44 protein-coding genes (2 of these 44 running past the window's edge) are annotated in these 57,671 nt (G+C 60.8%); 11 read left to right on the forward strand and 33 right to left on the reverse strand.

Translation table 11 applies throughout. From position 1 onward, the window contains the following. Positions 1 to 104 carry the start of a winged helix-turn-helix transcriptional regulator gene (locus BM235_RS02575; RefSeq protein WP_090108960.1) on the reverse strand. Its footprint begins 271 nt before the window's first position, so the window shows 104 of its 375 coding nt (coding positions 1-104); its start codon is at positions 102 to 104; the stop codon falls past the left edge of the window. A 139-nt stretch (positions 105 to 243) separates the two neighbouring features. On the opposite strand from BM235_RS02575, the gene BM235_RS02580 reads away from it, so the two are divergent. After that, positions 244 to 1,140 carry an alpha/beta fold hydrolase gene (locus tag BM235_RS02580; RefSeq protein WP_090108961.1) on the forward strand — a complete coding sequence of 299 codons (897 nt, stop codon included), beginning with the start codon at positions 244 to 246 and terminating at the stop codon, positions 1,138 to 1,140. Continuing rightward, complete coding sequence (locus tag BM235_RS02585; protein ID WP_090108962.1) at positions 1,137 to 1,649, forward strand: dihydrofolate reductase family protein; 513 nt, start codon at positions 1,137 to 1,139, stop codon at positions 1,647 to 1,649. Before BM235_RS02580 ends, BM235_RS02585 begins: the two co-directional genes overlap by 4 nt. Positions 1,650 to 1,739: 90 nt before the next feature. On the opposite strand, the gene BM235_RS02590 is transcribed toward BM235_RS02585, so the two are convergent. The 6 genes from BM235_RS02590 to BM235_RS02615 all read right to left on the reverse strand — a co-directional run bounded on the left by BM235_RS02590 (position 1,740) and on the right by BM235_RS02615 (position 7,840). Further along, the gene (locus tag BM235_RS02590) at positions 1,740 to 2,066 is read right to left on the reverse strand and encodes a hypothetical protein (RefSeq protein WP_369803453.1); all 327 of its coding nucleotides are present in this window, start codon (positions 2,064 to 2,066) and stop codon (positions 1,740 to 1,742) included. A 108-nt stretch (positions 2,067 to 2,174) separates the two neighbouring features. After that, positions 2,175 to 3,011, reverse strand: a complete 837-nt coding sequence (locus tag BM235_RS02595) for an inositol monophosphatase family protein (RefSeq protein WP_090108963.1) — start codon at positions 3,009 to 3,011, stop codon at positions 2,175 to 2,177. A gap of 136 nt (positions 3,012 to 3,147) precedes the next feature. After that, positions 3,148 to 3,966: a sulfite exporter TauE/SafE family protein gene (locus BM235_RS02600; RefSeq protein WP_369803454.1), complete on the reverse strand. Its 819-nt coding sequence runs from the start codon at positions 3,964 to 3,966 to the stop codon at positions 3,148 to 3,150. Positions 3,967 to 4,424: 458 nt separating this feature from the next. Beyond that, entirely contained in the window at positions 4,425 to 5,468 is a 1,044-nt protein-coding gene (gene uvsE / locus BM235_RS02605) for a UV DNA damage repair endonuclease UvsE (RefSeq protein WP_090108965.1), read from the reverse strand. Between the two features lie 187 nt (positions 5,469 to 5,655). Continuing rightward, a complete protein-coding gene (nagA, locus tag BM235_RS02610) occupies positions 5,656 to 6,846 on the reverse strand; it encodes an N-acetylglucosamine-6-phosphate deacetylase (protein ID WP_090108966.1) in 1,191 nt (396 codons plus the stop codon). Then, entirely contained in the window at positions 6,836 to 7,840 is a 1,005-nt protein-coding gene (locus tag BM235_RS02615; RefSeq protein ID WP_090108967.1) for an ROK family protein, read from the reverse strand. The genes nagA and BM235_RS02615 overlap by 11 nt, the downstream gene beginning before the upstream one ends. 267 nt (positions 7,841 to 8,107) lie before the next feature. On the opposite strand from BM235_RS02615, the gene BM235_RS02620 reads away from it, so the two are divergent. Continuing rightward, positions 8,108 to 9,316 carry a right-handed parallel beta-helix repeat-containing protein gene (locus tag BM235_RS02620; protein WP_090108968.1) on the forward strand — a complete coding sequence of 403 codons (1,209 nt, stop codon included), beginning with the start codon at positions 8,108 to 8,110 and terminating at the stop codon, positions 9,314 to 9,316. 57 nt (positions 9,317 to 9,373) lie between these two features. Here BM235_RS02620 and BM235_RS02625 read toward each other — a convergent pair whose 3' ends face one another. The 10 genes from BM235_RS02625 to BM235_RS02670 all read right to left on the reverse strand — a co-directional run bounded on the left by BM235_RS02625 (position 9,374) and on the right by BM235_RS02670 (position 25,055). Beyond that, positions 9,374 to 11,179 (reverse strand): sensor histidine kinase, encoded by a 1,806-nt coding sequence (locus tag BM235_RS02625; protein WP_090108969.1) that lies wholly within the window; start codon positions 11,177 to 11,179, stop codon positions 9,374 to 9,376. Continuing rightward, entirely contained in the window at positions 11,172 to 12,800 is a 1,629-nt protein-coding gene (locus BM235_RS02630) for a response regulator (protein ID WP_158543666.1), read from the reverse strand. The genes BM235_RS02625 and BM235_RS02630 overlap by 8 nt, the downstream gene beginning before the upstream one ends. A gap of 307 nt (positions 12,801 to 13,107) precedes the next feature. Continuing rightward, entirely contained in the window at positions 13,108 to 13,590 is a 483-nt protein-coding gene (locus tag BM235_RS02635) for a hypothetical protein (RefSeq protein ID WP_090108971.1), read from the reverse strand. 16 nt (positions 13,591 to 13,606) lie between these two features. Then, complete coding sequence (locus tag BM235_RS02640) at positions 13,607 to 15,394, reverse strand: glycoside hydrolase domain-containing protein (protein WP_090108972.1); 1,788 nt, start codon at positions 15,392 to 15,394, stop codon at positions 13,607 to 13,609. Beyond that, entirely contained in the window at positions 15,391 to 17,952 is a 2,562-nt protein-coding gene (locus BM235_RS02645) for a beta-mannosidase (RefSeq protein ID WP_090108973.1), read from the reverse strand. Before BM235_RS02645 ends, BM235_RS02640 begins: the two co-directional genes overlap by 4 nt. Before the next feature lie 103 nt (positions 17,953 to 18,055). Then, positions 18,056 to 19,129, reverse strand: coding sequence for a glycoside hydrolase family 88/105 protein (locus BM235_RS02650; RefSeq protein ID WP_158543667.1), 1,074 nt, complete (start codon positions 19,127 to 19,129; stop codon positions 18,056 to 18,058). Between the two features lie 34 nt (positions 19,130 to 19,163). Beyond that, complete coding sequence (locus BM235_RS02655; RefSeq protein ID WP_255374024.1) at positions 19,164 to 21,383, reverse strand: family 78 glycoside hydrolase catalytic domain; 2,220 nt, start codon at positions 21,381 to 21,383, stop codon at positions 19,164 to 19,166. An 84-nt stretch (positions 21,384 to 21,467) separates the two neighbouring features. Next, positions 21,468 to 23,192 (reverse strand): type 2 periplasmic-binding domain-containing protein, encoded by a 1,725-nt coding sequence (locus BM235_RS02660; protein ID WP_090108976.1) that lies wholly within the window; start codon positions 23,190 to 23,192, stop codon positions 21,468 to 21,470. A 79-nt stretch (positions 23,193 to 23,271) separates the two neighbouring features. After that, complete coding sequence (locus BM235_RS02665) at positions 23,272 to 24,153, reverse strand: carbohydrate ABC transporter permease (RefSeq protein WP_090108977.1); 882 nt, start codon at positions 24,151 to 24,153, stop codon at positions 23,272 to 23,274. Positions 24,154 to 24,194: 41 nt separating this feature from the next. After that, a complete protein-coding gene (locus BM235_RS02670; RefSeq protein WP_158543668.1) occupies positions 24,195 to 25,055 on the reverse strand; it encodes an ABC transporter permease in 861 nt (286 codons plus the stop codon). 345 nt (positions 25,056 to 25,400) lie between these two features. On the opposite strand from BM235_RS02670, the gene BM235_RS02675 reads away from it, so the two are divergent. Next, on the forward strand, positions 25,401 to 26,822 hold the full coding sequence (locus tag BM235_RS02675; RefSeq protein WP_090108979.1) for an MFS transporter: 1,422 nt from the start codon (positions 25,401 to 25,403) through the stop codon (positions 26,820 to 26,822). A 102-nt stretch (positions 26,823 to 26,924) separates the two neighbouring features. Here the strand turns inward: BM235_RS02675 and BM235_RS02680 are convergent, their stop codons facing one another. The 7 genes from BM235_RS02680 to BM235_RS02710 form a co-directional block, all read right to left on the reverse strand. Continuing rightward, positions 26,925 to 34,595 carry a fibronectin type III domain-containing protein gene (locus BM235_RS02680; RefSeq protein WP_090108980.1) on the reverse strand — a complete coding sequence of 2,557 codons (7,671 nt, stop codon included), beginning with the start codon at positions 34,593 to 34,595 and terminating at the stop codon, positions 26,925 to 26,927. A gap of 369 nt (positions 34,596 to 34,964) precedes the next feature. After that, entirely contained in the window at positions 34,965 to 35,762 is a 798-nt protein-coding gene (locus BM235_RS02685) for a M55 family metallopeptidase (protein WP_090108981.1), read from the reverse strand. A gap of 30 nt (positions 35,763 to 35,792) precedes the next feature. Next, entirely contained in the window at positions 35,793 to 37,019 is a 1,227-nt protein-coding gene (locus BM235_RS02690; protein WP_090108982.1) for a Gfo/Idh/MocA family protein, read from the reverse strand. A 110-nt stretch (positions 37,020 to 37,129) separates the two neighbouring features. Further along, the gene (locus BM235_RS02695; RefSeq protein ID WP_090108983.1) at positions 37,130 to 38,140 is read right to left on the reverse strand and encodes a Gfo/Idh/MocA family protein; all 1,011 of its coding nucleotides are present in this window, start codon (positions 38,138 to 38,140) and stop codon (positions 37,130 to 37,132) included. A gap of 24 nt (positions 38,141 to 38,164) precedes the next feature. Next, positions 38,165 to 38,959: a DeoR/GlpR family DNA-binding transcription regulator gene (locus tag BM235_RS02700; RefSeq protein WP_090108984.1), complete on the reverse strand. Its 795-nt coding sequence runs from the start codon at positions 38,957 to 38,959 to the stop codon at positions 38,165 to 38,167. A 113-nt stretch (positions 38,960 to 39,072) separates the two neighbouring features. Further along, entirely contained in the window at positions 39,073 to 40,002 is a 930-nt protein-coding gene (locus tag BM235_RS02705) for a 1-phosphofructokinase family hexose kinase (protein ID WP_090108985.1), read from the reverse strand. Continuing rightward, the gene (locus tag BM235_RS02710) at positions 39,999 to 40,865 is read right to left on the reverse strand and encodes a class II fructose-bisphosphate aldolase (protein ID WP_177244174.1); all 867 of its coding nucleotides are present in this window, start codon (positions 40,863 to 40,865) and stop codon (positions 39,999 to 40,001) included. Before BM235_RS02710 ends, BM235_RS02705 begins: the two co-directional genes overlap by 4 nt. A gap of 170 nt (positions 40,866 to 41,035) precedes the next feature. Here BM235_RS02710 and BM235_RS02715 point away from each other — a divergent pair, with 170 nt between their 5' ends. From BM235_RS02715 to BM235_RS02740, 6 genes are all read left to right on the forward strand, one after another. Continuing rightward, on the forward strand, positions 41,036 to 42,085 hold the full coding sequence (locus tag BM235_RS02715; protein ID WP_090108986.1) for an SIS domain-containing protein: 1,050 nt from the start codon (positions 41,036 to 41,038) through the stop codon (positions 42,083 to 42,085). A 330-nt stretch (positions 42,086 to 42,415) separates the two neighbouring features. Further along, on the forward strand, positions 42,416 to 44,101 hold the full coding sequence (locus BM235_RS02720; RefSeq protein WP_090108987.1) for an extracellular solute-binding protein: 1,686 nt from the start codon (positions 42,416 to 42,418) through the stop codon (positions 44,099 to 44,101). Positions 44,102 to 44,185: 84 nt separating this feature from the next. Continuing rightward, complete coding sequence (locus BM235_RS02725; RefSeq protein ID WP_090108988.1) at positions 44,186 to 45,088, forward strand: ABC transporter permease; 903 nt, start codon at positions 44,186 to 44,188, stop codon at positions 45,086 to 45,088. A 16-nt stretch (positions 45,089 to 45,104) separates the two neighbouring features. Further along, the gene (locus BM235_RS02730) at positions 45,105 to 45,989 is read left to right on the forward strand and encodes a carbohydrate ABC transporter permease (protein ID WP_090108989.1); all 885 of its coding nucleotides are present in this window, start codon (positions 45,105 to 45,107) and stop codon (positions 45,987 to 45,989) included. 124 nt (positions 45,990 to 46,113) lie between these two features. Next, on the forward strand, positions 46,114 to 47,865 hold the full coding sequence (locus BM235_RS02735) for a sensor histidine kinase (protein ID WP_090108990.1): 1,752 nt from the start codon (positions 46,114 to 46,116) through the stop codon (positions 47,863 to 47,865). Between the two features lie 14 nt (positions 47,866 to 47,879). Next, positions 47,880 to 49,532 (forward strand): response regulator transcription factor, encoded by a 1,653-nt coding sequence (locus BM235_RS02740; RefSeq protein ID WP_090108991.1) that lies wholly within the window; start codon positions 47,880 to 47,882, stop codon positions 49,530 to 49,532. A 113-nt stretch (positions 49,533 to 49,645) separates the two neighbouring features. Here the strand turns inward: BM235_RS02740 and BM235_RS02745 are convergent, their stop codons facing one another. The 9 genes from BM235_RS02745 to BM235_RS02785 all read right to left on the reverse strand — a co-directional run bounded on the left by BM235_RS02745 (position 49,646) and on the right by BM235_RS02785 (position 57,131). Next, entirely contained in the window at positions 49,646 to 50,725 is a 1,080-nt protein-coding gene (locus BM235_RS02745; RefSeq protein ID WP_090108992.1) for a Gfo/Idh/MocA family protein, read from the reverse strand. After that, on the reverse strand, positions 50,722 to 51,642 hold the full coding sequence (locus tag BM235_RS02750) for a helix-turn-helix domain-containing protein (protein WP_090108993.1): 921 nt from the start codon (positions 51,640 to 51,642) through the stop codon (positions 50,722 to 50,724). Before BM235_RS02750 ends, BM235_RS02745 begins: the two co-directional genes overlap by 4 nt. A 16-nt stretch (positions 51,643 to 51,658) precedes the next feature. Further along, complete coding sequence (locus BM235_RS02755; protein ID WP_090108994.1) at positions 51,659 to 52,510, reverse strand: sugar phosphate isomerase/epimerase family protein; 852 nt, start codon at positions 52,508 to 52,510, stop codon at positions 51,659 to 51,661. A 28-nt stretch (positions 52,511 to 52,538) separates the two neighbouring features. Then, positions 52,539 to 53,714, reverse strand: a complete 1,176-nt coding sequence (locus BM235_RS02760) for an N-acetylglucosamine-6-phosphate deacetylase (RefSeq protein ID WP_090108995.1) — start codon at positions 53,712 to 53,714, stop codon at positions 52,539 to 52,541. Then, positions 53,711 to 54,493 (reverse strand): glucosamine-6-phosphate deaminase, encoded by a 783-nt coding sequence (locus BM235_RS02765; protein WP_090108996.1) that lies wholly within the window; start codon positions 54,491 to 54,493, stop codon positions 53,711 to 53,713. Before BM235_RS02765 ends, BM235_RS02760 begins: the two co-directional genes overlap by 4 nt. Next, positions 54,490 to 55,548, reverse strand: coding sequence for a Gfo/Idh/MocA family protein (locus BM235_RS02770; RefSeq protein WP_090108997.1), 1,059 nt, complete (start codon positions 55,546 to 55,548; stop codon positions 54,490 to 54,492). Before BM235_RS02770 ends, BM235_RS02765 begins: the two co-directional genes overlap by 4 nt. A 4-nt stretch (positions 55,549 to 55,552) precedes the next feature. Further along, the gene (locus tag BM235_RS02775) at positions 55,553 to 56,407 is read right to left on the reverse strand and encodes a sugar phosphate isomerase/epimerase family protein (RefSeq protein WP_090108998.1); all 855 of its coding nucleotides are present in this window, start codon (positions 56,405 to 56,407) and stop codon (positions 55,553 to 55,555) included. 178 nt (positions 56,408 to 56,585) lie between these two features. After that, the gene (locus BM235_RS02780) at positions 56,586 to 56,783 is read right to left on the reverse strand and encodes a DUF4177 domain-containing protein (RefSeq protein WP_090108999.1); all 198 of its coding nucleotides are present in this window, start codon (positions 56,781 to 56,783) and stop codon (positions 56,586 to 56,588) included. Between the two features lie 24 nt (positions 56,784 to 56,807). Then, entirely contained in the window at positions 56,808 to 57,131 is a 324-nt protein-coding gene (locus tag BM235_RS02785; protein ID WP_090109000.1) for a hypothetical protein, read from the reverse strand. A gap of 321 nt (positions 57,132 to 57,452) precedes the next feature. Between BM235_RS02785 and rpoD the strand changes: the two genes are divergently transcribed. Further along, positions 57,453 to 57,671, forward strand: the 5' end (the start) of a protein-coding gene (gene rpoD, locus BM235_RS02790; RefSeq protein ID WP_255374041.1) for an RNA polymerase sigma factor RpoD. It continues 675 nt past the right edge of the window; 219 of the gene's 894 nt are visible here — the first part of the coding sequence; it begins with the start codon at positions 57,453 to 57,455; its stop codon lies beyond the right edge, outside the window.

Here is a 57,671-nt window from a genome sequence, read left to right on the forward strand (position 1 = left end):
TTGACATCGTTGAACAGGTCGCGCAGCAGCGGCAGCGTCCATTTGCCGTCCAAAATTTCCAGCAGCGGTTCGATCGTGCCTTGGCATGCCTGGTCCGGTTTCATCTGATATCGTCCTCCGTAGTTCATTTTATGAAACTATTGCACTTAATTGTAACTACTTTTCAAATGTACCATAAGCCTTTACTCTGTGAACAGGGTTGATCGAGCGCGCGATCGACAACCGGGAAAGGAGGGCGTGAGCATGCAAAGACCATTCGAAGTCGATCCCGCGGAGTATCCGTTCGAGGATCGGTGGCTGCCGTACCGGGACGGCACCATTCACTACGTGGACGAGGGCCGGGGACAGACCGTTCTGCTCCTGCACGGCAATCCCACCTGGTCTTATCTTTACCGCAACGTCATCAAGGCGCTGCGTGGGGAGTGCCGCCTGATCGCGTTGGATTACCCCGGCATGGGGATGTCCCGCGCGCCGTCCGGCTACGGCTATACGCCTCAGGAGCATTCGGAGGCGCTCGGCGAGCTGATCGCGTCGCTCGGTCTGACGGACATCGTCCTGGTCGTTCAGGACTGGGGAGGTCCGATCGGACTGAACTATGCGGTACGCAACAGGGACAACGTTCGGGGCATCGTGCTCATGAACACTTGGGCATGGCCCGCCAAGCTGGCCGCGATGAAGCTCTTCTCCGTCGCCATGGGCGGCTGGCCCTTCGGTTACTGGCTGCAGACCAGACGCAATTTTTTCGCACGCAAGATTCTGCCGAGCGGCATCCATCAAGCGAACAAAGTAACAAAGACGCTCGCAAAAGCCTACACGGACCCGTACCCTACGCCGGCATCGAGAATGCCGACCTGGGTTTTCCCCCGCAGCATCCGGAAAGCGCGGAAATGGCTCGCCGGCATCGAAGCAGGGCTTCCGGCCATGGCCGATCTGCCCGCCCGGATCGTCTGGGGAGCGCGCGACAGCGCGGGGTTCCCGCTTGGCGAGATGCGAAGATGGCAGAGCTACCTGCCGAACAGCGACGCCGAGATATTGGAGGACGCATCGCACTACGTCCAGGAGGACCGGCCCGATCGGGTCGCGGCAAGCATACGGAGCGTCATTGAACGCATTCAACGACAATCGGAGGTTCGACTATGAAAACCATTCTATGGGCAACGTTGACGGCAAACGGAAATTACGCGCAATCGGGTCCTGAAAATCCCCCCAAGCCGGAGGCGCTGGGCGACTTCGCCGCGCAGGCCAAGGCAGCGGGCAATTTCATCGTAGGCCGGCGGACATACGAGGCGATGGCGGGCAACGGAGGCGGTGGCGGCCCGTTCGCGGATCTCGACATCGTCGTCGTCTCCGCAAGCGCGAAGGATTTGCCCGGCGTCACGATCGCGGGCACGCCCCAAGAAGCGCTTGATTATCTTCGGGACAGAGGGCATTCGACCGCGCTGTTGTCCGGCGGAGGCGCGCTTCATCAAGCCTTTCTCGGCCAAGGCCTCGTCGACGAGCTTATTTTCAATATCGCTCCCGTACTGGAGGGCAAAGGACTTAACATCCTGCTCGACCAAGAGAAATATGCCTTCCAAGAAGTATCGCTGATCGATACCAAACCGCTCGGAGGCGGCGTCGTGCAGCTTAGGTACGCGCTGGCGCGATAAAAAGGCTTCCGCACGATCTGAATCCCGCGCATTCCCAAAAAACGCACGAAGAAAAAGACGGCCCGCGGGGCCGCCTTTTTCGTTGCCTGCTCACTCGGACTTGGCGCGGTCGTCGTACCGCCCGTCCGCTTCCTTCGCCAGCTTGCGGTACGCCGCCGTCTCTTCGGCGACGGGATCCCGCTCCGTCTGGATCCGGATCTCCCAGCGAGGGGACAAGCGAGCGAGCGCTTCCTCGTTCGGATCGCCGGTCGCCGGCTCTCCTTCGGTCAGCTGCCTCACGAGCTCCGCCTCCGCGCCGGACATGAAGGCCGCCTCGTCGTCCACGTATTCCTCTGCCGCCCGCGCGGCGAGTCCCTCCGGACGCTCCGGCTGCGGCTGCGATTGGTCGAATCTTCCGTCCGATCGATCGTCGCGCATCGTTGTCGCACTCCTTTCTTAAGTAGCATGATCCGTATGCCTTACTCTCATGTACCCCAAGCGGGATCAAATGCTTAAGTGTGGAAACGATACCGCGAGCGAAGACGCTTAAGCGTCCGCAAGCGCCTTCAACAATTCATCGTGAATCAGGCCGTTGCTGGCAGCGATATCGCGAACGCCAAGCGAATAAGGCTGGCCGTTCTGGTCGGTGACGACGCCGCCGGATTCCGCGATCATCAGCGCGCCCGCGGCCAGATCCCAGGCGTTCAGCCCGACCTCCCAGAAGCCGGTGAGCCGGCCCGCGGCGACATAGGCCATGTGCAGCGCGGCGGAGCCGGAGCTGCGGACGTTGCGCACTTGCGGCGCGAGCGCCAGCGTCTGCTTGAGATTGCGCGGCAGCGCCGAGATATGGTCCGCCGGGAAGCCGGTGGCCAGCAGGCTTTGCGCGAGCCCGGGCTCGGCCGACACCTGCATCCGTTTGCCGTGAACGTAGGCGCCCTTCCCCTTCTCCGCGACGAACAACTCGTCTCGCGACGGATCGTAGATGACCCCGACGATCACTTCCCCGCGATAGGCGAGCGCGATCGATACCGAGTAGAACGGGAATCCGTGCACGTAATTGGTCGTTCCGTCGACCGGATCCACGATCCATAGGTACTCGCTGCCGCCCATTTTGGCGATCGATTGCGCCGAAGCCTCCGGCCCGGGCTCGACGCCCTCCTCGCCCAAAAACGAGTGGGTCGGATAGTGCGTCGCGAGCAGGTTGCGGATGAGCCGCTCGGAGCCCTTGTCCACTTCGGTAACGAGATCGTGCTTCGAAAATTTAAGATCGGGCGCCGCGAACTGCCCGATCCTGCTCTTGATCCACTCGCCCGCCTTGGAAGCGCAGTTGATCGCGACGGCCGTGAAGCTCTTGCCCCCGATCGTATTCGGATTGTCGCTCATGTCCTCATCCCTCATTACGCATTATGAATTCGTATCGCTACAACCGCTTGTCTACCGTTGATCTCTCTACTTATACGCGACGGCGCGACGGCGCGTTCCGGCGCTTGGCCCTGCCGCTTGAAGGAAGGGCTTCAAGCTACATCTCGGTCGCGCCCTTGAAGATGAGATACCCAGCCATGATGAGCAAGGTCACGCGCAGCAGCCACATGAGTTGCGGCCCGGACAGCCTCGATGCGACGATCGCGCCGGCGCGGCCGCCAATCAGCGCGCCTGGCGCTAGCGCCAGGAATAGCGGCCAATCGATGTTCCCGTTGTACAGGTGCACGGTGCTGCCCAATATCGAGGACAGGAAAATGACGAACATCGAGCTTGCCGTGGCGACATGCGGCGGAAACCTGAACAGAATCACCATGATCGGCACGAACAGCGAACCGCCGCCGATCCCGAACAAACCCGAGCAGAGCCCGACGGCGAAGCCGATCGTCAGCGCGAGCGGCAGGTTGTATCCGTACACGTGAACGGTGCCCGAGCCGTCGGCGAACGATCGCTTGATCGGCCAATCGATGCGCAGCGGCTTCATCCGCTCGCGGGCCAGCATCAAGCCGAACATCGCGAGCATAAACAGGCCGAACGCCAGCTGAAACGGCCCCTGCGGGATGTAATCGGTCACCAGCGCGCCGATCATGGCTGCGGGTCCGCTCGTGGCGAAGAACAGCCAGCCGCTGCGAAAATCGACCTTGCCCTGCTTGCGGTACGTCCAGGTGGACGTCAGCGCCGTGAAGATCAGCACGGCCAGCGAGGTGCCGACCGCCGTCTGCGATGACACGTCCTCGCCGAGCAGGCTCGGCCCCAGCAGCACGAGCGCGGGCACGATGATGATGCCGCCCCCCAACCCGACGATGCTGCCGAACAGGGCGGCGACGATGCCGATCAGTACGAGGATCATTGTAGCCAACTGCCATTCTCCCTATTTGGTTCTTGTTGGATTGATTCACTTTATTATACCTGTACCGGACCAGGAAGCGAAGCATCGGTTATAGAAAGGGGAACCGGAAGCCGCATCGGCTGCTGTGCTGGTAACTACACGCAATGCTGCCGGACTCAGATGACGCTATTTGAGCGCAATACGGGGAAATAGGCGGTCGTGCGGACACAGCGTACGTTATTCGGTCCAAAGTCGGGCTTCCGCACCCTGTTCAGGCAAAATAACGGATCGAGAGTCCGCACGCCTCTCCCAGAACGCTATCCGCGTTAAAATAACGCCTTTACGGTCCGTTTGCACCTCATGGCTGCGAAGCGAGCATCGAATCTCTGCGAATCTCCGCGAAATCCCGTGAAACGCCCGCGAATCCCTCGCGATACACCTGCGATTCACTCGCGAAGCTCCCGCGAGAACCTGGCTCGCCCCCCAGCTCACTTATCGATCTCTACGCTGGCCCCGTCCACGATCCGGATATCCCCGGCACCGGCCTCCGCGGCTGCGCGAAGATCGTCCATCAGCTTGAACAGCGCCTCGTCCTTCCGCTTGGCTTCGATCATCACGTCGACGGCGGGCGTCGATCCGGCGATCGCGCGCAAAAACGAGAGCAGCGGCTCCAACGACACGTGATCGGCATGCCCCCGCGGATCGGTGGCGCTTTTAGGGGTGGAGACGTGAATTTTGGGCGGCAAGAGCGCGTGCGGAGGCGCCCCTTCTGCAATGCCGTCCGCCTCGCGCTGAAGTCCGTTCCAGCCGTAGTCCAGCCATGTGCGCTGAATTCGGTCCCAGAGCGATTCGGGCGCGATGTCCTCCGGGTTGTTGACCGCATGATGATGAATGTCGAGCACCATCGGGACGCCGGCTTCCTCGCTGATCGCGAGCGTTTCGGCCGCCGTGAACGTCTTGTCGTCGTTCTCGAGCGTCATCCGCCGGACGATGCGCGGCTCGAGCGCGCCGAACTGCGCGAGGAAACGCCGGCCCGCCGCCTCCTTGTCGCCGTAGGTGCCGCCGACGTGGATGTTGCAGGTCGCCCGCTCGTCCAGCCCCATCAGCTCGAACATCCGGACGTGATGGTTCAAGTCCTTGAACGAATTGCGCAGCACCTCCGGCCGCGGCGTGCTGAAGACGGTGAAGTGGTCCGGGTGAAACGAAACGCGGATGCCCGTCTCGCGGACATAAGCGCCGACCGCGGCGAAATCATTCGCAAGGATCGTATAGGGGTCCCAGTCGGCCAGCGCGTCATGCGTCGCGAGCGGAATAAGCTTGGACGTGAGCCGGTAGAGGTGGATGTCCGAGTATTTGCAGTGGCTGAGCAGGCGCTGCGTCTGCTGCAGGTTCTCCTGCGCGATGCGCGCAAGCCGCAGCAGCGCGCCTTCGCGGTCCGGCAGCTTGCTGAAGTTCGTATAGGTCATCGTGCGAGACGGGGATGCGTTCTCCAGCTGCACGGACATGGCGACAAAGCCGAACCTGACGAGCACGGAACCGCCTCCTTTTAACATGAAGTGTACCCTTTGCGGGCACGGCCCACCCACGCATTGCGCAAAAAGAGATCCCTTTGTATGTAAATAACGATATGCAAAATAAAAACGCCACCCCGCCAAGCATCGCTGCTCGAACGGAGTGACGCGAACTGTAGAGGAATGCCGCAACTTGTGACGCAGGACTTCATCCGATCGGACTGTCCGCCGCTTTCTTCGAATAGACCTCGCGGCCCCGGACAAAGGTGGACTGCAGCTCCAGCGCGCCGTCCAACACGAGGAAATCGGCGTCCATCCCCGCTTCCAGCCTTCCCTTGCGCCCCGATACGCCGATCTGCCGGGCCGGGACCTCCGTCAGCGAAGGCAGCACCTCCTCCAGCGGGCGGCCTGTGAACCGCAGTACGTTTCGGAGCGCCTGAAGCATCGTAAGGCTGCTGCCCGCGAGACTCGAACCGTCCTTCAGCCACACCTGCCCGTCCTTCATCGTCGTATCCCCGTATTCTCCGTCGGGCAGTCCCGCGCAGTAGACGGCGTCGGTAATGACGCACACGCCGCGCGCTCCCTTGACGTCGTACAGCAGCTTGACCGCATCCGGATGGACGTGGATGCCGTCGGCGATCAGCTCCGTCGCGAGCTCCGGGCAGATCAGTCCGGCGCCGGCCACGCCCGGCTCCCGATGATGGAACGGGCTCATGCCGTTGAAGTGATGCGTCGTCTGCGTCGCCCCATGCCGGATCGCCTCGCGCATCTGCGCCAGCGTCGCGTCGGAATGGCCGACGGACACGGTGACGCCCGCCCGGGACAGGCGCTCCGCCGCCTCCATGCCGCCTTCGATCTCGGGCGCGAGCGTGACGAGCCGGATGAGGCCCCCGGCCGCCTCGAGATAGCGGCCCAGCTCGTCCGGATTCGCCGGACGAATATTCGCTTTGTCCTGCGCTCCGCAGCGGATCGGGTTCAAGAACGGGCCCTCCAGATGGACGCCGAGCAGCTCCGCGCCTTCGAGTCCCCGCGCGGCTGCCTTGACGGCGTTCCGCAAAGCATCGGCAATCTCCGCCTCGGCGGCGGACTCGGTCGTCGCCAGAAAAGAGGTCGTGCCGTTCGCCGCGTGATACAGGCTCATCCCGTTCAATCCCTCGTACGTGGCGTCCATCGCTTGCCAGCCGCCGCCGCCGTGCACGTGCTGGTCGATCAAACCGGGAATCACGGTTTTCCCGCCCAGGTCCAGAACCTGCGCCTCCGCCGCTTCCAGCTCCGCGCCGCCGACGGCTTCGATCCGTCCGTCGGCGCCGATCAGCAGGCGTCCGTCTTCGATCCTGCCGGCGCCCGCGTAGATCGTTCCGTTCGTCGCTAGCAATGGGCGCCCGATGCTATTCGTCATGTTCGCTGCTCCTCTCCCTTGACCAATTGTCGATCGCGAAGCGCACGGCGCCCACGAGGCCGGCCTTGTCCTGCAGCTTGCCCGGCACCACGGCCGGCCTCCACTCCGCTTCGGGGATATGCACGGCCAGCTCGTCGCGGATGGGCTGCAGCAGATAGTCGCCCGCCGCGGCCACGCCGCCTCCGACGATGATCATCCGCGGATCGACGGCAAAGGCGAGCGCGGCCAGCTTGCGGCCGAGCGCGCGCCCTACGAACCGGAAGATGTCCGCAGCCGCGGCGTCGCCCGCCTGGCAAGCCAGGAAAACGTCGAGCGCGGTGATCGGACGCGCCAGGGTCGCCAAGGACGTAGGCTTGCCGCCGCGCACGGCCTCTTCGGCGAGCCTCGCGATGCCCGGCGCCGAAGCGATCGTCTCGAGACAGCCGCGCTTGCCGCAGTTGCACGGCGCGTCCAGGCCGTCCACGCGGTCATGCCCGATCTCGCCGGCCAACAGGCGGCTCCCCCGCACCAAGACGCCGTCCATCATGATGCCCGCCGACAGCCCCGTCCCCACCGTAATGCAGACCAGGTCGGCGCAGCCTTCGCCCGCCCCCGCTGCGGCTTCGCCCAAAGTATATAGCCTGACGTCGTTGTCGATGTAGACCGGCGCCCCCAGGCGGCGGCTCATCGCTTCCGCGAAGCGCACGTTTTTCCAGCCCATGTTCGAGGCGTCCAGCGCCATCCCGCTCGCGGTATCCACCCAGCCGGGAACGCCGAACCCGGCGGCGGCGATATCGCGGTATCCGTGCGCCAAGGCGAGCGCTTGGATCTCCAGGCCCAGCCGGTCGATGAATTCGGCCGGATCGGACGTCGGACGGCGCGGATCCGCGCGCATCGTCGCGAGCCGCCGCTCGCCGAGCGGCAAGCCGCGCTCGTCGAACAGGCCGATCACCGTGTTCGTCCCGCCGATATCCGCGCCGATAAAGGCCGCGCCAGACTTTCCCGACTTCGCCATCCATGCATACCTCCGTCGCGCAAACGCCTAATATAGCTTCCATGGTAGAACGAATCGGGCTTCGGGCAAACGGGCCGATCTTAATTTATACTGCGGGACTCTTATCCTTAATCCCGATCCGCGAAGCAATCCCGGCTATCCGGCGGGGCGCCCCGGAGTGATTAAGATCCACCCAGTAAAAAGCGCGATCGCCTCATCGCCACGATGCCGCGCCTGAAGTAGACTAGACTGGATCGCGAGGGATTCCCTACAAGGAGCTGTAAAGAGATGGAGAAAATCGTCATCGAAGTCGGATATTCGCCCGCGTCCGCGGCAGGCGGGGCGACCCGAGCCATTCAATCGGCGATCGATTATGCGGCCAATCTCGGGGGCGGTACGGTCAAGCTCGGCGAAGGCGTCTACGCGCTGGACGGCACGCTGCATCTGAGATCGCGCGTGCGGCTCGAAGGCATCCCCGGCCGGACGGTGCTGCTTCAGGGCGAGGAGCGGCTCTCCGAGCTCGCATGCGACGCCGACAGGCACGAGCGTCAGGCCGCGGTCATGGACCCCGGCCGCTTCGAGATCGGACAGACCGTTACGATCCGCAAAGCCGAGTCGAGCATGCTGTTCGGGGACACGGTCGCCGTCGTCGTCGGCAAGGAGGGGCAGGTTCTACACCTCGACCGCGAGCTGCACGCCACCGTGCTGATGGACGAGGGAGGCATCGTGACCACGCAATCTCCCGTCGTCGCCGCCTACGACTGCGAGCGGATCGAGCTGTACGGCCTGACCGTCCGGGGCAGCGAGAAAGCGGTTACGTTAGCCGAAGGCTGCCGCAGCGCGGGCATCTACCTGTACGGGGTCGCGGACGCCCGGATCGAACGCTGCACGGTGCGCGCGTATAAGGGAGACGGCATCAGCTACCAGCACTGCTCCGACATCGTCGTCGAGGATTGCGATTCCGTCGGCAACGCCGGCAAAGGCGTCCACCCCGGGAGCGGCACGTCCCGCACGCAGATCGTGAACAGCCGCTTCGACGACAACGGCCTGGACGGCATCTTCCTCTGCTGGCGCGTGCAGGACAGCGTCGTGGAAGGCTGCACGGCCGTCGGCAACGGGATGAACGGCTTGTCCATCGGGCACAAGGACATTCGCAACATCATCCGCTTCAATCGTTTCTCGGACAACGGCTACTATGGCATATTCTTCCGCAACGAAAAAGAACCGATGTCGGCCAGCTACAACCGGGTCGAAGGGAACACGATTGAAGACAACGGCTCGGAGGACATGGGCTACATCGGCATTCGAATGCGAGGGTATACGCACGACGTAGAGCTCGTATCGAACCGGATCTCCTTTTCCAAAGCGCCGCCGGAGCGGACGATCGGCATCTGCCTGGAGCCGCATACGTCGAAAATCACGCTCGGGGACAACAAGTTCGCGGGCTGCGCGCTGCGAACGCACGACCACTGGCTGCCCGACGGCCGGCATGAATAAAAAAGGGAAGCCGTTCCTGCGCTGCTGCCGGACGGCTTTCTTGCGGTTGAGGCATCTTCAGATCGCATCCCGCTGCGCAGGATCGGCGTCCAGGATCGGATGCGAGATTCCGATGACCGTCCCGCCTTCATCCCTGTTTTCGATCTGCAGTCCGTACCGTTCGCCGAAATAAAGCGCCAGCCGTTCGTGGACGTTGCGCAAGCCGACCCCTTTGCGCTGATGGGGGATGTTCCTCTCGGCGGTCAACAGCCCGGCGCGGAGCGCCTCCGGAATGCCGGGGCCGTTGTCCACGATCTCGAACTGGAGCCGGTATGGCTCGAGACTGCCCCGAATCAGAATCTTGACGGCCTCTCCGTCGCCGGCATGCCGGGTGCCGTGCTTGATCGCGTTCTCTACGAGCGGCTGAAGCATGAGCCGCATGCAGGGCAGCGGCAGGATGTCTTCGTCGATCATATAGACGACCCGGATCGAAGTATCCTGGCGCGCGGACTGAATGGCAACGTAAGCCTTGACGTGCTCGATCTCGCGTTCGACCGTCGTCAGCTCCCGTCCGTCGTTCAAGCTCAGCCGCAGCAGGTTGCCGAGCGACCGGACCATCTCGCTGATATCGGACGCTTGCCTGCTTTCGGCTTTCCAGCGAATCGCCTCGAGCGTGTTGTACAAAAAGTGCGGGTTGATCTGATGCGTAAGCACCTGAAATTCCAGTTCTTTTTTGTCCTTCGCCTCTTTCTCCGCGCTGCTGACCAGTTCGTCGATTTTCCGCACCATATTGTCGAAGCCCATATAGAGCCAGCCGATCTCGTCCGAACGCTTCAACTGCGGCCAGTTGTGCACCGTCTCCCCATGCTCTACTTTGCGCATCGCTTTGACGAGCTTCTGAATCGGATTGGTGAACCTATACGTGAAAAAGGCGACCGTAAAGACCGAAATCGCGAGATAGAACAGCAGAAAGAGAAAGCTGATGCGCTCGATGCCCGATACCGGCCTCGTAAGTACCGATACGGGAATGAGGCTGAGCACCTTCCAATCGTTATGGGTCAGCGTCGCGTACGTCGCCATATACTGCACGCCTTCGATCGTGAGCCGGCTCGCGGCCTCCGTAGACTGCTTGAGGAAACCATCCAGCTCGGGCGAATCGAATCGGGTCCCGATTCGTTCCGTTTCCTGGTGGTAGACGATCGTATTGTTCTCGTTCAGCAGCACGACCTGCTGGCGATCTACCATTTTAACCGGCGCCAGATACTCGCTCAGCGTGCTCGCCTTGATGTCGGCGATGACGAAGCCCAGCGGCTTGGACTGGTTCAGTCCGTACAATTGCTTGATTTTCGACAGGAACGGCTCCTTGTAGAGGATCGGATTGTCCTGCGGGAGGAACAGCTGCCAGTAAGGAGACTTCATCTCCTTGGCCAGACGGAACCAAGCCTGGCTCTCGATGTCTTCGTCCTGGTAGATCGTGTGCGTAAAAGTCGGATAACGCGACGGCTCGATCGGGAAGATCCGGATCGTGTACGCATGCGTGTTTCTGTTCAGCAAGCTGGTATACTGGACGAGCCTGGACGTGATCTCCAGCTCCTCCAGCTCACCCGACGGCCTTATGCTGAGCAGCTCCTGCATGTCCTTAGAATACATGATCTCGCTCTGGGCGTTGTCCACCAGGTCGAGATAATTGTCTAGCACCTTCGCGTTCTTGACCATCATCTCCATGGACACGAAAGAGCTTACGTCTTGAATGGCCTTGATGGACTTGGAATAGGCAAAGTACCCGATGAACAAAAAGGGAAGCACGACGATCAGGAAAAACAAAAGAATCACTTGGCGGCGAATCGAGAATCGGCCCAGCTGGGTTCGAACCGTTCTAATCATGCCGGCCGCTCCGGCTGTTGCGGTACTCCTGCGGCGTGCAGCCGTAAGCTCGTTTGAACAGCTTGGCGAAGTGGACGGGATCCTGGTAACCGACCATATAGCTGATCTGATAAACCTTGTACCTGAGATCGCCGAGCCGGTCCGCCGCGTTTTTCAGGCGCACGTCGGTCAGATACTCCAGGAAGTTCATGTCGGTTTCTTTTTTGAACAGCTTGCTGAGCCATACCGGCGTCACGTGCACGCGGTCGGCGACCATTTGCAGCGTCAGGTTTTCCTGATACCGCTCATGGATGATGCGCTGGGCCTCGTCTACGATCTGGCTGCGCGATCCCGACTGCGACTTGATGCTCTCCGCCGCCTTCAGCAGCTGCTCCGTCGCCTGCTCCCTGAGCGACTCCAGCGTATCGAAGCGTTCGAGATGCTCCCAGAGCGCGATCGGATGCTTTTCCCAGGACGTTTCCTTCCAGCCCGCCGTCTTCTGCGCGGCCCGGAATACGTCGAGCAGCCACTCGAACGTGCGCTGCTGGAGGTCCTTCGGATGCTTGACCTCCCAGGACTTGGCCAGCCTCGGAAACCCGGCCATCGTCTCCCGGATCTCCCTGTCGGTACCGTACTTCAAGATCTCCACGATTTCCTTTGGATTGGCCAGCTGGTACTCGTGACGGTCGCCGAGGTCCTCTTCGGACGCCGCCTCCGCCTCGCTTCCCTGAAGCCGCCGGCTGACGAGCGACTCCATCGCGCTGCCGTACAGATGGGACAGCTGCTGATGGCCGCCTTTTCCGACGGCCTCGCCCATGTCCAGCCGGATATCCAGCGTATGCCCGATCCGTTCGCGGGCTTCCTCCAGCAAGTCCGCGCGGGGCTCCGCGATGTCCGCTTCAGACTGCTCGAGGATCGCGATCCAGTCGTCCTGCTCGGACCTGAATAGCACTTGGCGGCCGGGATGCCGCGCGGCGATCGCCTGCACGAGCAGCGCCCCGACGTCCGCGAGCAGCGCGTCCTTGTCCATGGCGGACGATTTGAGTGTAAGCGCCTTCAGGCTGTCAATTCCAAACACCGCGAACCGGAGCCGCCCGTCGAGCAGCCACGCGAGATCCAGCTGCCCCAGCTTGTGCTCGGTCCGCGCCGCGGGATCCTCCCGGTAGGAGCGGCCGATCAGCTGGCGCAGGAGCTCTTCCCTGATCTTGGGGACGGCCGACTCGTATCCCTGCCGGATGAGGCTGCGGCGCAGCTCGCTTTCGCTCTTCTCGCGCTGGCGCTGGAGCGCCACCGTAACCGCCTTGAACAAGTCGTTTTTGTCCAGCGGCTTGAGCAGGTAATCCGATACGCCGAGCTTGAAAGCTTCCTTGGCATAATGAAAATCGTCGAAGCCGCTGACGACGATCATGTCGCCTTCGTACTTCTCCTGCGCGAGCGTCTCGATCAGCTTCAAGCCGGACATGCGCGGCATGCGAATATCCGTAACGATCAAGTCCGGCCGGCGCGCGAGCGCCAGCTCCAGCGCCGTATCGCCGTCGTCGGCGTCCAGCACCTCGTCGACGCCCCACGCCGACCAGGGGATCTGTTTGACAAGACCGTTGCGAATTTCCCTTTCGTCGTCGACTATCAAGATCCGGACCATCGCGCCGCCTCCTCGGATTTTCACTGTCATCATGCGCATCCATAACGGGAATGAGGCTATGATCTCCATTTTGCGCAGGGTCTCCCCGCTGCGCTATGGGCCATTCTAGATCAATGCAGGGCGTTTTTAGCTCTGTTGCGAGGCTGAGATGCCGATTCGTCTTCTGGCTCAATATTTCTCCTTCGATGGCACCCATTCCTTCCCAAAAAAGAGAAAAACACCGATTCCGATAAAATCCGCACGACGCGATGCGGACTCGTTCGGTATCGGTGCTCACGAAGGCAGCGCAGCTAGAGCAGCGTGTCTGTCAGATAAACAGAGGAGGGACGTTTTCGGTCAGCTCCAGCACCCCTACGATCTCCTCGTCGGAATTGCGGACCGGAAAGTAGACCGTCTCTCCGGTCCCCCGGTCCCGGCGCGTAGGCCGCCCGGAAAACGCGCGCAAAATATCCGGCCAAAGCGTCATAATGTCGGCGCCTTCGGACGGCAGCGCGCCGCCGGCGACCATAACCTCGCCGAGCGCGGGGTTCTCGGGCCGCCGGATCCATAGCGCCGCATAGGGACGGCGGAGCGGATCGATCCGCTCCGTCAGCAGGAGCACCCGCTTCAGGGCGTTGAAGTGATCTTCCACGAAGTCGATCTCGTCGCCCAGCGCGAATTGGCTGTCCGTGCCGGCGACCTTCAGCGGATATTCGCGCCGCTCGGGCGGCATGACGTCTTCTAGGAAGTCGCCCGGCAGAAACAACGCGCCCAGCCTTGCGATTTCCATCAAGCTGTACGTTTTCGGCATCGCGATTTTCGCCTCCTTATCCCAGAATCGCCCACAAGCTTTGTTTCAGATCGTTAAACGTTTCCGATGGCCGGCCCTCGTGCAGCGACGCCTGGGGCGCCTCGCTGAACATGGCGTTTTCCCACTCGTAGGGCGGCCTGTCGAGAAAATTCGGCTTGCCGGGCCACCAAGCTCCCGGCGCCAGGCCGAACGAATCGACGATCGCCTCGGCCATCCGCGCCCTGCCGAGCCCGGCAGGTTGCTCGCCGATCCACTGCTCCATGCAGTCCGCGACCTGCATCGCGCCCCGAAGCGCCTTGAGCCGGATCGACGGGATCGGTCCCTCGAGGCCGAACAGTTCGTCTCCAGGGTAGAACATCGTCTCGCTGCCTTCCGCATCGGGGGTCACTTGCCAACCGTCCCCCCACTTCGTGTTTTCCCAATACACGAATCCATCCACGCCTCGCGCCACGGCGGCCAGCGGCGAGATCGCGGTGGCGAGCAGGGGCCGGGAGATGCGCTCCGCCCCGCCGTAGGTCCATATCTCGCAGCCGGCATCGCGCAGCACGTCCAGACTCTCCGGAAACCAGGAAAACATCTGGTGATTGACGACCCACAGCTTGATGAGATCCGCGTACTTCCCGAAGTGCAGCCCATAGCTCCAGCTGGCATCGGTACGGAAGATGAACTTCGCGCCGCTCTCCTTCTCCAGCACGTCCTTCGCCAGATCGTAATAAATGTCGTTAACCTTCTCGTCCCAGACGAACCGCGTCTCGTCTCCGTCGTAAGGGAACAGCTTATACCGCTTTTTGTGGTTCAGGAAAAGCTCGAACTTCGTCCGCAGCCAACCGCGCTCGGTGAAGTGACGGTGGAATTCCTCCATGATCCCGGCGAATTCCGTGCGATAGCCCTTCGTCCCGAACTTCGCGTAGTCGGCCGGCCAGTGGAAGTTGAACGGCAAATACATATACGGAATCGGGATCGCGCCGCGCTTCGTGCCTTCGAATGCCGAGCCGTCCAGATAAGGACCGAAGTGCTCGTCGAACGTCGACCAGTCCTTGACGCGCATCTCCTTGCCTCGGCCCTCGATCTCGGGAATAAATGCGGCGGGGATGCGACCCGAATGCTCGTATGGCAAATAATGCAGCAGGCAGCGGTGCTCGTGGGCCATGCGGAAAAACGCCTGCTCCGTCCTGAAATACGTGCCGTCCTCGTAGCGGTCCGGATTGCGCCTCAGGCTGCCGATACGGCGCGACAGGTTGTCGGCGTAGCTGTTCAGGTCGGCGATCACCAGCGATTCGTCCGGCACGGCCGTTTGAAGAACGCGCAGCCGAATCTCGTGCGTATCGATCCCGCTGCCCGTCGTCACGCGGATCGCGCCGCGGTAATCCCCCGCCCGGACGCCGGCAGGGACGAACAGGTCCACCCAGACGGCCGCGTAGGCTTGGCCCTCGACTTCGTTCGCGGCCGAGATCGCGGACAAGGTGCGGGGCCCCGCGTCTCCGCCGTCCAGCGGCACCAAAGCGTCGGGGTAATACCGACCTTTCACGCGATGATACCACTGCGCGAAAAAGACGAATTCGCCGGCGCCGATCTCGTCGTGCTCGCCCCGAAGGGGATCGGCCTCGAAGCGGATCGCGGACGGACCCGCGCCATCGAGCCTGACGATCAACTGAAAAGATAAGTACGCGTTGCGCGGAGAAGCCGGATTCGACGAAACCTCGGCCAGCTCGGCCAGCGACCCGGTGCGGGCCTGCTCCTCGAGCACCTCCCCGGTCTGCGGACAGACGCGGACCATATCGTGAATCAGATAGCTGCTGCTCATGCCCTAACCTCCTGTCGCTGCGTTTGTTTGGCGTTGAGCGCCGAGACGGCGATGTCCGAAGCGGAGATGCGGGTCCCCTTGCGATTCGTCGCCAGCACCGTCCTGCGCTCGCCCGGCAGCAGGTTGAAGTAGTTGTCCGAGAACATCGCGTGATCGATCGGGCACTCCAGCTTGACGAACCGGGCGAACGTATCGGTCTGAATCGTGACGCGCACGCCTTCCGGTCCTTCTTCCTTGGTCACCTGCAGCCGGCAGGGACTGAACCGCAGATCCTTTTGCTCGGCGAAAAAGAAATGATTGTCGTAAACGTCCTCCCGCGCGCTGCGCGCGAACATGAACCGGGACCGCTTGTCGATGACGCCAAGGCGCCACTCGATCTCGGCGGGCGCATACTCGACGATCTTCATGGACGCATTGGCCGCGACGCGAACCTCGAACGACTGCTCGTAGATCGACTGGCCGAAGCAGCTGCGCACGCCGACCGCGATCGTATCGTCGAATGTCTCGTCGCTGTCGTTGGTCATCCAGACGGAGATCCGTCCTTCGTTCTCCTTGAACGACAGCAGCAGCGGATGATAGAAGCGGCGGGCATAGTAGTATGAGGCCTTCGGGAACAAGTAATAGTCGATCAGGCTCCAGCTGATGCCCGGCCAGCAGTCGTTGAGCTGCCAGATCAGGGAGCCCCCGTTCTCGGGCATGCGCCTGCGGAAGTGCTCGACGCCGAACTTGAGCCCCTCCGCCTGGCACAGCATCGAGAAGTCGATGTACTCGTCCAGATCGCGCGGCAGTCCCGAGTAACCCGCCATCGTGATGGTCGCCTTTTCAGGCTCGTAGTCCTTGTTGCGATAATCCACCTCGAAGCTGCCGTAGTAGAGCTCTTCCTCCGGAATGGTGCGCCGCAGCGTCTCCTTCACCGTGCTGCCGTGAATGCCGAACTCGCTGCTGAACTTGGAGGTGTCCTCCGCGAATCGCCGGTAGGAGATGCCGTACGGCGAGACGTCCATCTTGGAGGCTTCGCCGTAATGGCGCGGATAAACGTCGCCCGCCCACACGGCCCAGTTGTGCGTATCTCCTTCGTCGAAGCTGTTCGGATCGTTGCCGCCCCAAGGCGAGCTGGGCCAATAGAGACGCGTCGGGTCGAGCTGCTCCAGCAGCTCGGGCATCAGCTCGTGGAAAATTTTCGCGCCATAGAATCGCGTGTCGCTGCGGTAATGCATCTTTTCGCTATGGATGGCCTGGCTCTCGTTGTTGCCCGCCCAGATCGCGATGCACGGATAGCTGCGCAGCGCCTTCACGTTGGCCACGATCTCCGCCCGTACGCTGGCCATGAACGCCTCGTCGTAATCGGGCACCTCGCTGCAGGAGAACATGAAGTCCTGCCATACCAGCAGGCCTTGACGGGAGCAGGCCCGGTAGAACGCCGCCTTTTCATAGACGCCGCCGCCCCAGACGCGCAGCATGTTCATGTTCGCTTCGCGGGACAGCGTCACGAGGTCCTCGTACCGCTCGTCCGGAATCGCGCCGATGAAGTTGTGGGCGGGAATCCAGTTCGCGCCCTTGGCGTAGATCGGTCTCCCGTTGAGTACGAACTGGAAGCGGGGGCTGCCGCTCTCCGATTGAAGACGGACCTCGATCGTGCGAATGCCGACCTCCTCGGACAACGTATCGACGAGCTCGCCGTCCGCCAGCAGATTCACGGTCAGGTCGTACAGGAAGGGCTCGCCGTGATCGAACGTCCACCAGAGCGAAGGCTGCTCCACCGCGAACCGTACGCTGATCTTGCCGTCCGTCGCATCCGTCTCGTACCTAACTTCGCCGTCGCGTCCGCGCAGGATCGTCTCGGCCGTCAGTCGCGCGTCTGCGCCGCGATGCCTGACTTCGGCCTCGACCTCGACCTCCGCGCGGTCCGGACCGATCGACAGCGTCTTGAAGTTCAGGTGCGCGAGCCGCGCCGCATGGACAACCTTCAGGCGGGCTTCCTTCCAAATGCCGGCGGTCACGATGCGGGGGCTCCAGTCCCACGAGAAATTGCATGCGCACTTGCGCAGCCAGATCCGTTCGTAATTGACCTTGGACCAGAAGCGGGAGACGTCCTGCTTCGCCGCGTATTCGACGACCGGATCGAAGCGGACGACGAGCACGTTGCCCGTTTCCTTCAGCTTGCCGGCGAGCTCCGCCTCGACGGGCAGGAACATATTGTCGGAGAGGGCGACCGATTCGCCGTTCACGAATACCTCCGCGAGCGTGTCAAGGCCGTCAAGCTCCAGCATCAGGCTGGCCGTATCCGCAGCGTTCGGACGGTCGAATACCGTGCGGTACACCCACGTTTTTCGCTCGATCCAGAGGCAAGCCTGGTCGTTGGTCGAATAGAACGGGTCCTCGATGCGCCCGTGCGCCAGGAGCGTCGAATGCACGTCCCCCGGCACCGCCGCAGCCAGCCACTCCCCATCGTCGAAGCTCGTAGCGTGCACGGCTTCCGGAATGTTCTCCCTGTCGTCGAAGCCTTGTATTTTCCAACCGCGGTCCAGCTCTACAGCGTTCGTCTTGATCGGTATCATCGTCCATTCCTTCCCGGCCTTCGCCTCGAACCGCCTTGTGTTATGCAGCTATCTATCATGTTAGAGAGGACGCCGTTCTTTATAAACGAGACATTGCTGGCTTTTACTGAGAAGCTTTTGTCCGCTGAGAGCGTATCCATTCGCCGACGGCCAGCAGCCCTAGCCCTTGCGTGAACGGGGTGACTTGAAGCGGAACGGTCTGATAGCCTTCCAGATCGGCTTGAACGGCCGTCCCCGAGGATCCGCCTTGGACATTCCCTTCGCTATCGATGTTCGCCATAACGGCCGTCATCGCCCGATCCGCCGCCGGCTTGAATTTCTCGTCCACGAGACGAAGACGGATGCCTTTCAATATGCCGTAGGCGACGCCTGCCGTGACCGAGGTCTCCAGATAACTGTCCGGCCGATCCAGCACGGTGCGCCACAAGCCCGATTCATCCTGCAGCCGCGCGAGCGCGTCGAGCTGCTCGTTCAACATCCCTACGGCCAGCCTCTTCTCCTGCGTGTCCTCCGGCTCGTACTGCAAGATATCGACCGCGCTGGCCGTGACCCAGGCGTTGCCTCTGCCCCACAAAAATCCGAGGGGCTTGGACGCGACATCGTCCCATCCATGAAAATACAGCTTGCTCGACTCGTCTTTTAATTTGGTCATGTGGAGGACGAGCTGCTTCACCGCTTCGCGTACGTAGCTTTTCTCGCCAAGCTCGGCGCCTCGTCTGGCCAGATAGATGACGCTCACGAATAAGGTGTCCGCCCATATCTCAGCAGCAGCGCCTCCGTTGCTCATGAAGTGCGGGATCGCGCCGCTAGGCGTTCTTTTTTGTTCCCGCATGAGGTAACGGTCGTACCGGTCGCAAATTTTCTCGTATTCGGGGTCGTTCTTGCGTTCGCGCAGCGATAGCACCGCATTCAGCGGCATCGTCGAATTGACGCAGACGTTATTCATCCCGCTGTCGATCTTGGCGTCGATCCATTGCCGCATTTCTTCGTACCAGCCGGCATGAGGGGCGATGTCGTGCGCCTCCGCGATGCCGTAGAAGGCGACGCCGATGCTCCAATCCCATCGCGCCCAACGCCACTCGATATCATCGTGCTCGTCCTGGCCGAATTTCCGGCTCAGCGACAACGTTTGTCGTACGATTCGGTTCAGATGTTCGACCGCCGTTGAAGTTTCCAAGTCATGCTCCCCTTCCCGCGACTCGCTACAGCTTTTATTCTCTAATGATCGGCACGCCTTCCGGCGCCTCGATCGCAAGCTCCCCATGCGCGTATGCAATGCGGATCGTCCCCGTGCGCACGCGGCACGCGAAGTCGAAGCGCTCCAACGCGTCCGGGATCCGCGGCGCCAGCCTGATGGCTTCCCACCCCGGAGCCGCGGGCTTCAGACCCATGATTTCTTCGATGAACAACGGAATCGGCGCGCTGGCCCACGGATGGCACAGACTGGTGTTCCACTTCTGCTCCTTGCCCCACGCCTCGAAGCAAGTCGTCGCGCCTTCTTTTACCATGTTCCCCCATGAATGTGCGTCCTCCGCCGTCAGCCTGGCGTACACGTAAGCCGTATCGCCTGCCGCCGCCAGCGCCTTCAACAGGAAGTAGGCGAAATAAACGCCGCAGTTCATATTCCTGCCCTTAAGCCAAGAGACGACGGACGCAACCGCGTCGTCAGGCACGAGCCCGAACAGCAGCGGAAGCGCGTTCGCATGCAAAGAGGCGTGCTTCGAGCCGATCGCGTCGACGAATCGCCGATTTTCCGCGTCGTAGAACGCCCGCACGAATTCGTCGCGAAACCGCTCCAGCCCGGCCGTTGATTCCTCCGAATCCGGGTCCGTCCCTAATGTCGCGCGGATGTCGGCAAGCGCCTTGCGCGCGCCGTAGTAGAAAGCGTTGACCACGTTGTGGCAGCCGGGTCCGACCGGGCGCGTGAGCGGGAAATCGTAGCCGTCGCGCAGCCCATCCGGCCAATCGACGAGGTTCCACTTGTCGCTGACGTGCTCGAGCAGCCCGCTCGCCGAGCGATAGCGATCGAAATGCCGAATCATCGCGCCGGCGATCGGCTCCATCTCGCGCAGGAAATCAAGATCTCCGCTGTGACGATAATATTCGAGAAGCTGCATAGGCCACTGAAAAGAAAAATCGGCGATCTCCTGCATGAAGCTTCCCGGCGCCACCGCCATGCCGCCCGGGCAAATATGCCGCGCGGCGAGCGCAAAATCGGCCAGCGCCTTTTTGACCATCCGCAAATCGCCCGTCGCATACAGGTGAGCGTGCATGATTACCGTGTTGTCGCCCAGGTATTGGCCTTTTTCGCGGCTCGGGCAGTCGACGAACTGTTCCTGCGTGCCGTATTGCAAGCCGCTGCGGCATATCGTCCAGACCTGACGGAGCATCGCGTCCGACGCGTCGAACCGGCAGGCGTCGCCGTCAAACGGATAGTGACGCACGATCGCCGCGAACGATGCCGGTCGGATCGCGGTCGGCGAGCCGATCACCTCGACATAACGAAACGCCTTGTATTCGAAAGGCTCCAGCACGTCAAGCCCGCCCGACAGCGTCCACCATTCGCTGTACTTGCAGTTGCAGCGCATGTCGTATCGCACATGCTCGCCGGTGTCGTCCAGCTCTTCCCCGCAGCGAATTTCCAGACGTTCGCCCGGCGCTCCGCGCGCTTCCATCGTGAACTGGCCGGTCAGTTCCGTTCCGAAATCGATCACGTAGCGTCCGGGTTCCGGATTGGCCACCGACGCGGGGGGCCGCCAATACACGGCGAGCGGCGGCGTTGATTGCAGCGCTAGGAGATGGTCGTCATCCTCCGCCGCATGGCAAGCTTTCCATGCGTTGTCGTCGTACGCCTTCTCCCGCCAGCCGCGCTCCTCGAGCCGGCTGTCGATATGCTCGAGAAACTGCGTCCGATAACCGACCGTCTCCGCGGTGCCATCGCCGTATTGGCGGGCGACGGCATATTTCCAGGTATCGTCGCTCGCCAGCAGCAGCCGGTCGTCCGCGAACAGCTCGGCGATCATGCCCTGCCGCAAGTCGCCGCTATTGTAGGCGCGATTGATTAATCCCTGATAGTACACATGCACGGCGATCACGTTGTCGCCTGGACGCAGCCATTGCGTGACGTCCAAGCGCATGTACGGATAATGAAACGCATACCCTTGCGCGGGGCCCTGCGCGACGAACGCGCCGTTCAGGTACAGCTTGAAATAATCGTCCGCCGAAATATCGAGCCACATCCGTTTGCCCGCGCATTCGTCCGCCCCGAGCGTAAAGACCCGGCGAACCAGCATATGCCGATTCAGCAGCTCGACCGGGTGCTCGGGCAGGTCGAACGGCTCGAGCTCCTTATGCAGCAAATGCAGCGGCGCGAACCCGCCGAAGTCGGCGTCCTGAATCCATCTCGCCCGCCACGTCTTGGTCGTATCCAACCGAATCCGCCTCCGCATCTCCAGACGAAAGGGCCGTGCCGTCAGCGCTTTGCGCTGTCCGGAACGACCCTGTCGCCTATAGGCTTACTTCGCCGCTTCCTTCGCGGCGTCTTGGTAAATTTGCGTTGCAGCTTGGTTGATCTTATCGAGTCCTTTTTCCTTAAGCGTCTTCTCGAGTCCTTGCCAGATACCGTCGAGCTTGGCCGGGTCCTTCTCGAGGATAAATTTCGGAAGGGTTTTGCCCCATTCGGCAATGGCGTCCGTATTGAACTTTTTCATCTCGTCCGTACCCTTGCCCGCAGTGCGCGGATAAGTCTTTTCAACGCCCTTGACGAGCAGATCGGATTGCGTTTTGGCTCCGTATTTCGCCAACGTATCGACCACGACCGGGCTCGTGGTTTTCGAGATCCAGCTTTCCGAGTATTGCCACATCGCATAATCGCCGTCCGACAGAGTGAATCCGGCACCATAGTTGGTCGACATCTGACGGGCGTAGCCGAGGCCCACATCCTCCCAGAACGTATCCGGGTGCGTCTTGTATTGATCGACGAGCCAATCCGTCACGACACGTTTCCCGTTCTCGACGGTATAGTGCTTGCCTTCAAATCCCCAGCCGATAAGAATTTGGTTTTCAAGCTTGAACATATCGTCGTAGAACTCGATGATGCGAGCCGGATCCTTGGCGTTTTTCGTGATCGACAGCCACATTTCGCCGCCGCGGTTTGCTTCTTTGCTTGGCGTCGCGACCATTTTCGTCTTCCCTGGCGCCACGATGTCGAACCAGACGTAGGCGTGGTCGGCCATGTTGTTGCTCTCCAGCGAGCCGTTGCAGTCGCTTCCGCCTCCGAATATGACGAGCACGCGGCCCTGGTTACATTTCGTCGTAAACTGTTCTTGCGTCTGAACGAGCGATTCGGGATCGAAGAGCCCTTCCTTGTTCATTTGGTTCAAGAATTTAAAGAAGTCGGTATAGCCTGGCTCGAAGAAGCGATATCTAGCGTTCAACTGATCGTCCACGTAATAGCCTGCAGTATTCGCGAAGCCGGCATACTGGCGTGCCGCACTATCGAAATTGTTGTATAACATATTCGCCTCGCCGAAGTTGGAGAAGCCGATGGTCTTGCCTCCTCCGATCTCCGGATTTTTTTTCGCGTAGTCCGCGACGATTTTATGGACATCTTCGAGCGTCTTAATCTGCGGATATCCGGCTTCCTTCAGAACGGCGGTTTGGATGGCGATCCATCCCTTTTGCGTGAGATCGTTCACCTTATCGGTCGGAGGCTGCAGCAGGCCGTATATTTTTCCGTCGTTTTTATCTTGAAGCAAGGACAAGTCATTATGATATGCTTTCATAATGTTAGGCCCATGTTCCTTGATGAGATCGGTCAGATCGAGTACAGCCTTCGCTTGAATATACGATTGCAGCGTGTTGTCGTGAATGTTGATGACTTCGGGGTAATCGCCTGCGGCGAGCCATACGTTCATCTTCGTCCGGAAGTCGCCGGTGATGATGTCCCATTTGATGGTGGCGCCCGTGCGCTTCGTAATTTCCTTCGCCACATCGCTGGACCAGTTCATGTTCGGGTTGTCCGTGTTCATCGTGAACGTGAACGGCGTCTTCTCGGCCGAGGTAGCCGACGCAGACGGCTCCGCCGACGCGGAAGCGGTTCCAGAAGCGGTTGGGCTTGGACTTGGGCTCGCGCTTTGCGAGGACTCCGCGCCGTTATTGCTCTTGGAGCATGCCGTCACCAGCATGATCGCGGTCAACAGTAAGACGCTTAACAAATTAAGCTTGCTCTTTTTCCACATTGTTGCGACCTCCGATTTTTTATTTGATTTATTATTTCATACCGTCCTCTTCGCTTGCTTACCGGAGTTGGCAATGAAATCAGTCCTTCATAGCCCCGAGCGTCATGCCTTGAACGAAATATTTTTGCAGGAACGGATAGACGAGCAGGATCGGTACGGTAACGAGAATCGTTAACGTCGCTTTGATGGTAAGCGGCGATATAATTCGTCTCCCCACGCCGTCTCCGCCCTCCGAATTACTCGTTTCGACGGTCTGAATCATCTTCTGCAGCTCGTATTGCAGGACGGCGAGCTTCTCGTTGCGGCTGTTGTACAGGTAGTTGTCGAACCACGAGTTCCATGCGCCGACGGCGGCATAGAGCGCGACCGTGGCCACGACCGGAAGACTGATCCACAAGATAATCTGCGTATAGACCCGAAAATCGTTCGCGCCGTCGATATGCGCCGACTCGACGAGTCCGTCGGGCAGCTGCTCGAAGAACGTTCTCATGACGAAGACGTAAAAAGCGCTCACGATGCCTGGAACGATATAAACGAGAAAGGTGTTCATCAGCCCCAAATTCTTCATCAGCAGATAGGTGGGAATCAACCCCCCGCTGACGTACATGGTGATGATGAGGATGAAGCTGAACAGCTTGCGGAATACAAAATCCCGGCGGCTGAGCACGTATGCGAGCATCCCGCAGCAAAAGACGGTTATCACCGTATGGATCACCGTACGCAGCACGGAATTGAGCGCCGCCCTGGCAAGCTTGCCGTTCTCGAAGACATAAGCGTAATTCTCGAGCGTAAACTTACGGGGCAGCAGATACAGGCCGCCTTTCAAGGCATCCGTAGTCTCGTTAAGCGAAATGATAAGCAAATAAAGGAAGGGGTATACGGTCGATATGGCGGCGATCGCGAGCAGCACGTAGAGAAAGGCATCGACGATTCGTTCGCCCATAGTCCGGTGCAGAAGCATGGTGGGATTCTCTCCAATCGTCAAGGATAAGTTCTAACCATTTAAAAGAGGTTGGATTTGTATCTTCTGGCAATCGCGTTCACGATCAGCACGAGCGTCATGCTGACGACGGAATTGAAGATGCCGACGGCCGTACCGAACGAGAAGTCCCCTTCGTTCAAACCGATCCTAAGCGCCAGTATCGAGATAACCTCGGAATATTCCGAATTGATCACGTTGCCTAGCAGGAACTGCGATTCAAAGCCGCCGGTCATCAGATAGCCGATATCGAGGATGGTCAGCAGCACCAACGTAGGAATGATCGACGGGAGGACGATATACTTCACGCGCTGCCAGCGGCTTGCGCCGTCGACGTGCGCCGCATCGTACAGACCCGGGTCGATGCCGGAGATCGCGGCCAGGTAGATGATCGCGCCCCAGCCGAATCCTTTCCACGTCATGATGATCGTGTGCAGGGTCCAGAACCACGTGGCCTTGCCGAAGAAGAAGATCCCTTCGTCGATCCAGCCCAGCTTGATCATCAGCTCATTGACCAACCCGCCGTCCGGGGAAAGCAGCATGACGAAGATATTCGCTACGACGACCATGGACACGAAGTGCGGCAAGTAGGTCATCGTCTGAACGATCCGGACGAAGCCCTTGCTCCTCAGCTCGCTGAGGACGATGGCCAGCGCGACGGCGCAGGCGGTCCCCAATGCCAGCTGCATCGAATTCATGACGATATTGTTGCGCAAGTCCTGGAGGAAGCCGTCGTGCCCGAGCAGCGTTCGAAAATGCGTAAACCCGACCCACTTCGCGTCCAGCAAGCTCTGTCCGATATGATAATCCTTGAATGCCATAAGCCAGCCCCACAGCGGCACGAACTGGAACAGCGCCAAATGCAGCATGATCGGAACGGACATCCATATTAGGACATGCTGTTTTTTGATTTTCTTCCAATACAGGGAAGCCCGCAACGTCTTTCTGCTGTTTATTGGAATCGGTTTCAATTCTGAAACAGCCTTCATACTCATTCCCATTCCTCCATCCTGTTGGACCTATTTTATCACCCGGCACGAACCGCTTTATATCTCTTAAAATTGTTGTTTACTAGGTGATTTTTAAACTTCGGGGAGAATCCTTCGTGGGGGTCAAATCTGCCCCCCTAAATGATAAACCTGCCCTATAGGAAGCTTTCCGGCGCGGATGCTACAATGAATTGACATTTTTCGGCTTTCGGCTAAAGCAGGAAAGGAGCGCATGTCCTCATGGCTACCCATATCGTTTCGTTAACGGTGAACAATCGGCCCGGCGTGCTGGCGAACGTCTCGGAGCTGTTCGGGCGGATCGGCTGCAATATCGAGAAACTGTCGGTCCGAGCCGGCAAGCAGCCGGCCGTCGCGCGGATGAAGGTGGCGGTCTCGATCGATGCCGGCAGCCTGGACGGCGTGACCGCGCGTCTGGCGGGGCTGCTCGACGTGATCCAGGTCAAGACCAAGGCGCGGCGCCATTGGCGCGAGCCGGTCGCGATCGGCCGGACCTCCGCCTTCTGGATCGTCGCCTACAGCTTGTTCATTACGCTGTTCGGCACGAATCTGCCGGCCCCGCTCTACGCGCTGTACCGGGCGCAGTGGCATTTGCCGCCGGCGGTCATGACGCTCCTGTTCGCCGCCTATGCCATCGTCGTGATTCCCGTCATCCTCGTCGCCGGGCCGTTGTCGGATCGAATCGGACGGGGCAAGCTGCTGCTCTCCGGCATCCTGTTCGCCCTGCTCGGCTCGATCTGTTTCCTCTTGGCCGACGGGCCGGTCATGCTGGTGCTGTCCCGCATGCTGCAGGGGGTGTCGGTCGGCATCATGAACGGGGTCGCGGTGGCGGCCATGACGGAGCTCGGCGGCATGCAGGCGCGGAGCCAGGCCGCTCTCGCGGGCTCCGCGGCCGTGACCGCCGGCAATGCGCTGGGCCCTGTCGTATCCGGCTTCCTGGGCGAACTCGCCGCTCATCCGACGCGCCTTCCCTTCGCGCTTCATGCGATGCTGGTCTTTCCGAGCATCGTGGGGCTCTGGCTCATCGGAAATAAAGGCGAACGGGCGCGCGGCAAAATTCGGATCCGCTTGCCGGCAGTGCCGCGGGCGATTCGTCCCGCGCTGTATGCTGCCGCGGGCACATCGTTCATCTCCTGGTCCATCATGAGCCTGGTCACTGCGATCCTCCCGGCTTACCTCCCCGATATCGTCGGCGAATCGAGCCTGATCGCTTCCGGCGTCGGGCTCGCCCTCGTTCTCGGGCTGTCCGCCTGGGCCCAGATCCGGAGCGGGCGCTACCCGCTGCTCGCCAACCTTACGGTCGGCTACCTGCTGCTCGCGACGGGTCTTGCCGTGCTTCTCGCCGCCGCGGCTGCCAAATCTCCGGCGCTGCTCGCGCTGTCCGCCGTCATGCTCGGGCTGGGCCATGGCCCCTGCTACGCCCGAAGCCTTCGCTACGTCAACGAATCCGTACCGGACGAATACCGCGGCCAGGCCGTATCGATCTATTACGGCGTGACTTATATGGGCGTCAGCCTCCCGATCCTCGGGCTCGGCATCGCCGCGCAGCGGCTCGGGCTCTTGCCCGCCATCTGTATATTCGCCGGCGTGACGGTCGGCCTGATGGCTTGGAGCTTGTACCGGTGGAAGCGGCACCTCGCCTGACCGCATCGGACAGATCGGCCCGCCATAAAAAAGAACCGCCGGATCAGCTTCGAGGCTGATGCCGGCGGTTCTTTTTCTTATCTTCGTTTACGGCTTATTCACTCAGTACACTTCCAGCTCCGCAAGCTGCATTCTGTAATAATTGGAATCGCTCGGATTTTGACGCAAGCTGGTCCCCGTCACCTTGACATAACGGGCCTGTGCCGAGGCGAAGCTGAAGGACTGCACGGCTCCGCCTGGCAACGCGTAAGCAGTACGGCTCACGACCGTGCTCCAAGTCGTCCCGTCAGTGGAGACTTGAATCGTAAAATCGACAGGGAAGCCATATCCCGCGTTCCCCGTATCATTACGCGGGTATAAGCTGACCTGGCTAATCGTCGCTGCCGTCCCCAAATCTACCATGATCCATTCGGTATGATTGGAAGTAAGCGAATCGTTGCTGGTCCATCCATATTTTCCGGAAACGGAATTGCGTTCGCCGTCGACAACTTTCCCTACACTCCAGTTGGTCGTATTGTAGGTGCTGCTTGCCGTCACCGTCTTCCCTAGCGCCAGATTGGCAAGCGGCGCTGCGGACGCTTGCGAGGAGTTCGCGCTCTCGCCTCCGTTATAAAGGGAGCTGACCACGTAATAGTACGTCGTCCCGTTCGTCACCGTCTGGTCGGTGTACGTGACCGCAGTGACGCTCGACGCGATCGTCGTGTACGGACCGCCGCTGACCGTCGCGCGCTTCACGTTGTAGCCGGTTGCGCCGCTCACTGCCGTCCAGTTGACGGTCACGGAGCCGCCGCCCCCTGTCGCCGTGACTCCCGTCGGCACGGGATTGGGCACGGTGACGGACGCTGCCGTCGAATCCGGGCTCGTGCCGCCGGCGCTAACGGCCGCGACGACATAATAATAAGTCGCGCCCGCCGCAACGGTGCTATCCGTGTACGCGTTCGTCGTAACGCCCGTCGCCAGGGACGTGTATGGGCCGCCGCTGACCGTCGCGCGCTTCACGTTATAGCTCGTCGCGCCGGACGAGGCGTTCCAACTCAGCTGGACGGCGCCGCCGTAGACGCTGCCCGTGACGCTGGTCGGCGCAAGCGGCGCCGCGCTCACTTCGTCCGCTCCGATATCGTAAGCGGAGCCGGTCGGTCGCTGTTGTCCGTCCATGTCGGTCGGGACGTCCGTCGGCAGCGAAGCGCCTGCATCGATCGCAGCCTGGGCGGTGGCCGGATTGAGATGATAATTGCCTCCGGCCGGGTTGATCAGCATACTTGCGGTACCGTTAATAATGTTGTTGCTGGATGTCGCTGCGCCTCCGTCGCGAAGCTTGACGTTCTTATCCATCAGGTTGTTGCGCACTTCGCCGCTGCTTCCGGCGAAGCGGGACTCGACGCCGCCTACGCTCGCGGTCGGCGCGATGTTAAGCATCGTGTTGTTGTACACCTTGAAGCCGTTCGCCTTGTTCATGTAGACAGCCGCGTCCAACGTGCCGTACACGACGTTGTTGCGCATGATGCCTCCGCGGTGTTCGTAGGTCGTGTCGCCGTTCCGGAACAAGTTCGCCCCGGTGCCTCCGCCGCCGAACGACATCGCGATAAAGCTGTTCAGGAACACGTTGTTCTCGACGATCGTGTCCATCGAGTTGCCCTTGGCGAAGAACGCATAGGCTACGCCGTCATTCAGGCCCTTGGCGTTCTGGAACGTATTGCCGCGGATGACCCAACCCTTCGAAGCGACCAGGTCGATCCCTTCAACGACGCCGCGTTGACCGGAGGTCGTGTAGCCGATCATCGAATTCTCGATGACCCCGTAATCCGCGTAAGGCAGGTCCGGACTGCCGCCCGAAGTCGACTTGAAGCCGCCTTCGCCGTTGTCCCATGTCTTCAGATGGTCGGCGTGGAAGTAGTCCGATCCGCTGTTCACCTGAACCGAATGGAAGTACGAATCGCGAATCGTCATGTTCTTGATAGTGACGTAGTCCGCATCGTTCACCTTGAAGTTGATGTCGAGCGACGAGTTGTTGATGCCCAGGCCGACCACGACCGTATCGTCGTAGTTCGTCGTCGCCCCTTGAATCGTAATGTTGTTTTTGCCTTCGATCGTAATGGTAGCCGTTTGATTATACGTGCCTGCAGCGAGCGTGATCACACGTCCGCCGGCCGGCGCGCCATCGATCGCCTGCTGAAGCTGAGCGAGCGATGTGACGGTCACGGCATCCGCTACAGGGTTAAGAGTCGTGGCCGATACGACGTTAGACAGCGCCGAATAGTTGCCGGCGTCATCGAACGTTTTGACGGCGAAGTAGTACGTGACCCCGGTCGACAGCTGATTGGCCTGGAACTTCATCGCCGATCCCGCATCCTTCTGCGCGAGTTCATCCTCGGCTTGCGTAGCCGACGCCCAGTTCGCTTCCGTGATCGCGGAGGTCGAGTAGCGAACGTCGTAACCGGCAGCTTTGCCGACCGTGCCGTCATTGCCCGGCGCGGTCCAGGTCAGCTGAACGCTGCGGATGTTCGGCGCGACGGCCTGCAGATTGGCAATCGCGGCAGGCGGCGTCGGATCGGATGCCGGCGTCGTCACCGACCACACGTTCGAGATGGCCGATACGTTGGTCGCTTCGTCCATGGCGCGCATGGCGAAGTAGTACGTCGTCGCCGGCGTCAGCCCGGATACGGCCAGCGTCTGCGCGGTGCCGGCAGCTTGCGGAAGCGGCTCGTTCGTCAGCTGCGTCGCGTCGTTCCAGTTGTTCTCGGTAATCGGCGACGTATGATAGCGGATATCGTAAGCATCCGCCGTTCCTGTGGACCCGTCGTCGCCCGGCGCGGTCCAGCTCAGTTTGGTCGTCTTCCAGGTCGTCTGGCTGCCCGACAAATTCGTCACCGCGGCAGGCGCGACGCTATCGCCTGGATCGGCGTAGACCTCGATCTCTACCGGCGTATTTACCGGATTGTAAGTCTGATTAACCCGTACGTGCCCGTTCGCCGAGAAGCGAACGTAGCGGGCATTGATCGTCGACGAAAGCGTGATCGTCTTGCCCGATCCGTCTGCCGGCTCCTGATATTCCGCATCGGTACCGACCCCGAGACCCGAGCTGTTGTCCTGGTCGTTGTTGAACACCGTCGTCACGCCTGTCGCGAAGTTCGGGTCGTTCGACACTTGGACGACATGATCGCGTCCGGTCCGGTACGTATCGGAGGTCGCGCCCCAGTCGTTGCGTACGTTGATCTTTTTGATGCCGTATGCCTGGCCGAGATCGACTTGAACCCACTTCGGGCCGGTCGATACGCCGATCAGCGCATACTGATCGCGAGCGGTCACCCCGTCGGTCAGAATCGACAGCGGCACGTTGTTCGATACCGTACCGTTCGAAGTCACCGATTTGTTCTTAGCCACGTTGATCGTCGTCTCCATGACGACTTGGATCACGTTGGAGAGGCCCGAGTAGTTGTTTGCGTTGTCGCGCGTCTTCATGGCGAAGTAGTAGGTCGCTCCGGGCGTCAACCCCAGGACGCTGAACTGCTGCTTCGTGCCGGCAAGCTGCGGGGTTGGCTCCCCGATCACAGGCGTGGCCGAGCTCCAGTTCGCTGCCGTAATCGGCGATGACGAGTAACGCACGTCGTACTCGCTTGCCGTGCGCACGTTGCCGTCGTCGCCCGGCGCCGTCCATTTCAGCACCACGCTGCTAATCGTGCGATCGCTGGCCGCCAGATCGGCGATCGCGTCAGGCGCCACCGTATCCGTATTTTCAATGACGATAAGCGGCCTGTTGTAGGGGTTCTCCGAGCTGTTAAAATTCACGGGGTTCGACTGTACGAGAGGATCGCTAAATTTGAACGAAACCTTCTTGTCGCCCATGTGACTGTTCACGAAATCCGTGATGTCGAAATCGTACCAGCCCGGTCCGGTGACGGGGAGCAAGCCCAGATTGACCGCTCCGGTCTCGCTCGGCAAGTTCGAGGCCGTGACGGAGCCTTCCGTCCAGGAATTGTCCTGCAGGCCGGTAACCGTAACCTTCATCGTGATGGGTTTATTGTAGTTGGTATACAGCTTCAGTATTGCGCGCTCGGCCGAGCTTCCCGAAAACGTACTGTAATTACCCTGCAAATAAGCTGTGTAGATGTAAGATCCGTTGTTTGAAACGGCAAGCGTCTGCTGATTGGGATAAATATTACCGTACGAATTCTGAACGTCGTCCGCCGGGCTGAACTCGGTGGCGGAAGTAGCCGCCATCGCGATCGACGCGACGTTCGACAACGCCGAGACGTTTCCTTGATCGTCGACCGCTTTCATTGCCGCATAGACGGTCGTCCCGGCGGTTGGCCCGGTCACGGTCATCGACTGCGAAGTACCGGAAGTCGCAGGAAGCAGGGAAGTTTCGACTTTCTGCGCGCTGCTCCAATTTGCTTCGGTAATCGGCGCATTGGCATATCGGATGTCGTACAGATAAGCCTTGCCTACATTGCCGTCGTCTCCAGGAGCGGTCCAAGTCAACTTGAACGTGCGCGAGGTCGCTGCGCTTGCCGCGAGGTTGGAGATCGTCGACGGCGGGGTCGTTTCGTTCGGAATGAACTCATCCGCGCCGACATCCGGCGCGCTGCCGTAAGGACGGGTCTGACCATCCATATCGGTCGGCACCTCAGTCAGCGGAGCGCCGATATCGCGAGCGCCCGCACCGTAGAACGGATGGAGATGATAGTCCCCTTGCGCCGGATTGGCAAGCCAGCTTCCGTCCGCGCCGGTGAGGTTGTTGCCCTGGGTCGCCGTCGCGCTGTTGCGCAGCTTGACGTCAGCGCCGAGCAGGTTGTTGCGAATGTCGCCGCTCGTCTCGACGAAGCGCGGCTCGATGGAACCCAGACCGCTGCCGGTTTTCAGAATCGTATTGTTGTACACCTTGAACCCGGTCGCTTTGTTCAGATAAACGCCTGCGTCTACCGTGCCGTACACCACGTTGTTGCGCATGATGCCGCCGCGATGCTCATAGGTGGTGTCCTGGTTGCGGAAAAACGATGGGCCGGAGCCCCCGCCGCCGAACGACATGGCGATAAAGCTGTTTGTGAATACGTTGTTCTCGATGATCGTGTCGAGAGAGTTCGCTTTGGCGAAGACGGCATAGCCGACGCCAGCGGAGTAGCCTTGGGCGTTCTCGAACTTGTTGCCTCGAACGACCCAGCTTTTGCCGGCGATAATATCGATGCCTTCGACGACGCTCTGGATGCCGCTGGTGGTATAACCGATTAAAGAGTTCTCGATCAAACCGTAATCGGTATAGCCGTTGATTCCGTTCACGTCAAAGGTCGTCTTGAAGCCGCCTTCTCCGTTGTCCCACGTCTTCAGATTGTCGGCATGGAAATAGTTCGAGCCGTCATTAATCTGGATGGCGTGGTAGTAGCTATCCTGAATGGTCATGTTCTTGATCGTGGCGTAGTCCGAGTTATTGACCTTGATGTTGATGTCCATGGATGAGTTGGACATGCCCGGCCCTTTAATGATCGTATCGCCTCTGTTCGACGTAGCGCCCTGAATCGTGATGTTGTTTTTGCCGGTGATCTGGATGGTCGTCGTCTGGTTATACGTGCCGGCCGACAGCGTAATGACACGGCCTCCCGCAGGCGCGTTAGTGATCGCCTGCTGCAGGGCGCTCAGGGAGTTGACCGTCACGGCGTCCGCCGTCGGCGTGGCGATCGTAGCGCTCACCACGTTGGACAATCCCGACAAGTTGCCTACCGAGTCCTTGGTCCTCACGGCAAAATAATAAGTCGTCCCCGCGGTCAGCTCCTTTACCTTCATGGCCATAGCCGAACCGGATGCCTTCTGCGGCATTTTGTCTTCCACCAGCGATGCCGAAGACCAGTTCGCTGCCGTAATCGGGGAGGTGGAGTAGCGCACCTCGGAGCCGGCTGCGGTCCCGATCGTGCCGTCATCGCCCGGCGCCGTCCAGGTCAGCTTTGCAGAATGGATGATCGACTGCGACACCTGAAGATCGGAAATGGCGGCAGGCGCCTCCGTATCGGCAGCTGGCGTCGTGCTGCTGACGACGTTCGACAGCGGCGAGTCGTTGATGACATCCTTCGACTTCATCGCAAAATAATAAGTCGTGGAGGGGGTCAGCCCGCCAACCGTAAACGATTGGGTCGTACCGGCCGTAAGCGGTACCGGCGCTCCAGTCACGACGGTCGCGTTTGCCCAATTCGCCGCCGTAATGGGCGATGTCGACCTGCGGAACTCGTAAGAGCTCGCCTTGCCGACGTTGCCGTTGTCGCCCGGCGCCGTCCAGCTGAGATCTACGGTCTTCCATGTCGTCCTCGTGACGGCCAGGTTCGCGACGGCCGCCGGCGGCACGCTGTCCTGCGGATCCGCGTACACCTCGATCTCGACCGGCGTATCGACCAGGTTGACCGTGCCGTTGATCCGGACGTGGCCGTTCGCCCAGAAGCGGACATAACGGGCGTTAACCGTATCGTTAAGCATGATGTCCTTGCCGCTGCCGTCGCCCGGCTCGACGTATTCCGCATCGGTGCCTGCGCCGAGTCCGGCGCTGTTGTCGCCGTCATTGTTAAAGATGGTGGTCACGCCGCTGGCGAAGGTGGGATCGTTCGACAGCTGCACGATCAGATCCTTGCCGGTCCGATACGTCCCGGCGGCGCCCCAGTCGTTGCGGATGTTGACCCGGGCGACGTCGTACGCCTTACTCAGATCGACTTGCGCATACTTGGGGCCGTCCGATACGCCATAGAGCACGTATTTGTCTGTCGTCTTAACGCCGTCCGTCAGCGCGGAGAGCGGTTGACCGCTTGTCGAGGCGGCGTTCGTCGATACCGTCTTACCGATCGCGACATTCGCGACCGGCTTGATCGCGATGTTCGCGACGGTCGACAGGTTGGATAATTGCCCGCCGGATCCGATCGTCTTCATCGCGAAGTACACGGTCGCCCCGGACGGCAAGCCTTTCACCGTCATCGTCTGGGCGGAGGATGCCGCAGCCGGAGCCGGTTCGCCTAAGACGCGTTTCACGGCCAGCCCGTCGTCCCAGTTGGCGCTGGTGATCGGGGAAGTCGAATAGCGAATGTCATAGCCGGTCACCGCCGACGGTCCCGGGCTGGTCCAGCCGAGCGTCGCGCTGTTCACGGTAGCGTTACTTGCGGTTAAATTGACATTGATCGGGAGAGATGCGTTTGTTGCGGGGATTGCGGCGTAGACTTCAAGTTCGACCGGCGTATTGACCTTCTGAATCGAAGCGTCGGCCGAGCGTATATGGCCGTTCGCCCACGAGCGGACGTAGCGAGCGGAGACCGGCGTGCTGAGCGCGATCGTTTTGCCGCTGCCGTCCGTCGGTTCCAGATAAGCGGCGTCGGTCCCGGCTCCTTGACCTGCCGTATTGTCCGAATCGTTGTTAAAAATGGTGGATACGCCGCTGGCGAACGTAGGGTCGTTCGACAGCTGAACGATGATATCCCGTCCGGTTCTGGTTGCCGTCGGGTTGTAATCGTTCAGCACGTTCACCTTCGTGACCGGGAACGATTCGCCCAGATCCAGCTGCACCCACTTGGGTCCGGTCGAGGCGTCGATCATCGCGTAATTGCTCGTTGTGCGGTCGCCGTCGACAAGCAGCTTCAAAGACGCGGCATTGGACACGACGCCGTTGGTCGACACGGTTGCCTGGCCGAGCGCGACGTTCGTCTCCGTCGGATCCGCGTACACCTTGGAGTCGGACGGATACAGAAACGATGCGGACAATAAGCTGGCGACGAGTAACGACGCCCCTGATCTTTTAACAATCGTAAGCATTTTTACACTCCCTCCGTTGAATGGTCATTCCACTGCTACAGAGCGTGCTCGACTTACAACGTGCTTACATCGTGCTTGCATCGTGCTTACCTCTCGTTATCTCTACCGCCTTTCTACAGGTAAATGGGCTGCCGGAAGCGCCCTCTGAACGCCTTCCCTCCTCCCCGCTATGTAAGCGCTTCTCTTTAAGCCTGCCATAGTCCCGAGCGAATCGCCATTAGGGTAAATTGTCTTATACTTGGTCAATTTCATCCTGCTCCCCTTCTGCCGCGATTCGGGCGTAAACGCCCTTTTTCGCGGTCGTTTTCATGCGCCGAAAACGGCAAATAAGCCTGCCTCATCGCCGAGACAGGCCAAGCCGTTTTTCGCTTATCTGAACGTCCGGACGAGCAGCCGCATGAAATCGTCGTCCTCGAGCGTCAAAGTCCTGCCGCCTAGACGGCTGACGCCGTCCGCTTCGAAGGCGTGCGCATCGGCCAGATTCGTGCTCGTATAATCGATCCGCATCTCGTAAGGTCCCGGTAATGCGTAGGGCTTGCACTCGCTTCTGCGGCTTACGGCCTCCTTGACGGACTCGCCGATCTCGGCCAGCACGCGCCGGGGCGCCTTGAGCAGGCCCGAATGCCGGCCCGTCGCCTGTTTGGTCTCGTACGTGACTACCGTGCCCAGCTGCCGATGCGCCTCCGCGCAGGCCTTGTCGTCGCCCGAGACGAACACGACAGGGACGCCGCAGCGGCCGAACAGCAGCGCGTCGATCCCGATCTCGCCGATCGGCGCGCCGTTAAGCGCCAGCTCGCTAATATCCGCATAGCTGAACGTATGCTCGAGAAGCGCGCTCCGGGTGCCGGCCATCGCATGATAACCGATGAGCAGCGCGCCGTCGAACGTACCGTCCAGGCCGGGAAACCGGTTCGAAAGCGGCAGCGGGCCGACGGCCAGCGTGGCTGCGGGATGCAGGCTGCCGATCAGCAGGTTGAAGCCGGACGCGTGGGCGTCCTTCACGAAGACCTCCCTCGCGCCCGCCTGCGCGAGCGCCTCTACGACGGCGTTCACCTCGTCCGTCAGCAGACGGCGGGACTCCTCGTAGAACATCTCGCCGCGGTAGATCTGCTCCTTGAGCGCGATGCCGGCGATGCCTTCCATATCGACGCTGACATAAAATTTCATAGCGTGCCCCTCCTCTTCGGTCCGCCGGTACTAGGCGCCGTTCATGCGGAAACGCTGGGGAAAACGGCGATACGCGCGCAAATCGAACGATTCCGGCTGCGCCGTCCACGGCAGGCCCGTCTCGGAAAGCAGCTTGCCCGCCGCGAAAGCATCCTTGATGGCGGTCTCGATCCCTTCGATATAAGCGCCCGGCTGGTCCTGGGCATCCGACAGGCGCACGAAGGCGGGCGGAATCCCGCGGATCACCCTGGCCGATTCGAACGCCCCGTTGGCTACGAGCGTGAAGCGCCGCGCCGAATCCAGCGGGACGTCGAGGCCGTCCTGCCCGTCGATCGAACGGATCAAGTTTCTGTACCGCCTCTCGACGAAGCCGCCTTCCGCGCAGTCGTACGACTTTCCCAGACCGTACCGCCAGATCCTGACCTGGTCGTCATAATTCCATTCGATCGCGCCTTCGGTGCCTTCGATCCGGATCCGCTGAGTCTCCGTCTCCTTCGCGCACAGCGTCACGTAATAGCAGAGCGGCGTGCCGTCGCTCATCTCGATGCGCATCGCGGTCGTATCGTCGCTCTCGATCGGATTGGCATGGTACATCTCGGCCGCCACGCTGACCGGCTGCGACTCGCGTCCGACCGCGTCCGCCGCCGTCTCCGCCAGTTTCAGCATGCTGTAGAGCAGATGCGCGGCGGGGTTGTGAAAAGCGCCGTCGAGAACGACGTTGCCCGCGGCCGTCAGCTTGCCGGCCCACGGCGTGCGGCCATAGTAGGCGGCCGTGCGCTGCAGCAGGGCGATCGCCTTGAAGCGCCTGACGCGGCCGATCTCCCCGGAGGCGATCGCGTGCGCGATCAGCGATTGCGCCTTGCGAGACGGCGCGAAGAAATTGACGGCGCACAGTTTGCCCGTGCGGGAGGCCGTCTCCGCGATCCGGTCGACATCCTGTAGCAGGGCGCCGGGCGGTTTTTCAAGGAGAACGTGGTAGCCGGCCTCCATCGCGTCGATGCTCATCGGCGCATGGAGCGGGATCGGCGTGGAGATGACGACGAAGTCGGCGCCTGCCTCCGCCGAGAGCATGTCGCGGTAGTCGGCATAGTGCCGGATGCCCCGCTCCGCGACGAGGGCCGCCGCGCTCTCCGTCAGCCGCACGTCGCTGATCGCAGCCAGCTCGAGCAAGCCTGCGTCCGTGAGACGGACCAGCTCGTTCAGATGGATGCGGCCGAAGCCGCCTGCGCCGATCAATAGGCCTTTGCGTACCGACATATCGCTTCCCCTTTCCCTCTCGAATATCGCATTGCTTGGATCTTGCGCTTCATGGACGAGGCCGCGGAACGCTTCGACGCCGCATCCCGGGGCGCGGCATCCCACGCCGGCTAGGCGCGCTCGATCCGCGCAGCCCGTTCGTCCGCGTCCACGGCCGCCGCGGAAGCGAGCAGCACATCCTCTCCCGACAGTACGGGCGCACCGCCGCGGAGCCGATTCATAAAATCCGCGTAGAGACTGACCGGCGGTCGCCGCAGCGGCACGGGATGGAGCGCTTCCACGTCGCTCGACAGCAGCAGCATCGGCTCGCGGGCGCCCCAGGGATCTCCCTGCAGCCGCAGCTCAGCGCTGCCCGCCGTACCTACGGCGAAGATGCGCCCGTCGCCCCAGGTCCAGCTGCGGGCGGGCGTATGCCAGTCGGCGTACAGCTGGGCGAGCGTGCCGTCCGCCAGCCTCGCGTTCAGCGCCGCGGCATCGTAGAAGCCCGGATGCTCCGGCAGGATTCGCTTGGCCATATAGCCCTGCATATCGGCGATCTCGCTGCCCGTCAGCCAACGCAGCAGGTCCAGATCGTGGACGAGCAAATCTTGAATGATTCCCCCGGAGCGGGCATGATCGAAAAACCAGTCCGGCCGGTCGCCCGCGTTCAGCCGATGCGGCTTGCGCATGTCGAGCGACACGAGCCGCCCGAGCGCGCCTTCGCCGATCAGCGACTTCAGCGTATATACGCCGGCATGGAAGCGCTGGGTGAGCAGCATGCCGACCTCGATCCGTCCGCGTCCGACGACGCCGCGCAGCCGCTCGAGACCCGCCCTGTTCGTGACGGCCGGCTTGTCGAGCATGATGTGCTTGCCCCGCGCCTCGCACAGCTCGGCGACGTCGATCTTGCGGCTGTTGACCGCCGCGCAGCCGACGACGCTCACGTCCTCCGCCAAGGCGTCGTCGATCGCGTCGAGCAGCGGTATGCCGAATCGGTCGGACAGCGTGACCGCGAGGCCCCGGTCCTCGCCGTCCTCCTCGAAAATACCCGCGCAGCGATGACCCATGCCTAGCATTTTTTCGATAAAAGAGGCGATGTGCCCGTGCTGGCATCCGATAACCGAGAAAACGGATGGCTCCATAAGTCCGCTCCTTGGCCGGGAGATTTATGACAGTCGCTCGGGTACGTGCACGGCCATTCCATGTTCCTCGCAGGCGCGCGCCAGCCAGCCGTCCGGCTGACGGTTCGTGATGATGCCGGTCGCTTCGGCCAGCGGCATGATCGTGAAGAGAGCCGTTTTTTCGAGCTTGCTGTCGTCGAACACCGGGAACACCTCGCCCGAACGCCGGATCAGAATTTGCGCGATCCGGACTTCCATCTCGGCGTGCATCGTCCACCCGTGCGTCTCCGATACGCCGTCGACGCCGAGGAACATCTTGGTGATATTGATCCGGTCCGCGACGATCTCGGCGAGCGGCCCGATCAGTTCGTAGCTCTTGGCCCGCATGACGCCGCCGACCACGACGACCTGAACGTCCTCCGCGTCCGCCAGCTCGAATGCGATATTGACCGCGTTGGTCACGACCGTAATGTTGCGCCGGGCTTTGAGCGCGCGCGCGATGAGGAACGTCGTCGTTCCGCCCGTCAGGCAGATGACGTCCCCCTCGGACACGAGTCCCGCCGCCGTCTCCGCGATGCGCTCCTTCTCTTGCAGTTGAGCCTGTCTTTTATCCGCAAAAGGCAGCTCCGCTGCCGGCTGCGCCGGCGTCCCCTCATAGACGGCGCCGCCGATCGTCCGGATGATCGGACCCGACCGCTCCAGCAGGTCGAGATCGCGCCTCGCGGTCGCCTCCGAGCATTGGAGAGCGCTCGTAATCTCCTGAATCGACAATCTCCCGTTCGCCTTGATCAACTCCAGCATCCTCGCCCTGCGCGCTTCGCCCTTCGACGTCGCTTCCATGTTCCGACTCCCCCGCCCGTCATCCGCGTATTTTTCTACATTGTGCAGGAGAAGCCGTCCGGATTGCAACCATCGGCGACGCTTCGAACGCGAAGAGCTGCGACGCTGCGGCGCTACAGCGGCAAGACTTCCACGCGGTCCAGCAGACTTTCGTAGACCGCAGGATCGAGCTCGCCTGCCCTGTCCGTCATGGCCGCCGCCGCTCCCGCGGCCGCAGCCATGCGAAGCCGATCCTCAGCCGGCAGCCCCAGCTCGTCGGCATAGGCCATGCCGGCCACGAACGCGTCCCCGCAGCCGACGGCGCTGACCGCGCTGACGCTCGGCGCGATGACGCGATACAGCGTGCCGTCCATGCAGGCGACCGCGCCCTGACGCCCCAGCGTCGCGCACACTTGGCGAATGCCTTGGCCGTGAAGCTTCACCGCTGCCTCCGCCCAATGATCGGCCTCCAGGCGCCGGCGGCCGGAGAGCCGGACGAGCTCCTCTTCGTTCGGCTTGATCAAGTCCGGCTTCGCTTGGATGCCGAGCGCCAATGCCTCGCCGCTCGCGTCCAGATAGACGCGGGCGCCCGCGGATCTCGCGGTGCCTATGAGATCCGCGTACAGTTCCGCCGGCGCGCCGGCGGGCAGGCTGCCGGACAGCACGACGACGCTCGCCTGGGCGCCGAGTCGACCGACGGCTTCTTTAATCTCGGCAAGCTCCGCGTCTCCAACCGTCGGCCCCTCCTCGAGCAGCTCCGTCGACGCGCCGCTCGCCTCGTCGACGATGTTCAGACAGGTACGGGACTCGCCCGGTATGCGCACGAAGCCGGTCCGAATGCCTCTCGCCGCGAGTCGCTCCTCGATGAAGGCGCCAGCGCCTCCCGCCGCGAACCCGGTCGCGACCGCTTCGCCGCCGAGCAGCCTGACGATTTTGGCGACGTTGTTCCCTTTCCCCCCGGGCTCGGCGATTTGCCGCCTGACCCGCTGCACGGCGCCCGCCGCGAATCCGGACACGTAGTAAGTTTTGTCTACGGCGGCGTTCAAGGTGACCGTGACGATCACATCGCCTCACCGCCCCGTCCGGCGCAGCCGCACAACGCGATTTTTTCCAGAGCCAGACGTTTGACCGCTTCCTTCGCCGGCACCATGTACTTGCGGGGATCGTTCTCCCCCGGCCGCTCCTCGAAGACGCGCTTGATGGCGTCCGAGAACGCGATGCGCAGCTCGGTCGCGATATTCATCTTGGCCATGCCGAGCGCGACCGCCCGCCTCACCTGATCGGCAGGAATGCCGGAGCCGCCGTGCAGCACCAACGGGACGTCGACGCGGCCTGCGATGCGGGCGATCCGGTCGAAGTCGATATCCGGGTCCCCCTTATAAATACCGTGCGCGGTGCCGATGGCAGGCGCCAGCGTATCGACCCCCGTGCGCGCGACGAACGACGCGCATTCCTCCGGATCCGCCAGCAGCGCGTCGCGTTCGTCGACCACGATGTCGTCTTCCACGCCGCCCACCTTGCCGAGCTCCGCTTCTACATTGACGCCGACCGCCGAAGCTACCGAGATGACCCGTGCCGTGCGTTCCACGTTTTCCTCGTACGGATGCATCGACGCATCGATCATGACGGAGGTGTAGCCCGCCCGGATGCACCTGACGATGACGTTGTAGTCGGTACAGTGGTCGAGATGGAGGCCGATCGGCAAGCGCGTCCGGCTCGCGGCCACCTCGGCCGCGGCAGCGATGTAGTCGGCGCCCAGATGCGATACGGTGCCTACCGTCGTCTGGAGAATAAGCGGGGCGTCGCTCTCGATGGCGGCATCCACGACCGCCTGCATCATCTCGAGCGTGTGAACGTTAAAAGCCGCTACGGCGTACCCGTGTTTTCTTGCGTGCTGAAGCACCGCCGTCGTCGAAGTTAGAGGCATGATTGGTTCCTCCCGGCCTGCATGAGTAGTGTTCGCGCAGGAGTTTCTCCCTGACGTTATGTTTATAATATAGAGAACTATTTTGATTATTTCAATCATTAAATGATTGTAATTGTCATTTTATTAAATTATTATGATCGTATCATTCATTTTATGGAGGTTTCCATCTCATGAGCTTGACTTACCGGGAGACCAAGCAACAATACGCGGCATTGCGCCATACCTATGAATACATGCTGGGCGAGCGAGGAAGGATCGAAGCGTTCGTGAAAAAGGTTGCGCCTTCCTCGTTGACCTATCTCGGCTGCGGCTCCAGCTATTGTCTTTGCGAATCGGCCGCGTTTTCCGTCCGACTGCGCGCGGGCCTGACGGCGCAGGCTTTTGCCGGCGGCGACCTGCTGTTGAACGGCGAGCGTTATCGACCCGCGCTGACCGGCACCTTGCTGGTCGCGCCTTCCCGGTCGGGCAGCACGACGGAGATCGTCGAGGCCGTCCGCCGGCTTCGCGGCGCGGCGCGCGTCCCGCTGCTGGCCGTCTCTTGCGTCGCGGACTCCCCGCTATCGGCCGAGGCGGACTTGGCGCTGGAGCTTCCCTGGGCATTCGACGCCAGCGTCTGCCAGACCCGTACGGTGATCAACCTGTATACGGCCAATCTGCTGATCGCCGCAATTCTCGGCGGCGACGAGGCGCTGATCGCCTCGATCGACGCGGCGATCCGGGACGGCGAAGCGTACATGGCGCGCGTCGAAGCGGGCATCCGCGCGGCGGCGGGATTCGACTGGACCCAGGCCGTCGTGCTGGCCGACGGCGAGCTGAAGGGCCTGGCCGGCGAAGGCGCGATCGCGCTGACCGAGATCGCGGCCGTACAGGCCCAGTCGTATCATCTGCTCGACGTCCGCCACGGGCCGATGGTCGTCGTCGGTCCGGGCACGCTCGTCATCGCGGCCGCATCGGGCGAGGCCGAAGGCGCGCCGCATCGGCACAATCTGCTCCGCGATCTGAAGCGCCGGGGGGCGACCGTCATCGTCTACGGCGACGAGGCGGATCCGGAGATCGAAGCGATCGCGGACTATGCCGCCTTCTCCGGCAGGCCGCTCGATCCTGCGGCGCAAGGCATCCCCTTTCTCTTTCTCTCGCAGATCGCGGCGCTCTCGCGCGCGGAACGCAAGGGCATCGATCCCGACCAGCCGGACGGATTAGTAGCGTGGGTCGAGCTCTAAGCGCATGCGGACGTTCCGTGCCATCCGCGAACCCGGAAGTTGCCGCTCGGGTTCCGACTATATTGAATAGCCGCTCCACGGTTCCTTGCAAAACGGGGCCGAATGCCGGACCAAAAAAGCGATACGCTGCGCGCGTATCGCTTTTTTCGTTGTCCTGCAGGCGGCGGTCCGGGCTTCAGATCGTCGTCTGCTCCCGCAAGCGAGCAGCCTAAAATACAAAAAAGACAGTTCGACGGTTAAAACGAACAGTAGAGAGCCGCTCCCCGGCAAGGTTATATTCAAATCGCAGGATCTATCGGTTATCAAGATGAACCAGGGGGGGCACCGGAAATGAATAAAAGAAAGTCAGCACTGGTCGGTTTATCGGTTTTATCGTCTTTATCCCTTGCGCTTGCGGCATGCGGAGGGGAAAACAACAGCGACAACGGACCGGAAAAACCAAGCACGGCCGCAGCCGCATCGAACGCGGCTGGCGCGGATGCCGCCGGCAAATACGATCCGCCGATCACCGTTCATTCCATCCGGCCGGTCGATTCGACCGTTACCTACGATTCGGGCGAAGATATTTCGAACAACAGATGGTCGGAATATTTCAAAGACGCGCTTGGCATCGACATGGTCTACGACTGGACAACCGCAAAGAATGACGACTACGTGAATAAACTGAACGTCATTATCGCTTCCGGCGACAAGCCGGCGGATATCTACCAGGTTAACGCCTCCCAGCTGCAGCAGCTCGCGGATGCTGGCGTGTTGGCGGATTTGACCGAAGCGTTCGACAAATATGCAAGCCCCTTGACGAAGAAGCTGATGAACGGCGACGGGGGCAAAGGCATGAGCTCGGCGACCTTCGGCGGCAAGCTGCTTGCGCTTCCGCAAGGCTCGGCTACCATCACTAACAACGACGTGTTATGGATTCGTACGGATTGGCTGAAAAACGTCGGGCTCTCCGAGCCGAAGTCGATCGACGATCTCGTCAAAATCGCAGATGCGTTCGTCAATCAGGACCCCGACAAAAACGGCAAGAAGGACACGCTCGGACTCGGCATTACGCAAGGACCGTCGCCGTCTAACGGCGGGGTCGCCGATCTGGGCGGCTGGTTCGCCGGGTTCAAGGCGTATCCCGACCGTTGGGTGAAGGACGCGGCCGGTCAGGCGGTGTTCGGCAGCATACAGCCCGAAGTGAAGCAAGCGCTGGCTAAACTGCAGGAGATGTACAAGAGCGGCCTGATCGACAAAGAATGGGCGGTCAAGGATTCGGACAAGTTCGGCGAAGACGTGCTGACGAACAAGGTAGGCATTTGGTACGGCGCCAACTGGAACTCGATGTACCCGATCGACATCAGCAAAAACAAAGACCTGCTGAACGTGAAGCCGTTCTCGATCGTAGCGGTAGACGGCAAGCAGCCTGTCATGCAAGCCGTGGATCCGTCGGTCAACACTTACTTCGTCGTCAGCAAGGATTTCAAGCATCCGGAAGCCGTCGTCAAGCTGATGACCGCCTTCCAGGAGAAGCTGTGGGGCGAGTCGTCGGAATTCGAGAAGTACGGCACGAACGCGAACCAATCGGTATCGTACTTCAAATATCCGCTCGTTCAATCCTGGCCGGCAACCAAAGATATTCCGGATAACCTGGATGCGATTCGCGCCGCGCTTAGCTCCAACGATGCGTCCAAATTGAACTCGGAGCAGAAAGGCATCTACACGTCCATCAAGGCGTTCAACGACGGCGACATCGTGACGGGCTATTCGACGGCGCGCCAATACGACGCGTTCGAGGTCATCAAGAAGGACGACCTGAACAATCAGCTGTTCTCGCTGTTTTACGGCGCGCCGACGCCGACGATGGTCGAGAAGAAGCAAGCGCTCGACAAGCTGGAGCAGGAAGTGTTCACCAAGATCATCATGGGCGCCGAGCCCGTCGATGAATTCGACAAGTTCGTCAGCGATTGGAAGAAGCTCGGCGGCGATCAAATCACGCAAGAAGTAAACGATTGGGTCGCGTCGCACAAGTAACGTTGAAGGGGAAACACGGGGAGACGGCGCTTGCAATCTCCCCGCTTTCTTTTTCGAGATTAAGCAGGTTAGGAGTCGAACGATATGCGCGTCTTAAACAGCTTCAAACGGGATTACACGCTTCACCTTATGCTCGTTCCCGCGCTGCTGCTTGTCCTGATTTTCAGCTATTATCCGATGTTCGGATTCGTCATTGCCTTCGAGAAGTTCGTCGCTCATAAAGGGTTCTTTCATTCCCAATGGATCGGCTTCGATAATTTCAGGTACATCTTCAAGATGCCGGATTTCTGGCCTGCCTTTCGAAATACCGCGATCATTGCGATCCTTAAAATCGTCGGCAATCTTATCGTGCCGATCGTCATAGCGCTTCTGCTGAACGAGGTACGCCAAACCTTCATCAAACGAGGCGTGCAAATCCTCGTCTATCTCCCCCATTTTCTATCCTGGGTCATCCTGGCGGGCATTCTGAAGGATATTCTGTCGCCGTCGGGCGGCATCGTGAATGAACTGATTTCCGCGCTGGGCTTCAAGCCGATTTTTTTCCTGGGAGACAATCACTGGTTCAGGTTCACGCTCATCGCGAGCGACGTGTGGAAGGAATTCGGATTCAATACGATCGTTTATACGGCTGCGCTTACGAGCATCAATCCCTCCCTATACGAAGCCGCGGTGGTCGACGGCGCTTCCCGATGGAAGCAAACGCTGTATATCACGCTTCCCGGCATCGTGCCGATCATCATTTTGCTGGCGACCATCAGCTTGGGGAACGTCTTGAACGCGGGCTTCGACCAGGTGTTCAACCTGTACAGCCCGGTTACTTATTCGACGGGCGATATTCTCGATACGCTCGTCTACCGCGTAGGCATCGTCAGCGCGCAGTACAGCGTCTCGACCGCCATCGGCTTGTTCAAGTCCATTATTTCTTTCGTGTTGATTTGCGCGTCGTACGGATTGGCTTACCGTCTGGCTAACTATCGAATCTTCTAGAGAGGAACTCGCGAAAATGATAAAATCATCGTTATCCAGACGAACGTTTCTCGTCTGCAATCTCGTATTCTTGACCGGCCTGTCGCTGCTGTGCGTGCTTCCGATCCTGAACGTGCTGGCGGTATCGTTCAGTTCGGCGGGCGCTGCGGCGGCGGGAGAGGTCAGATTTTGGCCGGTCGATTTTAATGTCAAAGCCTATGAAGTCGTCATGAAAGAAGGCAAGTTTTTCGGCGCCCTCGGCATGTCGGCCGAAAGACTGTTGCTCGGCACGCTTATCAATATGGTCCTCTGCGTGCTTACCGCCTATCCGCTCTCGAAGGATAGCAGGCGGTTTCCGCTCCGCACCGCGTACGCGTGGATCTTCGTATTTACGATATTGTTCAACGGCGGACTCATTCCTTGGTACTTGGCGGTGAAGCAGACGCATTTGCTCGACACCGTCTGGGCGCTCATTCTCCCGGGCGCCGTGAACGTGTTCAACATCATCCTGATGCTGAATTTCTTCCGCGGGCTGCCGAAGGAGCTGGAGGAATCCTCGTTGATAGACGGGGCCGGCCATCTCAAAACGCTGTTTCTCATCTTTCTGCCGATCTCGCTGCCTTCGCTGGCGACGGTGACCTTGTTCACGATGGTGGGCCATTGGAACTCATGGTTCGACGGCCTGATGCTTATGAAAAGTCCGGAACGGTATCCGCTCGCGACGTATCTGCAATCGATCGAGATCGATCTGAGCACGCTCCGGCAGCTCAATCTGACGGATCCGGACACGGCTCGCGTCGTCTCCAACCGGACCGGTCGAGCGGCCCAAATCTTCATGACGGCCCTGCCGATCCTGATCGTGTACCCGTTTCTGCAGAAGTATTTCGTGTCGGGGCTCGTGATGGGGAGCGTCAAGGAATAAGCGCATGCGCGGCGGGGACATCAGGCGGAGAGGCGCTAGCGCGGCTTAAGGACAGGAGCGCGGATGATTCCATCCCTTCTGTCTTTTTGCCGTTTCTTTAGCCCATACAAAAGGAGAGCCGTGCATGTTAACATCGCTGAAAAACGCCGTCAAGCGCCTGAATATTTTTTCGAAGCTCGTGCTTTCCTTCATGATCGTCATTATTCCGCTCGCCACGCTCAGCCTGCTCATGAATCAATCCGGCGAAAATATCGTGCGCAACGAGCTCGGTCAATCGAACGCGTCCAACGTGCATTTCTACCTGAGCTCGCTCGAGACGGAGATGAACCGGATCATTCGCGTGGAACGGGAGTATACCGGCACCGACGACGATTTCAGGAGGGCCGGCGTTATCCCCGAATCGATGGACGATTACGAGCGCGCCCAGACGATCCTTCGCATCGAGAACAAGCTATCGATTCTGCAGAGCTCGAGCCCGTATATCAGCACCATCAAAATCTATTTTCCGAAGCTCGGCCGAAGCATTCTGTCGGGAAGCTTCGGCGAGGCGATTCCGTCCGACGAGCTGGACGCGATCGCGGGCGGCGTCAAGCGCTCCGGTTCCCCGTTCATCTATTGGAACAACCGCTTGTTTCTCGGGATGGTCTACCCGGCGACCGGCCCCTCCATGTCGTTCGCGATCGAGGTGGAGCTCTCGCTACCGCTGCTGCGGCAGTCCCTTGCGCAAATGTCGAAACAGGCTTCTTCGGGCTCGATTTTAATGAACGAACGCGAGGGCTGGGTCGTCAGCGACAAAAAAGAGGACGCGCTAACCGGTCAGCTTCGGCGGTTCATGGCGCAAACGCCGTCCGGGGACATGGCGTTCGGCCAGCAGCGGCTGAAGCTGAACGACCAGCCTTACTTGCTGTATTACGAGCGTTCCGCCGCGCTCGGCTTAACGCTGATCCACTACGTGCCGGAGCGGCAAGCGATGGGCGTGTTGAAGCAGTACCGCACCTGGTACTGGACGCTCGCGCTGGGATCGGTCATCGTCGTCATCCTGTTTTCTTACTGGATCTACCTGCTTATTCACCAGCCGATGAAAGGCCTTATCAAAGGGCTGCGTCAAGTCGGGAGAGGCAATCTGTCGGTCCGTCTTCAACATGGCTTTCAGGACGAGTTCCAGGACATCTACCATCAATTCAATTCGATGGCCGGACGGATTCAGACGCTGATCGACGAAGTGCTCGAGCAGACGACCCGTTCGCAGCGTTCGGAGCTGAAGCAGCTGCAATCGCAAATCAATCCGCATTTTCTGTACAACAGCATGTTTATTCTGCTCACGCTGATCAAGCGGGAGGATTTGCGCCACGCGGAGGAATTGATCAAGCACATGGGCAACTATTTCCGTTATATCACCCGCAACGGAGAGGATGAAGTCGCACTCGAGAAAGAGATCTTGCACGTGCAGGCTTATATGGGAATCCAATCGGTACGATTTCCCGCGATCGAAATGACGTGGCGGGAATTCCCGGATGCCGCTTTGAAGATGAAGGTGCCGCGGCTTATGCTGCAGCCGATCATCGAAAATGCGTACGTGCACGGCCTGGAACGGAAGGAAGATCCCGGAGTCCTCGTCATCGAAGCCTGGCAGGCGGATGGCCGGCTCACCATCGGCGTCGAGGATAACGGGGACAATCTGGACGATTCGACGATCCGGGAGCTGTCCGAGCGGCTGCGGTCGAATGAAGAGTCTCAGGAAACGACCGGCCTTATCAACGTTCATCGCCGATTGCAGCTGAAATACGGGAAGCAATACGGACTATCGTTAAGCCGGGGATCGCTCGGGGGCATGCAAGTCATGCTCCATCTGCCGTTCGGCGGCGAGCCCGAATAAAGGAGGACGGCGCCATGCATAAGCTATTGATCGTCGATAACGAGAAAATCATCGTGGACGGACTCGTCGAATACTTTTTGGACCTGCAAGAGGAACTAAACTTAGATGTATTCGGCGCTTATTCCGGGAAAGAAGCGATCCGTCTGCTCGAGAAAACCAAAATCGATATCGTGCTGTCGGACATCCAGATGCCGGGCATGAGCGGGCTGGAGCTGCAGGAGGAAACGATGCGCCGGTGGCCGAGATGCAAATTCGTTTTCCTCTCGGGCTATGACGACTTCGCCTATGTGCAGCAAGCCGTTCGCGGCGGCGCCAGCAACTATATTTTGAAAACGGAAGGCTACGAGGTCATTACCGACGCCGTCCAGCGCGTACTCGAGGAACTCAAGGAAGCCGTCCGCCAGGATCGCTTCCTATCGAACGCGAAAAGCCAGCTTCAGCAGTCGCTGCAGCTGATGCAGAAGGAATTCATGGAGGACGTGCTGCTCGGCGATCAGCAGTCGCTTCGGAATCTCAGAAGCAATTTCGAGCAACTGTCCTTCAAGCTGAATTGCGACGAGCCCGCGCTTCTCGTCATCGGCCGCATCGACGAATGGCGGGACATTACGGCGCCGTCCGAACGGGCGCTGATCAAGTTCGCGATTCAAAATATCGCGGAGGAATTCATGGCGCCGCTGCTTCGCGTCTATTCGTTTGCCTACGAGCCCTCGCGCCTCGTCTGGCTGCTGCAGACGAAGGAAGAGCCGGATACGTCGGATGCGGAAGAGAACCGCAAGCATGCGTTGCGCTTCGTCCAGCAGACCCTGGCAGACATCCAGCAGGCGTGCAAAGAACTGCTAAAGGTGTCGGTCTCCTTCGCGGTCGGCGGCACGTTCGGCTCGTGGGACCGGGTATCGGAACGATTCGAGGCGCTCAAGCTTGCCTTTCATTTAGGGCTGGGGATGCGGAAGGAAACGATTTTCCTGGACGCCAAGAGCGGCGAAGCGGTTGAAACGGCGCCGAGGCAGGAGCCGCAACCGAAGCCGGTGAACGGACAGATTCGCATGCTGCAGAGCATGCTGGAAAACGGGGAACGCGACGAATTCGTCCGTCTGCTCGCAGCGCTGCTGGACGAAGCGGACGAGCCTGGTCCCTATCGGGACGCGGTTCGCCTCGAGATCGCGTTGTCGCTTGCGGGCATGTTCTTGTCCGCGATTAACCGTTGGGCGCTTCACGAGGAGATCTGCAGGTCGATCGATATCGGCATGTTGGCTCGCCTCGACGTCATTCATGCTTGGAAAGCTTCCGCCTCCTATTTCTATCGGCTGACGGAAGAAGTGTTCGACGTCAAATCGAACCGGAAGATCGACCAGGAGCAGGATATGATCACGCAAATTCAAAACTACGTCGACGATCAGCTGGCGAATGATTTGTCGCTGACGAAAATCGGCGAAGCCTTCGGGCATCATCCGTACTATTTGTCGCGGTTGTACAAGCAGATTACGAAAGTCGGGCTGTCCGAGTATATCGCGGACACGCGTCTCGCGAAGACCAAGCAGCTGCTGAAGGAAAGCGAGCTGAAGGTGAGCGACATCGCGAAGGAGGTCGGATTTATCTCGGAAGCGTATTTCTACCGGTTCTTCAAAAAGTCGACCGGCTTAACGCCGCAAGAATACCGCGATGCCTGATGGAAAGGATGGCGGCCGGCCCGCCTGCTTTCGCTTGTCGCGAAATCAGGCGGACCGGCCGCATGCGGGCGATCCAAAGTACGTTACGTCTTAACCTGCCGGGGAATTTCTAGTTATGCGCTATAAATCAGCGGATTCTGACGCCTGCACTCCTCCATGACCCACATCTGCTGGCGCACCTGCTCCGGCGTGATCTCCAGCGGCGCGCCCTCCGTGAGCGAGCGGTGCAGCATCAGGTACAGCTTTTCGGTCATGTAACCGAACAGACTCTGCCCCTCCGGCAGCGACATCGACCAGTCGTCGCTATACCATGTCAGCTCCTCGTTGCAGTAGGCAGGCAGCCCCGCCGCATTGAACAGCGGCTCTCTCACGAGCTGCTGAGCCGGCGCTTCCTCGGGCTTGAAGTACTGCCACTCCAGGTGTTCCGGGCTGCCGTGCAGGCCCCCGTTGGTGCCCTGGATGTTGAACGAATCCTGCGGATACGCGCAGCAGGACGAGATCTCGATATCGATCGTCGGACGTCCTAGGCCCCTCATGAGCAGCTTCACGTAGTCTTCCGCATCCCCGAACGTGTTCGCCCGGTCCATGATGCACGTAATCTGCGGCAGCGCGTCGGTGCCGAACAGCTGCAGCGCCTGATCGACCGGGTGCGGACCGGTGTTCATGAGATTGCCGCCGTTGTTGCTCTGAAGCGTCTGCCAATCCCACCGGCGGGCGAATCCGTTCATGCCGATGCTCACCTGTACGATGCGGCCTAGCACGCCGGAATCGATCACTTGGCGAATCTGCTGGAACGCGGGGTGGTATCTGGACTGCTGAAAGACCGCAAGCAGCTTGCCCGAGCGCTTGGACGCTTCGATCAGCCGATCGACCTCCTCGGGAGATTTGGCCAGCGGCTTTTCGCACAGGACGTTGAAGCCCCTGTTCAACAGCTCCAGCGAGATGGGAAAGTGCTGATGGCTCGGCGAAGCGTTGACGACCAGGTCGAGCTGCTCGCCGGCGACCATGGCTTCCCACGTCTCGTACGCGCGGCAGTCGAATTCTTCCTCGGCTCGCGTCCTGCGCTCCGGGATGGAGTCGGCGATCGCCGCGATGCGGTATTGCGCGGGGAGCTGTTCGAGCAGCTTGCCGTGGATATCCCGGCCGCTGCGGCCCTGTCCGATGATGCCGACTTTCAAAGGCGTTGCCGTCATTTGTTCATCCCTCTTTCTCCGATAGGCTCGGCGGAGCCGCCGAACGTTTTTTTGTACTCCGTAGGCGTGATGCCGGTGCGCTTCTTGAAGGTGCGAATAAAGTGGCTCAGATGCCGATAGCCGACTTGGAACCCGATCTGCGTGACCGAGAGCGACTGCCGCCGGATCAGCTCCTTCGCCCGCTCGATGCGGACTTCGTTCACGTAATCGATGAACGACTGACCCGTCACGTGCTTGAACATGTGGCTGAAATAAGCCGGCGCCATATTCGCGATATAAGCGCCGTGCTCAAGCGGGATGTCCTGGCTGTAGTTGTCGTGCACGTACCGTCTGGCTTCCTCGATCGGCTCCCGGTCGGCGGCGACTGATGGCATGCCCGGGCTGCGCCGGACGGCGCGGTATTCACGCTCGGCCACCGTCAGCAGCTTCAGCAGGGAGAGCCGGATCGCGAACTCGTAGCCGACCTCCTTGTGGTCGTACTCGTCCTGCATGTCTTGGAGCAGTTGCAGGACGAGCGGCTGCCTGCGCTTGCCGACGTGCAGCCAGGAATAAGGCGCGGCGGCCGGTCCCGGCGTCAGGTAACGCTTGAGCGAATCCTCCATCGGACCCAGATGCCCCTCCAGCAGTTCCGGCGAGAAGTCGGTCATGATCAGCTCGAACGCCTGATCTTCGATGGCGCTGATGCTGTGTCCGTTGCCTGGCGCGATGATGAACAGATCGCCCTGGCTGACGGTCAGCGACTTGCCGAGCAACTGGTGATTGCACATGCCCTGACGGACGTAGGCGATCTGGACGTAGTCGTGCATGTGCAGGCTCTGCTTCATAAGCGGGCTGGCGTAACGGAATATTTTGAAAGGAAAATCCCTGTTCAGCTCATCCCGGCCTTGAAATAGCGGCAGATCCAAGTCTTCGTTCATACGACACCGCCTGTCTTTACGCTGTTGCGATCAGCCTGCGAACCGCCTCGAGGTCGTGCTCCAAACGTTCGTACGCCGGAAACGGCGCATGGCACTCCAGCGTCACCCAATCCGAGTAGCCCGTCTCGCGCAGCGCGTCGAACAACGGCTTGTGGTCGGCCCCGCCCTCGCCCAGCCGGCTCTGCAGGAACAGCTCCCGGCCGTGGCGCGTCGTACTGGCGAACGTCCCCGGCGCGCCGAGCTCCGCGATGCGAAGCTCATCCTTCACATGCACGTGCATCAAATAGCGCCCAAGCCGAAGGACGGAGTCGCGTCCATAATCCGTATCGGTAATATACATATTGCCTGCGTCGTGAATCATCCCGACGTTGTCGCTCCCGATCATGCCGAGCAGCCGCAGGCTGCTGTCCACCGTCTCGACCAGCGAGTCGTTGTGAATCTCCATGAGCACGCTCACTTCATGCTTCTTGGCCTCTTCGGCGAACAGATTCATCCAGTAGGCGGCTTTGGCATAGTGATAGTCCTGCGCCTTGAAGGCGTTGGGACCGCCGGGGAAAACGCGGATCATGCGCGTGCCCAGCACGCCGGCGATCTCGAGCAGCCGCTTGAATTCCTCGAAGTAACTCTCCGCCTGGCTGTCGTCGGCATCGGAGAAGCCGCCGATATAGCTGGCCAGCACGGGGATCGGGAGCGCCAGGCTGTCGGAAAGCGCCTTGACCTCTTTGACTCTTTCCATGCTGCTGGACGGAGAGACATGAGGCTCGCGCGCCGCGATCTCGATCCCGTCCAAGCCGAGCCGCTTCGTCAAGTGCATGGCTTCCTGAATGCTGTGCGAGATGAAGACTCCGCTGAATGCCGCTAATTTCATTTTCGTTCCCCCTGTCCTCGATAAAGGCTCATCGGTCGCCCTTGCCGGCTTCGTCCCGATATACGATCTCGCCCGCCTTGCATGTCCGTTCGATCCGGAGTTTGCCGCCGTCCCGCCGGAACAGCGCGATGTCCGCCGGAGCGCCCGCGGACAATCCAGCAGCCGCAGGCAGCCGCATGAATCCCGCCGGCCTAATCGACGCCATGTCCCATGCGTCGGCCAGGCTCGCGATGCCGCGCCCCGTCAGCTGCTCAATCCCCCAGAGGAGCATCTGCGCCGATCCGGCCAGGATCTTCTCCTGCTCCGCCAGATGGAGCCGGCCTTGCGGCGTCAGAACGACGCAGCCGCCGATGTGCGTCGTGTATTCGCCCGGCGGCATGCCGCTCAGATACACGGCGTCGCTGACCAGCATCGCTTTCTCGCCTTTCGCCTTGAGGACGACCTTCAGCACCTGGTCCGGCAAATGGAACCCGTCCGCGATCAAGCAGCTGTACAATTCGTCCTGGGCCAACTGCTCCCACAGATAGTTCGGATGGCGAGGCAGCATCAGGTGAGCGCCGTTGCCGAAGTGCGTCGACATGCGCGCGCCCGACGCGACCGCTTCTTTGATCTGCTCCGCGGTGGCCGCCGTATGGCCGATAGAGACCGTCACGCCGCTATCCGTGCAGCGGCGGATGAACGCGCCGCTCCCCTCCCATTCGGGCGACAGCGTGAGGATGGCGATGCGGCCGCCGGCAGCCTCCTGCCACTTGCAGAACATCTCCCAATCCGGCGCCCTGACGAATCGCAACGCGTGGGCGCCTCGCGCGCCGTCTTCGGGCGAGATGAACGGCCCCTCCAGATGGATGCCCGCGATGCACGCGGCCGCGTCCGTATCCCGCTCGCATGCCTCGGCAATGGCCGCGACCTGGGAAGCGATCGCCGCCGGCCCGTTCGTGACGACGGTCGGATAGAAGGCGGTCACGCCTTCCCGACGCAGCTCGCGCGCCACCGTCCCCGGCAGTTCGGGCGGGATCGGCGACCGGTTGAAGTCGTGCCCGGCAAAGCCATTAATTTGCAGATCGACCAGTCCCGGCGCCGCGTACGGCAGCGCGTCCCGCTCCTCCGGCTCCGCCTTCGCAGACGCGACCCGCGCGATCCTTCCCGCTTCGACTTCGATCTCGACGGGCTCGCCCGTACGATAGTGGAGCGCCTTGAGGATCATCGTCCCACCGCCCCGTACGAATCGAGGTCGACGTACAAGGTGCAGTCCGAATGGTTTCTCAAAATGGTGGACGGGCAAGCCGTCGCGACCGGCTCGTTCAACGTCCGGTATACGGCCTCCCGCTTGGTCGGCCCCGGCACGACGCAGAACAGATGCGCGCCGGAGAAAAGCGCGGGCACCGTCAGCGTCAGCGCATGCGTCGGCACCGCATCGATGTCCGGGAAGCAGCCGTCGTTGACCTGCTGGCGTCTGCACGCCTCGTCGAGTTCGACAGGCTTGATGAGCAGGCGATCGTCGAAGTCGGCGACCGGCGGATCGTTGAAGGCGATATGCCCGTTCTCGCCGATGCCCAGGCAGACGATATCGATCGGCGCCTCCGCCAACAGCGCGGCATACCGGCTGCACTCCGCCTCGCTGTCGTTCGCGCTGTCGATCAGATGGATCGCGCCCGGCTTCACCCGGTCGAACAGCCTGCCCTGCAGATAGCGTCCGAAAGCTTGGGGAGCGCCAGGAGGCAACCCCAGATATTCGTCCATATGAAAGGCGACGATTCGCGACCATTCGATATCCGGATCGGCCGCTAGCGCATCCAGCATCTCATTCTGGGACGGCGCCGCCGCGAAGATCATGCGGATACTTGGCTTGGTTCGAAGCAGCGCTTTGATCTTGACGGCGACGTCGGACCCTGCCGCCGCGCCCATCTCGCCGCGGGTCCGGTACACCCGGACGTTCAAATCGCCCGCTTTCGCTTCTATTACCGGCTCCTGCAAGGTCGTCATTCGGCTCGCCCCCCCTCTCGATCCCCTTCTGGATCTTCCCCGATCACGATCTCCGCCCGTCGGCTCGCGCTCTCGTAGATCGCCTCGACCAGCCTGACGGCCCGCCAGCCGTCCTCGCCCGAACTTAAAGGCTCGGTGCCCGTCTCGATGGCGGCGATGACGTCGAGGAACTGGCTCTGGTGAAATTCGGCGACGATGCTCTTCGGATCGGTCACGCCGCCGTACGATTGCTCCTGCGCCCAGTTCGGCTGTTCCCAGCCGGGCACGGACCAGCGCACGATCGAGCTGCCCTCGAGCTTGATCGCGCCCTGCTCGCCGTAAAGCGCGATCGTCGCGGGATACCCGGGCTGGATGCTGGTCGACGCCATCACCGTCCCGTACGCGCCGCTCTCGAATTGCAAGATCGCCAGTCCCAGGTCCTCGGCCTCCATGCGGTGCGTAAGCGTGGCCGTCTTGCCGAACACCGTGCGCGCGTCCCCGGCGAACCAGAGCATCAGATCCAGGCCGTGAATGCCCTGATTCATGAGCGCGCCGCCGTCCTCGGCGACCGTGCCCCGCCATTCCGCGCTGTCGTAGTAAGCCTGGCTGCGATAGAATGGCAGCGTCATCTCCGCCAGCAGCAGTCTGCCGATCGCGCCTGCGTCGAGCACCCGCTTGATCAGTTGGTTGTTGGCCTCGAATCTGCGCTGGGCGATCGACGAGAGGACGACGCCGCGCTCGCGGGCCGTATCCATCATTTGCCGCGCTTCCCGCGCGCTCATCGCCATCGGCTTTTCTACGATGAGATGCTTCCCCGCGTTCAGCACGTCAAGCCCGACGGATGCATGACTGCCGCTCGAGGTGGTCACGCAGACGATGTCGATATCTTCGCGGCTGAGCAGATCCCGGTAGTCCGTGACCCATTCGCAGCCTTCCCGCTCCGCGAGCGCTCTCGCCCGGCTCTCCGTTCTGCTGGAGACGGCGACCAGCTTCGCGTCCTCGATCTGCCCGATCGCCTCGACGTGCCTCTCCGCGACGTCGCCGCAGCCGATGATGCCGAACCCCCATTGCGCCATCCGCCTATACCTCCTTCGCGAGCGCGCGCAGCGCGTCGAGCGTCATCCGGGTCCCGGTCATCCGGCTGCCGTCCCGGGGCACGTAGTGCGTCTCGATCGTAAATAGCCCTTCGTAACCGTCCGCCTCGAGCGCCCTCAGCTGCGCGATGACCGGCACGTCCCCCGAGCCGAGCGGCACGCACCGCGCCTGGCCGTCGGGACCGAAGCATGCGTCCTTCAGATGCACGTGGGCGGCATACGGCTTGATCGTCTCGTAGCCCCGCGGGTACGCTTCCTTGCCCGCATGCGCTTCGTTGCCCGGATCCCACAGCGCGCGCAGCGCCGGCGAATCGACCGTACGGACGAGCTCCGCGACCTCGCGCGCCGATCCGCCGTTGCACGAGGCCTCGTTTTCCAGCAGCAGCTCTACCCCTGCGTCCTGTGCGATGCCGGCCGCGCGCCGCAGATGCCCGGCGATCTCCTCCGCGTAGCGCTCCGGATCCCGCTCGCGCCAGAAGGAGAAAATCCGGATCCGCTTCGTGCCCATCAGCTCCGCGAGCTCGATGACCCGGGACAGCTTCGCGAAGTGCGCCTCGACGCTCTCTTCCCGCTGGCCGAACGTATCCCCGGATGCGACCGGTCTCGCGGGATCCAGGGCGCACTTGAATACCGGCGAGGCGATCGCGGATATGTACAGTCCCCTCGCTTCCGCCTGCCGGCGGACCTCGGTTGCCTCTTCGTCGCTCAAGCTTGCCGCATTCCGACCGTCGACGACGCGCACCTCCACGTGCGCAAGCCCCTGCTCCGCCGCCCAGTCCAGCGCCTCCTCGTAACGGTCGGACACTTCATCCGTCAGCACGCCCAATCTGCTTAAGAACAACTCGCAACGCTCCCTTCATGTAGCGCTTTCTTTCTCTACTATAGCAACTTCGTCCCCAAAGAAGTTGACGTTTTTTGCGAAGGATTTTTACATTTTTTAAGGATGCAAAAAGCCCCCGGCCTTCAGGCCGGGGGCAGCGCGCTTATGTAGAGCGGGCGGATCTGCCGCTCTCTATCTTCTATAACTGTCGCTTGAAGACCACGATGATATCGCGGGAAGCGCCCTGTCCCTGACTCGTATCGAAGCAGGACACCAGCTCCCAACCTTCGTACCCGTACCGGTTCAGCTCGTCCTGGAACTCCTGCTCGTCCACCTTGCCGCCAAGCCAGCCGCCGGTCTTGTATTTCAACGTACAGTACTCCCACTTCGTCCCCATCGCGATTCTCCTCCCGATATGCGCTTAGGCTTGCTGCTGCTCGCCGAAAAACATCTCGTGCGCGAGCGCGGTCTGTACTCGCGACTCCTCGTCCGTCAACTTGCGGATCAGCTCCATCTCGACCTGCGTCACTTCTTCGCCTTGGAAGTTGATCTCGGCGATCGAAGCGACGATGCGGACGATGGCGACCGCCCGGTTGTCAGGCGCGTACGCGATGACCTTCTGGCCCGTAGGGAAGACACGGAACTGCTTCTTGACCATCTTGCCCCGTCCGTATTCAAGCAGCTCATAGAGCTCCTGCTCGGACTTGAATTTGCATACCGAATTGAACTCTGTCTGGAATCCCATCTGCATCCCTCCGACCTTGGACTTTTGCTGCTATTATAAACCGTAGACTGCTCGTAATGAAAGTAAACGCCGCGCGATCCAACCAAAAAGGACCGGCACCCCGCTCGTCCGAAAACATCGCGTAAGGTCCGGTCCAAATTTATTTGATTTACTTGTTGTATAAATGCCTACTTCGTGATATAATGAGAAATGGTACTTATAAGACATCCAAAGCATAAACTTCCTACTTCAGGATAGCACATATCCCGCCGGATGTCAATTCCGTTATTCTACACCGTTCCGCCCCAGCACTTTTACCGGATGGAGGGATGCGCTTTGACAATGGATACCGATTCTCCCGTTGTCGACTTCATGGACGACGGCGACCTGAAGGTGCCCGCGGGCATTCGGATGGACGACCCGGTCCGCATGTATCTGAAGGAGATTGGCCGCGTGCCTCTGCTCACGGCCGACGAAGAGATCGCGCTCGCTCATCGGATCGAGGAAGGCGACGAAGCAGCCAAGCAGCGTCTGGCCGAAGCCAATCTTCGGCTGGTCGTC

The sequence above is a fragment of the Cohnella sp. OV330 genome (genome assembly GCF_900112065.1).
In the GTDB taxonomy this organism is placed as follows: Bacteria; Bacillota; Bacilli; order Paenibacillales; family Paenibacillaceae; genus Cohnella.

What these genes read in the sequence shown, in the direction of transcription:
- BM235_RS02580 (WP_090108961.1), top strand. Translation starts at nt 244, where the DNA reads ATGCAAAGACCATTCGAAGTCGATCCCGCGGAGTATCCGTTCGAGGAT.
- BM235_RS02585 (WP_090108962.1), top strand. Translation starts at nt 1,137, where the DNA reads ATGAAAACCATTCTATGGGCAACGTTGACGGCAAACGGAAATTACGCG.
- BM235_RS02590 (WP_369803453.1), bottom strand. Translation starts at nt 2,066, where the DNA reads ATGCGCGACGATCGATCGGACGGAAGATTCGACCAATCGCAGCCGCAG.
- BM235_RS02595 (WP_090108963.1), bottom strand. Translation starts at nt 3,011, where the DNA reads ATGAGCGACAATCCGAATACGATCGGGGGCAAGAGCTTCACGGCCGTC.
- nagA (WP_090108966.1), bottom strand. Translation starts at nt 6,846, where the DNA reads ATGACGAATAGCATCGGGCGCCCATTGCTAGCGACGAACGGAACGATC.
- BM235_RS02615 (WP_090108967.1), bottom strand. Translation starts at nt 7,840, where the DNA reads ATGGCGAAGTCGGGAAAGTCTGGCGCGGCCTTTATCGGCGCGGATATC.
- BM235_RS02620 (WP_090108968.1), top strand. Translation starts at nt 8,108, where the DNA reads ATGGAGAAAATCGTCATCGAAGTCGGATATTCGCCCGCGTCCGCGGCA.
- BM235_RS02625 (WP_090108969.1), bottom strand. Translation starts at nt 11,179, where the DNA reads ATGATTAGAACGGTTCGAACCCAGCTGGGCCGATTCTCGATTCGCCGC.
- BM235_RS02630 (WP_158543666.1), bottom strand. Translation starts at nt 12,800, where the DNA reads ATGGTCCGGATCTTGATAGTCGACGACGAAAGGGAAATTCGCAACGGT.
- BM235_RS02635 (WP_090108971.1), bottom strand. Translation starts at nt 13,590, where the DNA reads ATGCCGAAAACGTACAGCTTGATGGAAATCGCAAGGCTGGGCGCGTTG.
- BM235_RS02640 (WP_090108972.1), bottom strand. Translation starts at nt 15,394, where the DNA reads ATGAGCAGCAGCTATCTGATTCACGATATGGTCCGCGTCTGTCCGCAG.
- BM235_RS02645 (WP_090108973.1), bottom strand. Translation starts at nt 17,952, where the DNA reads ATGATACCGATCAAGACGAACGCTGTAGAGCTGGACCGCGGTTGGAAA.
- BM235_RS02660 (WP_090108976.1), bottom strand. Translation starts at nt 23,192, where the DNA reads ATGTGGAAAAAGAGCAAGCTTAATTTGTTAAGCGTCTTACTGTTGACC.
- BM235_RS02665 (WP_090108977.1), bottom strand. Translation starts at nt 24,153, where the DNA reads ATGCTTCTGCACCGGACTATGGGCGAACGAATCGTCGATGCCTTTCTC.
- BM235_RS02670 (WP_158543668.1), bottom strand. Translation starts at nt 25,055, where the DNA reads ATGTCCGTTCCGATCATGCTGCATTTGGCGCTGTTCCAGTTCGTGCCG.
- BM235_RS02675 (WP_090108979.1), top strand. Translation starts at nt 25,401, where the DNA reads ATGGCTACCCATATCGTTTCGTTAACGGTGAACAATCGGCCCGGCGTG.
- BM235_RS02680 (WP_090108980.1), bottom strand. Translation starts at nt 34,595, where the DNA reads ATGCTTACGATTGTTAAAAGATCAGGGGCGTCGTTACTCGTCGCCAGC.
- BM235_RS02685 (WP_090108981.1), bottom strand. Translation starts at nt 35,762, where the DNA reads ATGAAATTTTATGTCAGCGTCGATATGGAAGGCATCGCCGGCATCGCG.
- BM235_RS02690 (WP_090108982.1), bottom strand. Translation starts at nt 37,019, where the DNA reads ATGTCGGTACGCAAAGGCCTATTGATCGGCGCAGGCGGCTTCGGCCGC.
- BM235_RS02695 (WP_090108983.1), bottom strand. Translation starts at nt 38,140, where the DNA reads ATGGAGCCATCCGTTTTCTCGGTTATCGGATGCCAGCACGGGCACATC.
- BM235_RS02700 (WP_090108984.1), bottom strand. Translation starts at nt 38,959, where the DNA reads ATGGAAGCGACGTCGAAGGGCGAAGCGCGCAGGGCGAGGATGCTGGAG.
- BM235_RS02710 (WP_177244174.1), bottom strand. Translation starts at nt 40,865, where the DNA reads ATGCCTCTAACTTCGACGACGGCGGTGCTTCAGCACGCAAGAAAACAC.
- BM235_RS02715 (WP_090108986.1), top strand. Translation starts at nt 41,036, where the DNA reads ATGAGCTTGACTTACCGGGAGACCAAGCAACAATACGCGGCATTGCGC.
- BM235_RS02720 (WP_090108987.1), top strand. Translation starts at nt 42,416, where the DNA reads ATGAATAAAAGAAAGTCAGCACTGGTCGGTTTATCGGTTTTATCGTCT.
- BM235_RS02725 (WP_090108988.1), top strand. Translation starts at nt 44,186, where the DNA reads ATGCGCGTCTTAAACAGCTTCAAACGGGATTACACGCTTCACCTTATG.
- BM235_RS02730 (WP_090108989.1), top strand. Translation starts at nt 45,105, where the DNA reads ATGATAAAATCATCGTTATCCAGACGAACGTTTCTCGTCTGCAATCTC.
- BM235_RS02735 (WP_090108990.1), top strand. Translation starts at nt 46,114, where the DNA reads ATGTTAACATCGCTGAAAAACGCCGTCAAGCGCCTGAATATTTTTTCG.
- BM235_RS02740 (WP_090108991.1), top strand. Translation starts at nt 47,880, where the DNA reads ATGCATAAGCTATTGATCGTCGATAACGAGAAAATCATCGTGGACGGA.
- BM235_RS02745 (WP_090108992.1), bottom strand. Translation starts at nt 50,725, where the DNA reads ATGACGGCAACGCCTTTGAAAGTCGGCATCATCGGACAGGGCCGCAGC.
- BM235_RS02750 (WP_090108993.1), bottom strand. Translation starts at nt 51,642, where the DNA reads ATGAACGAAGACTTGGATCTGCCGCTATTTCAAGGCCGGGATGAGCTG.
- BM235_RS02755 (WP_090108994.1), bottom strand. Translation starts at nt 52,510, where the DNA reads ATGAAATTAGCGGCATTCAGCGGAGTCTTCATCTCGCACAGCATTCAG.
- BM235_RS02760 (WP_090108995.1), bottom strand. Translation starts at nt 53,714, where the DNA reads ATGATCCTCAAGGCGCTCCACTATCGTACGGGCGAGCCCGTCGAGATC.
- BM235_RS02765 (WP_090108996.1), bottom strand. Translation starts at nt 54,493, where the DNA reads ATGACGACCTTGCAGGAGCCGGTAATAGAAGCGAAAGCGGGCGATTTG.
- BM235_RS02770 (WP_090108997.1), bottom strand. Translation starts at nt 55,548, where the DNA reads ATGGCGCAATGGGGGTTCGGCATCATCGGCTGCGGCGACGTCGCGGAG.
- BM235_RS02780 (WP_090108999.1), bottom strand. Translation starts at nt 56,783, where the DNA reads ATGGGGACGAAGTGGGAGTACTGTACGTTGAAATACAAGACCGGCGGC.
- BM235_RS02785 (WP_090109000.1), bottom strand. Translation starts at nt 57,131, where the DNA reads ATGGGATTCCAGACAGAGTTCAATTCGGTATGCAAATTCAAGTCCGAG.